This is a genomic window from Pseudomonas quebecensis, assembly GCF_026410085.1.
GTDB classification, from domain to species: Bacteria; Pseudomonadota; Gammaproteobacteria; order Pseudomonadales; family Pseudomonadaceae; genus Aquipseudomonas; species Aquipseudomonas quebecensis.
On sequence record NZ_CP112866.1, the window covers coordinates 2,837,978 to 2,895,648 of the forward strand.

The following is a 57,671-nucleotide window of genomic DNA, read 5'->3' on the forward strand; positions in this document are numbered from 1 at the left end:
CACCGTCCGGGATCTTGCCGGTCATGTGGCTGCCGATGTAAATCCCCGGCAACGAGCCCATCAACAGAAACCCCAACAGGTGCCAGTCCATATTGCCCATGCCGGCATGGCCAAGGCCCGCCACCAGGGTCAGCGGCACGGCGTGGGCGATTTCGGTGCCCACCAGGCGGCGCGTGGCCAGGAACGGATAGAGGATAAACAGCGCCACGGTACCCAGGGCGCCGGCGCCGATGGACGTCAAGGCAACCATGGTGCCGAGGATCGCGCCGGTGAGCACCGTCAAGGCATTCAGGTTGCGCGGGTTCATGTGGTAGCTGTCGCCCGCGTGACGCTGAGCGAAGGCCAACAGGGTTTTCTTGAACAGGATCGCCAGCGCAGTCAGCAGCAGCACCACACCGAGGGCCTGCTTGATCACCGCGTTCATCGCGCTGGGGTCGGTGTGCAGGGTAGCCAGGAACCACAGGGTCAGCAGCACGGCGGGCACGCTGCCGAGGGTCAGCCAGCCGGTGATGGTCCAGTCGATGTTTTTGTTCCTGCTGTGCACCAGCACGCCACCGGATTTGGTGATGGCGGCGTACAGCAGGTCGGTGCCCACGGCGGTGGCCGGGTTGATGCCGAACCACAACAGAATCGGCGTCATCAACGAGCCGCCACCGACGCCGGTCATGCCGACGATAAAACCCACGATCAGGCCGGCAATGACGAAACCAACGTTACCCACTTCCATTAACAGCTACCTGCGGCCATATAAATTTCTGGCCGCAGGATAGCGATTTTTCTTATAACCACTTATATCAATATGATCTGACTTTATGCCTTTTAAGCCAGCCGCCGACACAGGTAGGCCTGCGTCTGGTAGGGAAACGCTACGGTCTCACGCCCGCGCAGGTCGGGATGGGTGTCGATCAGGGTGCGCAGTTGCGCGGTGACGCTGGCTTTTTGCGGGTCCGGCAGCGCCGCAATGAAGCTCACCGAGAGGAAACGATCGATGATCACTTCCTGGGGGCTGCCTACGTGCTGGTAGGCAAAACAGGTCAGTTCGGGCATGGAAAAATAATCGCCGCGCAAGGCATCACGCCAGTGGCCGGTGTGGAACCGTGGAGTGTCGCCTTCATAAGGCGTGATGATCTCGGTGATCGCCGCCACCCAGTCCACCGACTCGTCGCGCACATTCCACACCAGGCCCAGGCGCCCATCGGGCTTGAGTACACGGTGAATTTGCGCCAATGCCGCCTGTGTGGCGAACCAGTGGAAGGCCTGCGCGCACACGACGACGTCGGCACTCGCGGTGTCCAGGGGCATGGCGTCGGCGGTACCGGAAACCAGACGTACACCGGGCAATGCCTTGAGCAGTTGCTCGCCCATCTGCGACACGGGTTCTACGGCGATAAGCGTCGGCGCCAGGCTGCTGAGCAACCGCGTGAACTTGCCGGTGCCGGCGCCCAGGTCGACCACCGTCGACTGGCTGGTAACCCCCAGCGTCTCGCTGAGCCAGCCCGTGAGCTGGCGGGGGTAATCCGGACGCCCCTGGGCGTAGGTGGCGGCCTGGGTTGAGAAACCTAGTTGAGCAGACGCGTGAACGGCAGTCATGGCCAATCTCTCCTCGGGTAAAACGGGGCCACAGTATGCTCTTTTGCTCACCTGCCTGCAGGCCGATCAGCTCGCGCTGCTGGGCAACCACACCCGAAACCGCGCGCCGCCCAGCGGTGACGCCTGCGCCGTGAGCGTGCCGCCCTGGGCCTCCAGCGCGCGCCGACTGATGGCCAGGCCCAGGCCGAAGCCGCCGGTGGCGCGGTCGCGGCTACGGTCGAGACGGTAGAACGGTTCGAAGATACGCTCTCGCTGGTCCAGCGGAATGCCGATGCCGTCATCGTCCACCCAGATTTCGCAGCCCTTGGGGCACACCTTGACGCCCACCTGGATGCGTGTTTCGCAATAGCGCGTGGCGTTGCGCAACAGATTCTGCAACGCGCGGGCGGTGAGGCGCGGGTCAAGGCTGAAACGCTCGATGGCGCAGTCGAGCACCACGTCGATGACAATTTCGGGGTTTTCCAGTTCGTCGTCGACGCTGCCCAGCACGCTGTCGATAAATTCATCGAGCACCACGTCCACCCGCTCCGGCAACTGCGCCGGGTTCTGCAGGCGGCTGTAGGACAGCAGTTCCAGCACCAGCTCATCCAGCTCGCGAATATGCGCCACCAGGCCGTGCAGACGCTCGCGACTGGCTGGGGGCAGGTCTTCGGAAAGCGCCAGGGCCAGGCCGAAATCCAGACGCGTGAGCGGCGTGCGCAGTTCGTGGGAGACCGCGTTGAGCAGATCGCGCTGCTGATTGAGCAGGTGCTCGATGTCGTCGGCCATGGTGTCGAACACCGCCGCCAGGCTGCCGATACTGGAATGGGCGGGAACGCCCGTGCGCTCCGTCAGGTTACCCTGGCCCAACTGCGCGGCGGTGCTTTTCAAGCGTTCCAGATCGCGCCAGTGCGGGCGCAACCAGGCCAGCAGGCACACCAGCAGCGCCGCGACGATCAGCACGTTGATCGCCCAATACAGCAGGTTCATGTCCAGCGGGTCCGGCGGGACGGTCAGCTTGACCACGAACTGATCGTTGATCGGCGAGCTGATCTCTTCCATCCAGCCCCACTCGCCCAGGCGCACCACCGGTCTGCCCTGCTCCAGCAAACGCGCTTCTTCCGGGGTATAGCTCGCGTCCTGGCGCAGCAGCAATTGCACGCTCAGCGGGGCGAAGTCACGCCCCAGTTGCTCGGTCACCTGGGACCAGCGCTCCACCGGTGCACGCTGGTACTGCTTGACGATCAGGTGCTGCTGGCCGCGGGTCTGCTCGATGTTGTAGTTCAGGTAACGGTGTTCGAACAGCTGGATCACCAGCTTGGGAATCAGGTAGATCGCGGCGCTATAGGTGACGATGGTGATCAGGAAGAGGCGAATCAGCACGCGCAGCATGGTTCAGCATTCCCACTCGGAACGGCTGAACAGGTAGCCCTTGCCCCACACCGTTTTGATCTTGCGGGCTTCGCCGGCATGGTCGTCGAACTTGCGCCGCAGCTTGGAGATGGCCACGTCCACCGAGCGGTCGGTGCCGTTGAACTCGATACCGCGCAGGCGTTGCAGGATCTGGTCGCGGCTGAGCACTTCGCCGGCGTGCCGCGCCAGCACCACCAGCAGGTTGTATTCGCCGCTGGACAGCTCCACCGCCTGGTCGCGCCAGGTCACGGTGCGCTCCGACAGGTCGATGCACAGGTTGCCCATCAGGATTTGATCGTTGGCCACCTGAGGCTCGGACAAACTGCTGCGGCGCAGCAAGGTACGCACCCGCGCCAGCAGCACGCGGGGTTCGCAGGGTTTGGTGACGTAGTCATCGGCGCCCATTTCCAGGCCCAGCACCTGGTCGTGGCTGTCGTCGCGCGCGGTGAGCATCAGGATCGGCAGGCAGGCCGAATCGGCGCGCAGCAGGCGGCACACCTGCAGGCCGTCGAGCCCCGGCAGCATCAGGTCGAGAATCACCAGGTCCGGCGGATCGCGGCGCGCGCGTTCTTGCACCAGGTCGCCACGGCTGAGCACGTTGACGTGGTAGCCGTTGCGTTCCAGGTAGCTGGCGATCAGCTCGGATAGTGCGGCGTCGTCTTCCACCAGAAGGATGTTGGGCATGAAGGTGTTTCCAAAAAATGCAGTGATGTGTCGTACACAAACCCACTTTGGGAGAAGGCTTTCCCCCTCCCACGTTGGATCTTCAATGTTTGCAGGATTGTGCAAGGATATACGCCCTCGGCGCCCCGCGCGCCGCACCTTACATTTCTTCACAGACGACCTACACAGCTTCACAGCACCACGGCGCAGGTGCCTTTAGGATGCGCCAGTCATTATTGGGATAAGAGCATGTCGAAGAATCTGTTTGCGCCGTTTTGCCTGCTGGCCCTGACGCTGGCCCTGAGTGCCTGTGACCAGTCGGCCGACGAAACGCCGGAAATGCCCGTGGCCAAAGTGCGCATCGAAACCCTTGAGGCCAAACCCCTGTCCATCAGCAGCGAATTGAGCGGGCGCATTGCCGCGCCGCGCATCGCCGAAGTGCGCGCGCGGGTGGCCGGCGTGGTGATGCAACAGGTGTTCAAGGAAGGCCACGACGTCAAACAGGGCGACGTGTTGTTTCGCATTGACCCGGCCCCCTTCAAGGCCGACCTGGACAGCGCCAAGGCCAACCTAAGCAAGGCCGAGGCCAATGCGTTCCAGGCGCGCCTGCAGGAACAGCGCTACAGCCAGTTGGTGGAAGGCAACGCCATCAGTGGCCAGGACTACGACAACGCGCGCGCCGCCGTACGCCAGACCCAAGCCGAAGTCGCCGCCAACAAAGCCGCCGTCGAGCGCGCCAGGCTCAACCTGGGCTACGCCACCGTGACCGCACCGATTTCCGGACGCATCGGCCGCGCGCTGGTCACCGAAGGCGCATTGGTCGGCCAGAACGAAGCCACGCCACTGGCGATCATCCAGCAACTGGACCCGATTCACGCCGACCTCACCCAATCCACCCGTGAGCTGAACGACCTGCGCCGCGCCTTTCGCGCCGGCAGCCTGAAGCAGGTCGGCCAGGACCAGGCCAAGGCCACGTTGATCCTGGATGACGGCAGCCTCTACCCGCTGCCGGGCAAACTACTGTTCGCTGAAATCAGCGTCGACCCGGGCACCGGGCAGATCATCCTGCGCAGCGAGTTCCCCAACCCGGACCTGGACCTGCTGCCCGGCAGCTTCGTGCGGGTGCGCCTGGAACAGGCCGTGGATACCCAAGGCCTGAGCGTGCCGCAGCGCGCCATCACCCGCGACAGCGCCGGCATCCCCATGGTACTGCTGCTGGACGCCGAGCAGACCGTAAGCCAGCAACCGGTGGAACTGGGCGCGGTGGTCGGCGATCGCTGGGTGGTCAGCCATGGCCTCAAACCCGGTGACCGCATCATCGTGGAAGGCCTGCAGCACGCGCGGCCCGGTGAGAAAGTCCAAGTGGACGACAGCCCGGCCAAGCTGGCCAAGAAGGATTCCTGAGCATGCCGCAGTTTTTCATCGACCGCCCGGTCTTCGCCTGGGTGGTGGCCCTGTTCATTCTGCTCGCCGGCCTGCTGGCCATCCCGCAATTGCCGGTGGCCCAATACCCCAACGTTGCGCCGCCGAAAGTGGAAATTTACGCGGTGTACCCCGGTGCCTCGGCGCAGACCCTGGATGAGAGCGTGGTGAGCCTGATCGAACAGGAACTCAACGGCGCCGATCACCTGTTGTATTTCGAATCCCAGAGCAGCCTGGGTTCGGCGACGATCACCGCCACCTTCCAACCCGGCACCAACCCGGAAATGGCCCAGGTGGATGTGCAGAACCGCCTCAAGGCCGTGGAGCCGCGCTTGCCCCAGGCCGTGACGCAACAGGGTCTGCAGGTGGAAAAAGTCTCCGCGGGCTTCCTGCTGCTGGTGACCCTCACCTCCAACGACGGCAAGCTCGATGACGTCGCGCTCAGCGATTACCTGGCGCGCAACGTGATGAACGAACTCAAGCGCCTGGACGGGGTGGGCAAGGCCCAACTGTACGGCGCCGAGCGCGCCATGCGCATCTGGATCGACCCGCAGAAGCTGATCGGCTTCAACCTGACCCCGGCCGACGTGAACGCCGCCATCGCCGCGCAGAACGCCCAAGTCTCGGCCGGCAGTATCGGCGACTTGCCGGGCACCAACACCCAGGAAATCACCGCTGCGATCCTGGTCAAAGGCCAGTTGTCGAACCCGGCGGAATTCGCCGACATCGTGCTCAAGGCCAACCCTGACGGCTCCACCGTGCGCATCGGAGATGTGGCGCGGGTGGAAATCGGCAGCCAGGAATACCAGTTTTCCACGCGCCTGAACGGCAAACCCTCCACCGCCGTCAGCGTGCAGTTGGCACCGGGCGCCAATGCGCTGAACACCGCAACCCTGGTGCGGGCGAAGATGGACGAGCTGTCGCGGTACTTCCCGGCGAACGTGGAATACAAGATCCCGTACGACACCTCGCCTTTCGTCAAAGTCTCGATCACCAAGGTGGTCTACACCCTGCTGGAGGCCATGGCGCTGGTGTTCGCGGTGATGTTCCTGTTCCTGCAGAACGTGCGCTACACCCTGATCCCGACCCTGGTGGTGCCGATTGCGCTGATGGGCACCTTCGCCACCATGTTGCTGCTGGGCTTCTCGATCAACGTGCTGACCATGTTCGGCATGGTGCTGGCCATCGGCATCCTGGTGGACGACGCCATCGTGGTGGTGGAGAACGTCGAACGGATCATGGTCACCGAGGGCCTGTCGCCCAAGGAAGCGACGCGCAAGGCCATGGGCCAGATCACCGGCGCGATCATCGGCATTACCCTGGTGCTGGTGGCGGTGTTCCTGCCGATGGCGTTCATGGCTGGGTCCGTGGGGGTGATCTACCAGCAGTTCTCACTGTCGATGGCCACCTCGATCCTGTTCTCGGCGTTTCTTGCCCTGACCTTGACCCCGGCGCTGTGCGCCACATTGCTCAAGCCGATCGCCAAGGGCGAGCACCACGCCAAGGGCGGCTTCTTCGGCTGGTTCAACCAGCGCTTCGAGCGCCTCACCGAGCGCTATGCCGGTTGGGTGGCTTATGCGCTCAAGCGCAGCGGCCGTTATCTGCTGATCTACCTGGTGCTGCTGGTGGGCATGGGCGTGCTGTTCGTGCGCCTGCCCGCCTCGTTCCTGCCGGTGGAGGACCAGGGCTACACCATCACCGATATCCAACTGCCGCCGGGGGCCAGCAAGAACCGCACGGTGCAGGTGGCCGAGCAGATCGAAGCGCATAACGCCGGCGAGCCGGGGGTGGGCGATACCACCATGATCATGGGTTTCAGTTTCTCCGGTTCGGGGCAGAACGCGGCACTGGCGTTTACCACGCTCAAGGACTGGTCGCAGCGCGGCAGCGACGATTCCGCCGCTTCGATTGCCGAGCGCGCCAATGGCGCCTTCAGCGAGCTCAAGGACGCAATCGCCTACGCGGTGCTGCCGCCGCCGGTGGATGGCCTGGGCACGTCCAGTGGTTTCGAGTTCCGCCTGCAGGATCGCGGGGGCGTCGGCCATGCCGCATTGATGGCGGCGCGCACCGAACTGCTGGCCCTGGCGGAGAAAAGCCCGATCCTGGCCAATGTGCGCGAAAGCGCCCTGGCCGAGGCGCCCCAGGTGCAGTTGGAGGTCGACCGCAAGCAGGCCAACGCGCTGGGCGTATCCTTCGCCGAGGTGGGCAATGTGCTGTCGTCGGCGATTGGCTCGGCCTATGTCAACGACTTCCCCAACCAGGGCCGCATGCAGCGCGTGGTGGTGCAGGCCGAAGGCGACCGGCGCAGCCAGGTCGAGGACCTGCTGAAGATCCATGTGCGCAACGAATCCGGCAAGATGGTGCCGCTGTCGGCCTTCGTACAAGCCAAGTGGACCCAGGGCCCGGCGCAACTGACGCGCTACAACGGCTATCCGGCCATCGCCATTTCCGGCGAGGCGGCACCGGGCTACAGCACCGGCGAGGCAATGACGGAAATCCAGCGCCTGGTCAGCCAATTGCCGGCGGGCCTGGGTCAGGAATGGACCGGGCTGTCGCTGCAGGAACGCCTGTCCGGCTCACAGGCTCCGATACTGCTGGGGCTGTCGCTGCTGATCGTGTTCCTGTGCCTGGCGGCGCTGTATGAAAGCTGGTCGATCCCGACCTCGGTATTGCTGGTAGTGCCGCTGGGCGTGCTCGGCGCGGTGCTGGCGGTGAGCTTGCGCGGTATGCCCAACGATGTGTTTTTCAAGGTGGGCCTGATCACCATCATCGGCCTGTCGGCGAAGAACGCGATCCTGATCATCGAGTTCGCCAAGGACCTGTATGACCAGGGCGAAGACCTGATCGATGCCACCCTCAAGGCGGCGCGGTTGCGGTTGCGGCCGATCATCATGACCTCGCTGGCGTTCATCCTTGGCGTGGTGCCGCTGGCCATTGCCACCGGGGCCAGCTCGGCGAGCCAGCAGGCGATTGGTACCGGGGTAATCGGCGGGATGGTCACCGCGACCTTGGCGGTGGTGTTTGTACCGGTGTTCTTTGTGGTGGTGATGAAGCTGGTGCGCAAGCGCAGTCGCTGACTGTCAGCTTCAAGCGGCCAGCCGGAGCACCCTTGCTTCAACTTGCCGCTTGAAGCTTGCAGCCTGCAGCTGCTCAACCTATGTTGCTCACTATTCCCCCGAATCGTGAGCGCCATGCCCTTCCTTGCCCGCACCCATCCGCGTCTCTCCGCCGCCGCCGTCCTTGGCCTTGCGGTGGGTATCCTGGCGCCGTCCGGAACCGTCACCGGCAAAATTCTGATCGGCTGGAATGCCGGCGTCTGGACCTACCTGCTGCTGATGCTGTGGCTGACGCGCCGGGCCAAGGCCGAGGACGTCAAGCGCATCGCCGAAGTCGAAGACGAGAATGCCGGGCTGGTGCTGTTCACGGTGTGCATCGCCGCCATCGCGAGCCTGGCCACCATCACCTTCGAGCTGGTGGGCAGCAAAGACCTGGCAACCTCGGCACGCCTGCTGCACTACGGTTTTACCGGCTTGACGGTGATCGGTTCGTGGCTGTTGATCGGGGTGATTTTCAGCGTGCACTACGCTCGCCTGTATTACACCTGGACCGGCAAGGAACCGGCGTTGCGCTTTGCCGAGGGCCTGCTCACACCCAACTATTGGGACTTTCTGTACTTCTCCTTCACCATCGGCGTGGCCGTGCAGACCTCCGACGTGGGCGTGGCGACCCGTGGTATGCGCAAGGTGGTGTTGGGACAATCGCTGATCGGGTTTCTGTTCAACACCGCGATCCTGGGTTTCTCGATCAACATCGCCGCCGGCCTGTTCGGCTAGGCTGCACAAACCTTCTAGACGCCCATGCCGCACGGGCCGCTAATACCGTTTTACACACCGTCGAGGGGGTTATGACCGCGCACAATTGGATCGACCTGTCCCAGGACACCGACACCGGCATCGAAACGCTGCGCGCGCATTTCGAAGGCCACGCCTACGACCCCCACTGGCATGACAGCTACCTGATCGGCGTGACCGAGCAAGGCGTGCAGCAATTCAATTGCCGCCGCACCCGCCACGACAGCGTGCCCGGCCAGGTGTTCCTGGTGGAGCCCGGCGAGCTGCATGACGGCGACGCGCCGACCGCCGACGGTTTTACCTATCACATGCTCTACCTCGACCCGCATTGGCTGACACGGGAAGTGAGCACCGTATTCGAAGAGGCACCGGTCGACAGCCAGCTGAGTTTCGTCAGCACCCTGGCCGACGACCCACGCCTGGCTTTCGCCACCAGCCAAGCGTTCCAGACCCTGCACCGCGGCGAGTTGCGCATCGTACGCCAGCGCGCCATGGACCAATTGCTCGAACGCCTCACCGGACACCTTCACTGGCGCACACGCTACGGCGACGATCCGCGCCTGCCGCAGGTGGCCCACAAGGCTCGGGAATACCTGCATGCGCACCTGCATCACGACGTGGGCATGCACGAACTGGCGCTGGCCTGCGGCGTCGACCGCTTTCGCTTGAGCCGCGCCTTCAAAAGCGCGTTCGGCCTGCCGCCCCATGCCTACCTGGTGCAACTGCGCCTGGCCCGTGCCCGGCATTTACTGGCCAAGGGCGAACAACCCGCCGATGTGGCGATTGCCCTGGGCTTCGCCGACCAGAGCCACATGGGCCGCTGGTTTATGCGCGCCTATGGCCTGACCCCCGCCGCCTACCGCAGGCGCTGCTCAAATCTTCCAGACAGATAACCCGGCGGCTTGTGAAGATCGACTCCATCGATTGGTTTACCGGAGTCACCCGCCATGTTGTCCACTTTGCTGCCGTTCATGCTGTTCGCTTTCGTGGCTTCGATCACCCCCGGCCCTACCAATATCCTGGTGCTCAGCAACAGCGCGCGGTATGGCTTCAAGGCCGCGTTGCCGATCATTTTCGGCGCGGGCGCCGGCGCGGCGGGCATCGTGTTGCTGGTGGGCTCGGGCGTGGGCGAGTCTCTGGTTCGGCTGCCCAGGGTGCAACTGGCGATGCAATGGGCCGGGGTGGCTTGGCTGAGCTATCTGGCCTGGCAGATTTACCGCACGCCCGCCCAGGCCATCGGTGTGCGCTCGACGCAAAAACGCCTCGGTCTGGCCGGCGCCGCCAGCCTGCAATTGGTCAACCCCAAGACCTGGATGATGGCACTGGCGGTAGTCAGCGTATTTGCCGGCAATGGTGCCGATCGCCAGCACCAGGTGCTGTCCCTGTCGCTGGTGTTCTTCCTGATTGCCCTGCCTTGCCTGGGTGCCTGGGCACTGCTGGGTGCCGGATCCAACCGGGTCTTGCGCTCATCGACGGCAGTACAGCGTTTCAACCGGTGCATGGCCCTCCTCTTGCTGGGGTCGACTTGGCTGAGCGTACTGATCTGAAGATGAAAAAAAGGGGAAGCCGAAGCTTCCCCTGTTGAAGTGAACGAGCGCCTTAGAAATCGTAGCGCACGCCGAAGTTGACACCCCATGGCTGGTCGATCTTCTTGCCTTTGCTGGTTTCGAAGTCCGCATGCAGCTTGAGGTTCTTGGAGACCGACATAGCCACACCGGCCGCCATTTCGATACGCGAACCCGACAGATCGTTGTTGAAGCTCTGATCGTTGATGAACACCTTGTTGCTCTGGTCGAACTCATGGGCAACGGCCGTACGCAGGTACGGCTGCAACACACCGCCGCTTTCCAGCTGAATGTCCATACCAGCGGTTACGCCGACCTTACCGACCACGGAACTGGAACGGTCGCCCTTGGCCTGCAGACCGTTGGACAGCTCATAGCTCTGCGCCTGAGTAATCGTCGCCGCCAATTGGCCGTAAGGTTCAACGAAGAAATCGTTGTCCAGCTTGATGTGGCGACCGACCTCCGCCGAAGCACCTACCGCATTCTGCGCGTAGCTGCCCTTGGCCTTCTTGCCATCGCTCATGGTCACATCGACATCGTTGTGCAAGCGGTTGAGCTTGGCGACGGCATCGAAATACAGACCGCTCTCGTCATCCAGCCAAGTGGCGTAGGCCCCCAGATAGTAGCTCTTGACCTCGCCTTTGCTGCCACGGGTGAGGCTCAGGTCCGAGGAGCTGTGACCGGCCATCACACCCGCCAGCCACTGGCCGTCGCCGCTGGACAACGGCGCATCGGCACCGATGGTGAAACCCTTTTGCGTTTGCGAATAGCCGGCGCCGTTCTTGTTCGCGGCCACTTCGTGCTTGTTGCCATAGCTGCGCATCCACAGGCCGTTGTTCTTGCCTTCGCTGAAACGCAGTTCCCCCATGCGAGTACGCAGGATGGACGACTCGCCGTATAACACGGTCGGCGCGCTGTTGAACAAGGCCAGTACCGAATGGGCGCTGGTGCTGGTGCCTTTGCGCGTCGGGTCCAGCAACCAGTCGGTGCCATCCTTCTGCAAACCATAGGCGTAGGCGCCGATATCCACGGTATCGCCCACCAGGGAGAAGTGTGCGTCACCACCCTCGGTGTGCACCACCTTGATCTGCTCGCCACTGGCCAGCTCCGAACCGGTGGCGTTCAGCAACAGGCTATGGTTGCCTTCGGCACGGCCTTCCACATTGAGGAAGTCCGTCTGGTGAGTGGAGAAGTCGGTGTGCATGACGAAGGTGCCATTGCCTTCCAGGCTCTTCACGTCCAGTTGGTAGAATTCATCCGGCGCGCCGAAGTGCACGGCACCGCCGCCCATCTTCAAGGCCTCGACAGTACTGTCACCCACCAGCACCCACTGCGAAGCAGTATTCACGCTCAGCTCGGCCACGTTTTTCAGCTGGCCGGTGAGCGACGAACCGTTGTTGAGTTGCAACGTGGCGGTGCTGCCTTCTTCGACCATTACATCGCCGATCAGATGGCTGAAGTCGACGTTCATGTTGGCGGTGGACCCACCGGTGACTTCCAGGATATTACCGTTGCCGCCGGTAAGGGTCGAACCGTTGCGCACCTGGATATCGGCCTTAGTCCCGGCCCTTGCGAGGATCGCCGCGCCATTCGTGCCTTGGACGCTGGAACCCTCCAGTATCAGCGTGCTGTCCAGCACGCCGGAGGAGCCGTCAATGCCCATTTGCACACCATTTGCCCCTCCCACAATGTGGCTTTGGGTGGCGAAGGCTTGTCCGCTCATCAGTGAAACACCAACGCCATTGGCGTTCGTCGCCTCGATGCGAGAGCCGGTAAAATCCAGCACGCTGTAAGCGCTGGCACTCGCGCCGCGATTGGTGCCGGTGATGGTGCTATTGACCACTTTGATATTGGAGCCATCGATCCCGCCCAAGGAGCGTCCAGCCATCAAAGCAGTACCGTTGCTATGAATGACATTACTGTCGCTGATCAACACGTTGCTGCCGCCGACAGCATGAACAGCAGCGTTGGCCGTGCTGCGAGCGATGACGTCGGAGCCGCTGATGCGGACCTGCGAATCAGTCGCAGTAATATCTTGGGTAGAACTGCCCGGCGTGACCGTCAATGTAGCGGATCGAGCGCGAATATCCTTGGTGACAGCACCCTCGACCGTCAGACCGGAACCTGGGAGTAATTCAAAACGATCCGGTGCGGGACCTGGGCGGACATACTCGTCAGGCCCGGTGACCACTCGGGCTTCGGCTGCATGAGCCATAACCATGAGCAGGGTGACAGCCTTGACTCTCAGTGCGAGACTCAAGGGCGAAGGTTTGAAATTGAATACGGATGACATGTAACGAACCTCTGGGTTGGCATTCCATTACGGAAGAAACTGGCCGGTTCCAAAGTGCGTGGGACCCTGCCAATCGAGCGCCGCCAAAGTTATCCAGAGTGGTTACCACTTTATGTAGGACTAATCCCAAGTGCCTGCATTAATGGGTCACATGGCAAGTAATCCTGACCAAGGGATGCCCAGCGTCCAAAGATCGTTATAAAAAACGCCAAAGGGAAGCCGTGCCTCCCTTTGGCGACAACTGAGACCCCTACGGTGCCGGCACGGGGAGTCCGTCGCAGAAAGTCCCGTTAGTCCCGCCTACTAGATGGCCACGCACCAGCGGTGTGGCTTCACTGGAAGTGACCAGTTCGCCATGCAACATAATGGTGTAGTGAACCCTGGCTGATCCGTCGGTCCGGTTAGCTCTAGTGGGTTGAATCGGTTTGAAGCGTGTGAAGTAGTCCTCCAGTTTGACCTCGAATCCACCGGTCAACATGGCTTGCGTCAGCGGCGGCGAGTCCTTGAATCCATAGACTGCAGTGACTTCGTCCGCACCCATGTCATCCCGGTAACCTCGCCAATGCACCCTGACAATCATGTTCAAGGTGAAATGCTCTGAGGCCGGGACATAAACTACGATATTGCCCAGTGCGGGCCTGAAGCTGGTGCAATTGACAATTCCATTTCCGCCGCCTACCAGGTTACGAATAGTTGGAGCAAGGAGTGAAATGATGTTGGCCGTGACCTCTACTGGGGTTGTGGGCGAATATTGCCTGTTCGAAGTGCCTGTCGAGCCGATGGTGTAATGCACCCTCTTCGTTCCATTGCTATGATCGGCAATGATGTTCCACGGAATGTGCAGCGTTACCTCCTGAGATGCCGTACCGCTGGGTACGAACAGGGTGTCAGCCAATACGCCCTCGTAATAGAGATAGATCGTGAAGGGACTGGCGTCGGGCGTGGGGGGAGTGTCCCACAGCGTTATATGTACATTGGCTGGCCGGTTTGCGTGCTCAGGCGTCAGCTCATTATCCGCACCCTCAACACCTGTTGCATCTTCGCCTCTGACCACTGCCGGGTTCAAATTAGGGTTGATCAGGCTCGGCTCGTCCGGATTGGTCGGCCCCACCACGAAGAGGTCCAGATTCGTCATCGCGGTCAACAGCGCATTGTGGCTGACTGAACGACGTTTGACGACGTAGGAAACGGTCATCTCCAATTCCCCTTCCGTCGCTCCATAAATCTGAAGCAGGGTTGGATAGTCAGCATGTACCTGCACCGGAAAGGCATTGCTGCCCAGCGGCACATCGGGCAGCGTTCGTGAGCCCAAAGAGGTTGTCAAGGTCACACTGAGAATGTCACCGTCAATTCCTCGCAGAAAGTTGTCGTAGGCCGGTATACGAATGATCGCGCCATTGAGTTGCGCGGCGTCGTTACGATCAATCAGTTGATCGCCGGGTACCGCCAAATCGACAGTGGGCGCCTTGAAGTTAGTTGGCGCAGGAAACAGCCCCACATCAAAAACAAACTGGGACGACAGTCTCGCAGGGTTTCCCGCCGCGTCGTACAACTCGTAGCGCAAACTGCGCAATCCATCTTCACTGCCTTGGACAACCGACAATGGCAAGGGGATTGTCAAATTGACAGGAAGCACCCATTTCGGATCGCTACTGCCAGCGGTAGGCAGATAGGGTGTATCCGAATTGTTGTAGTACAACAAGACATAGTCACCGTCTGCCCGCCCGTTTGCCACATAATCAGGCACAGAAAACAGCGCGGTTTCATTAAGCAACCCTTGAAAATACGCCAAGGTGGCAGGCGTCGGCAAATCTGCCGGAGGCAGCGGCGCGGGGATCGGCCCCACGTGGCTGTAATAAGGACCCGCAAGGTCAACGATCAGCGGCTGAGATAACGATTCACTGGTATTACCGACGTTGTCAACGAATACGCTGTATAGCAAGAGGTGAACGCCAGGTGGCCGCCGCGCCAGTGCAATATTGACCGGCACACCGGTTGCCGGGGGGGAGGACACCGTAAATGTCGTGAATGGGTCGGCCGGTCGAGGGTCATCCAGTGGCCACATCCACACACTCACAGTGTCCGGGAAACTTGGGTCCGTACTGAAATCATCCCAACGAGGAATTAAAAATTCCATGGTTTCTTTGAGCGCGGTATTGCGATTGATTAAACCGGGAAACCCCGACACCTGGCCCTCGTAGGAACCATCGGGCAAGGCATTCAATTGAGGGGCTGCTCGACGACGAGTTTCAAAGCAACGGATAAGTTCCAGCGTTTTCTTTTCCATCATTATTCTCCAGCGTTGGTTAACTAACACAGCGTTCTCAAGGCGTGCGACAGCACACGATTGAACATCGCAACTGCCTCACCGGTGGGGCGATTTACTTTAAACAAACAGCTGATTACAACGTTATTACCAGATCGGAATGAGCCTCTAGTTGTTCTTAGCCTCAACGCGGGTCGGGTCTCCGTCGTTTGAGCACTGAATCTCATCGCCTGCCTGGCAATACCCGCCCGCAGGATAGTTGAGATCGATACGGATACGTCTAGGCAATGATTCACCAATGAGTGCACCGCCACGCCTTACTTGGAACCAAACTTGCGCGGTACCGTGGTCGCGCATTGGAACCACTTTTTCTTCATAGGGCTGAACAAGGAAATGCAAGCCACTCTCCAATTGTTCCAACGTGAAGAATGTCTGGTTTTCGGCGTATCTGGACTCATCAATAACCGGCGGTTCCCATCCATTATTAGGGAAGCCTTCCCACAACAGCCTCACCACATCGTTAAGCTCAAATCGCGGATCGGGCAAGACATGCCAGCCAACGCCATCGAAAATTTCAGGCTTGGAACAGCACGCCAATTTAGCGGCGGGGCCCACCAACGAGTGTTTAAGCACGGGGGCGTTAAATTGAAGCAGCGCCCCCGTGTTGACATTCACCAACGTATTGGAAGAGCGCTGATCATTAACCCCGTTGCTGGTGGTGTAATGCACCGGCAAGGCCGGGTTAATGACGCCTTCCATTACGGCCCAGGGAATCACGCTGGAAAACACCAGCTGCCCTTCTACATCCCCAAATTGTACGGTGTAGGTAGCGACCGGCCCTGCCCCATTCCAAAAGAACCGAAGAATCTGTCCGGGCTCGGGGTTCTCATAAAGCAGCACACGAGCGCGTGCGCCTGCCGGGTTGTCAAGATGGTTGACAACGTTCTGAGTGTTGGAGGTTAACCCCCACACTTGCGCGATGGGCAACTCCGGATTAAGCAGTGCCGGCGCATTGGCATGGTCCTGCCCGGCGACAGTCAGGTTTACATTCACCAGAATATTGAAGGACGGAAACGGTGGCAGCACGCCACGGATGATTTCATAGCGGACCGGAATCGTTTCGGCGATTAATACGGCAGTCAGGGGGCCGCGCAAGACACTCCACGGTATCTCGACGTCACAGGGAAAACCGTTGACTGGTTGCACGGCGGTGGGGCGGCCTTTCCAATACACGATGACATGATCCGTGGGCGCCCAGCCGGTGTAAGCACGTATCCTGACAAACACTCCGGCCCTGGCGTCTTCGCGATTGATCAGTAAGTCGTCGTAGCGAGGCGGGACAATTTGCGGCAAAGGCAAGTTACCCGGCAGTGGGGTCAATGCCAATTGAAACGGTAGACCCGCACTGCGGTCGCTGAAGTTGCCGGCCCTATCAAAAATCCGGAAGAAAATGTACGCGGCACCGTTACTCAGTGTGCGAAACACATCGGCAGGCAACACAGCGATCAAGGGATCAGTGCTGGAGACCAGCTCATACGTACCGTCCTCCCCCGCAATGGGAGGATTGGCTAAGTTCGACAGATAAAAATGAACGACGTCGCCGTCATCCCGCCCCGTATAAACAGGGACTTCAAACGCTACTTGCGGATTATTGCTCAAGTAGTCCTCATCCATGACGGGTGAAGGTGTTACAACAAACTCCAGGTGATCCGCCGGGTTCAGCAACTGCGGGGCGTTCATATCGACTGTCAGTGTTCGTTTGGGATCGAGAACAGTCTCTCCACCAAATGAATCAGTGACTGAGTAGTACAATTCAACCGGGCCAGACTGCGCACGCAGCACTACTAACGGTATGAACATCTCGTGCTCGGCAGGGAACGGCGGCGGCGAGTTGACGACTAGATCGTCGGAATAAACCACCACACCGGCCCTCGCCCAAAAGAGCTTGAGAATATGGGGTGTGTCCAACGGCTCAGGGGGCGGCGCCCACATTGGGATCAACACTCGAAGCGGCGCAAGCATCAGCCCCGCCGGTATCAAGCCAGTGGGATCCGCAGGGTTAACACCGGGAATGCGTATCGGGAGCAGGCTCAGCACCCCGGGAAGCGCTGAATCATCGGTCTTGGTGCCAGGAATGTGTGTGCGAGACATGACGACTCCCTCAATGATGCGGCAGGTTGCAACGTGAGGAAATTAAATACTCAACGACGCGCCTGCGAAACTGTCAGAAATAACAGGTGGCGCGGCCACTCGTCGGAATGGCGTGTCTGGGCCAAACCATCATTTCCTTGACGACCTGCGTTATAACGTGTTCCATGAAACCGGTTTCAGCCGCCGCTTATATGAAGCTTCCCAATAATAAAGGCCGTCTCACGTGACCACTTTTTCCGCCGCCCAGCGCAGCCGCGTGACCATGCTCGACGTTGCCCGCCACGCCGGCGTGTCCAAGGCCAGCGTCTCGCGTTTCATCGGTGAAGACCGCGCCCTGCTCTCGGATGCCATTGCCCAGCGCATCGAGCAGGCCATCGACCAACTCGGCTACCGCCCCAACCAGATGGCGCGAGGCCTCAAACGTGGCCGCACCCGTCTGATCGGCATGCTGGTGGCCGATATCCGCAACCCCTATTCCATCGCCGTGATGCACGGCGTCGAAACCGCCTGCCGCCAGCACGGCTACAGCCTGGTGGTGTGCAACACCGACCGCGACGACGAGCAGGAGCGCCAGCACCTGGCGGCACTGCGCTCGTACAACATCGAAGGCCTGATCGTGAACACCCTCGGCCATCACCTCGACCAACTGCTGGAACTGCAACGGGAAATGCCCCTGGTGCTGGTGGACCGCAAAGTCGAGCCGCTGCGCAGCGACCTGGTGGGCCTGGATAACCCGGCAGCGGTACGCATGGCCGTGCACCATCTGGAGCAACAGGGCTACCGCGAGCTGCTGCTGATCAGCGAAGCCACTGACGGCACCAGCTCGCGCCTGGAGCGCCTGGCCAGTTTCAAGGCCGAGATCGCCCGCCGCCCGGCATTGAACGGCGCCGTGCTGGAACTGGACGACGCGCTTGAAGCCCATCTGGGCAATTTTCTTTCCACCCCCGGCCCCAAGGCGCTGTTCTGTGCCAACGGCGTCGCCGCGCTGGCCTGCACCCGCGCGCTCAAGGCATTGGGGTGCGACCTGTTCGGCGATGTCGGCCTGATCGCCCTGGATGACTTGGACTGGTACCCGCTGGTAGGCAATGGCATCACCGCCCTCGCCCAACCCACCGAGGCCATCGGCGCCAGTGCGTTCGACTGTCTGCTCAAGCGCCTGCGCGGCGACACCGAGCCGACCCGCACCCTGGATTTCCTGCCCCAACTCGTCATCCGAGGCTCCACCACGCGCCGCCAGGAATGACCGTTTTTTTGAACAAAAATGAAACCGGTTTCAGAGGTACAAAAACAATGCACAAATACCCCGTTTCCATCAGCCTTTCCAGCTACGGCGCCGATCTGGTCCGCCAACAGGGCCAGTTGAGTTTTGTCCAATTACTGGCACAGGCCGGCGCCCGGCGCATCGAATGGCGTGAAGAACTGCTGACCGTTGAGCAACCCGCCGAGCTGGCTGATGCGGTGGCCGCAGAAGGCCTGGAAGCCGTGTTCTCATCGCCGTTGGAGCTATGGGTCGCCGGCCGCGCCCAGCCGAATACCCAATTGAGCGCCACGCTGGACCGCGCCCAGGCCTTCGGCGCGCGCTGGCTGAAAGTCTCCCTGGGCTACTTCACCGACACCAATGACCTGCAAAGCCTGCACGCCCTGCTCAACCGACACCCGGTGCAATTGCTGGTGGAAAACGACCAGACCCTGCACGGCGGCCGTATCGAACCCATGCAACGTTTTTTCAGCGAAGTCGAACGCCTGGGCCTGCCGATCAAAATGACCTTCGACATCGGCAACTGGCAATGGCAGGACCAGTCCGCGCTCACCGCCGCGCGCCTGTTGGGCCGCCACGTGGACTACCTGCACTGCAAGGCCGTGGCCCGTCGCGCGGACGGCAAACTGGTGGCGCTGCCGCCGGGTGCCACCGACCTGCATCTGTGGGAACAACTGCTCACCCATATGACTCAAGGGATTACACGGGCAGTGGAATTCCCGCTGCAGGGCGACGACCTGCTCGATGTCACCGCACGCCAGGTCGCCAGCCTCGCCGTGCTTGGTCAACCTGGCGCGGAGAACACCCATGTCTGAGATCGATGTGCTGTCGTTTGGAGAAACCATGGCGATGTTCGTCGCCGAGCAGACCGGCGATCTGGCGCAGGTCCGCCAGTTCCACAAACGCATCGCCGGGGCCGACAGCAACGTCGCCATCGGCTTGTCGCGGCTGGGCTTCAACGTGGCCTGGCTGAGCCGGGTGGGCGATGATTCCCTGGGCCGCTTTGTGGTGGATACCCTCAGCCACGAAGGCCTGGACTGTCGGCACGTCGCCGTCGACCCGCTGCACCCCACCGGGTTTCAATTCAAATCCCGCGAAGAAGCCGGTGCCGATCCCCAGGTGGAATATTTCCGCAAGGGCTCAGCCGCCAGCCATCTGTCCGTCGCCGACATCAGCCCTGCGCTGCTGCAGGCCCGCCATCTGCACGCCACTGGCATTCCGCCGGCGTTATCGCCAGCCACCGGCGAGCTGTCCCGCGCGCTGATGACGCAAATGCGCCAAGCCGGGCGCAGCGTGTCGTTCGATCCCAACCTGCGCCCGTCGCTGTGGGCCAGCCAGGCGCAGATGATTGCCGAGATCAACGCCCTCGCCGGTCTGGCCGACTGGGTTTTGCCGGGCCTGGGCGAAGGTCGCTTGCTCACCGGTTTCGATGATCCGGCCGACATAGCCGCGTTCTACCTCGACCAGGGCGCCGAAGCCGTGGCGATCAAGCTCGGCGCGGACGGGGCCTATTACCGCACACAGCTGGACCAGGGCTTTATCGCCGCCGTGCCGGTGGAGAACGTCGTCGACACCGTAGGCGCCGGCGACGGCTTTGCCGTGGGCATGATCAGTGCCCTGCTGGAAAAACTCAGCTTTCCCGAAGCCGTGCGTCGCGGTAATTGGGTCGGCAGCCGCGCCGTGCAGAGTCGCGGCGACATGGAAGGCCTGCCCACCCGCGCCGACCTGCTCGGCCGATCCGTCGCCTGACCCCCAACGACCTGTTGCCACAACTACAACAAGCTCAGGAGCAAGCCCATGGAAACCGTGAAACTCGCCACCCGCCGCTGGTGGTACATCATGCCTATCGTGTTTATCACCTACAGTCTGGCGTACCTGGATCGTGCCAACTATGGCTTCGCCGCCGCCTCCGGGATGGCCGAAGACCTGATGATCACCCCCGGCATGTCGTCGTTGCTGGGGGCACTGTTCTTCCTCGGCTACTTTTTCTTCCAGGTGCCGGGGGCGATCTACGCGCAAAAGCGCAGCGTCAAGAAACTGATTTTTGTCAGCCTGATCCTGTGGGGCGGTCTCGCCACCCTCACCGGCGTGGTGTCCAACGCCTATATGCTGATCGCCATCCGCTTTCTACTCGGCGTGGTGGAAGCCGCGGTGATGCCGGCGATGCTGGTGTACCTGTGCCACTGGTTTACCCGCGCCGAACGCTCGCGGGCCAACACCTTCCTGATCCTCGGCAACCCGGTGACCATGTTGTGGATGTCGGTGGTTTCGGGCTATCTGGTGCAGCATTTCAGCTGGCGCTGGATGTTTATCATCGAGGGCCTGCCGGCGGTGCTGTGGGCGTTTATCTGGTGGAAGCTGGCCGATGAACGTCCCAAGGACGCCACCTGGTTGAGCGACGGGCAAAAGCAGGAACTGGAAACCGCCCTGGCCGCCGAACAGGTCGGCATCAAGGCGGTGAAGAACTACGCCGAAGCCTTCCGCTCGCCCAAGGTAATCATTCTGGCCTTGCAGTTCTTTTGCTGGAGCATCGGGGTGTACGGCTTTGTGCTGTGGCTGCCGTCGATCCTCAAAAAAGGCCTGCAGATGGACATGGTCGAGGCCGGCTGGCTGTCGGCATTGCCTTACCTGGCGGCGGTGATCGGCATGCTGGTGGTGAGCTGGGGGTCGGACAAGCTGCAAAAACGCAAACGCTTTGTGTGGCCGCCACTGCTGATCGCTTCCATCGCGTTCTATGCCTCCTACGTGCTCGGCGCCGAACATTTCTGGTGGTCCTACACCCTGTTGGTGATTGCCGGGGCGTGCATGTACGCGCCATACGGTCCGTTCTTCGCCATCGTGCCGGAAATCCTGCCGGCCAATGTTGCCGGCGGCGCCATGGCGCTGATCAACAGCATGGGCGCCCTCGGCTCGTTCGGCGGCTCATACCTGGTGGGTTACCTCAACAGCAGCACCGGTTCGCCGGGCGCTTCGTACCTGTTGATGAGCGGCGCGCTGCTGCTGTCGGTGGTGCTGACGATTTTCCTCAAGCCCGGCGCCAGCGACCGTGAACGCGCGCCGCTGCCAACCCTTGAATTGAAGGTGAAAGCCCAATGAAAAAGTCTGTGGTGCTGTATAAAAAACTCTCCGCGCCGTTGATGGCGCGCCTGCACGAGCAGGTGGACGTGACCCTGATCGAAGCTCTGGATGACACCGGCCTGGCCAAGCTGCGCGACGCCCTGCCGAGCGCCCACGGCCTGCTGGGCGCCAGCCTGCGCCTGGACGCGCACTTGCTGGACCTGGCGCCGCAGCTGGAGGCGGTGGCGAGCGTCTCGGTGGGGGTCGACAACTACGACATCGACTACCTCACCCGGCGCGGCATCCTGCTCAGCAACACCCCGGACGTGCTTACCGAAACCACCGCCGACACCGGTTTCGCGCTGATCCTGGCCACCGCGCGCCGTGTGGTGGAACTGGCCGATATGGTTCGCGCAGGGCAATGGCACAAGAACATTGGCCCGGCGCATTTCGGCAGCGATGTGCACGGCAAGACCCTGGGCATCATCGGCATGGGCCGCATCGGCGAAGCCCTGGCCCAACGCGGGCATTTCGGCTTCGGCATGCCGGTGCTCTACCACAGCCACTCGCCCAAGCCACGGGTCGAGGAGCGCTTCGGCGCGCAGTACCGCAGTCTCGAAGACTTGCTGCAACAGGCCGATTTCGTCTGCCTGACCCTGCCGCTGACCGCCGAGACCGAAAAGCTGATCGGCGCCGAGCAGTTTGCGCTGATGGGCCCGGACACGATCTTTATCAACATTTCCCGCGGCAAAGTGGTGGATGAAGCGGCGCTGGTCGAGGCGTTGCAGCAACGCACGATCCGCGCGGCGGGGCTGGATGTGTTCGAAAAGGAACCGCTGGATCACAGCTCGCCGCTGCTGCGGTTGAACAACGTGGTGGCCACGCCCCACATCGGCTCGGCGACCCATGAAACGCGCGAGGCCATGGCCAAATGTGCGGTGGATAACCTGCTGGCGGCTTTGGCGGGCCAGACGCCGAAGAACCTGGTCAACCCGGCCGCCTTTAAGCAATAGGCACACTGAAGGCAAACACCGATCAGCTTTGATGAGAGGGGGTGTAGAGCCCCCTCCCACCGGGCAGGGTCAGATCACAAACTTGGCCACCATCGCGTTCAAGTCCACCGCCAGGCGCGACAGTTCATGGCTGGCGGCGCTGGTCTGGTTGGCGCCGGAGGTGGACTGGGACGCCAGGTCGCGGATATTGACCAGGTTGCGGTCCACTTCGCGGGACACTTGAGCCTGTTCTTCCGAGGCGCTGGCGATTACCAGGTTGCGTTCGTTGATCAGGCTGATGGACTGGGTGATCTGCTCCAGCGCCACGCCGGCGGCGCGCGCCATTTCCAATGTGTCCTGGGTGCGCTGGTTGCTCTGCTGCATCGATTGCACGGCCTCGCCGGTACCGTTCTGGATGCCGGCGACCATTTTTTCGATTTCCTGGGTCGACTGCGCGGTGCGATGGGCCAGCGCCCGCACTTCGTCGGCCACCACCGCAAAACCGCGCCCGGCTTCACCGGCGCGTGCCGCTTCGATGGCGGCGTTGAGCGCCAGCAGGTTGGTCTGCTCGGCAATCGCGCGGATCACGTCGAGCACCTTACCAATGTCACGCCCCTGGGTGGCCAGGCCCTCGATCATGGCGGCAGTGCTTTGCACGTCGTGGGTCATGGTCTGGATCGCGTCGACGGTCTGCACTACACGGTCGCGGCCTTCACGCGCAGCCTGGTTGGACTGGTGCGAGGCTTCGGAGGTGGACACCGCGTTGCGCGCCACTTCTTCCACCGCTGCGGTCATCTCGTTGACCGCCGTGGCGGCCTGATCGATTTCGTCGTTCTGTTGCTGCAAGCCGCGAGACGCTTCCTCGGTAACCGCGCTCAACTCTTCGGCCGCCGACGCCAGTTGAGTGGCCGAGCCGGCGATATGGCGGATGGTCTGGCGCAGGTTGGTCTGCATGGTCGACAAGGCGCCGAGCAAACGTGCCGGCTCATCCTTGCCGTCGTCCTCGATTACGCTGCTGAGGTTGCCGCCGGCAATAGTCTCGGCCATCTGCACGGCTTTGCGCAGCGGCGTGACGATGCTGCGGGTCAGCAGCCAGGCCAGCAATACCGTCAGCAGCGCGGCGGCGACCGAGACCACCACGATCCCGGTGATCGCGCTGGTGTAGCTCTGGCCTGCCACGTCATTGGCTTGCTTGGCCGCGGCGCCATTGAGCGCAATCAACTTGTTCAACTGCTCGCCCATCTGGTCGGTGCCGTCCTTGATCCGGGTGTTGATCAGGGTGCGCATCTCATCAATCTTGCCGTCCCTGGACAGGCTGAGCATGTCGGCCTGGGCCTTGAGGTAGTTGTCCAGGGTGGTCACGAAGGTCTTGTACAGCGCCGCCTCTTCCGGGCCGGCGGGCAAGGCCGCGTAACCGGCCTGGGCAGTCTTTGCTTTATCGACCAGCACACCGATGCGGGTTTCGGCTTCTTTCAGCGCGGCGGGATCACGGTTGACCAGCACGCGAAACGACAATATGCGCATGCGCAACACATTTTCAGTCACCTGCCCAAGGTACGTGACGCTGGGCAGCTGATTGCTGTTCATATCCACCGAAGCCTGGCGAATCAGGCTCATGCGATTGGCCGCGAACCCGCCCAGCACCACGACCAGCAGCGCGATGAAGGCGAAACCCAGCGAAGCGCGAGGAGCGATATTCAAATGACGAAGCGACATAGAAGAGTTCCCGAATAGAGTGTCTGCGCGCATCCGTGCCGCAAAACGATCAGTCAGCGTCAACGCGCTGCCCTGAGCCTGGTCACCACTGTTGTTTTTGATAGGTGGGCCTATAAGCAGTATCGGCAAGGATCGGGATTTTATGCAGGGCACTTATAAATATTTTTTTACACTTCTGACGACCAGCGCTTTCTGGCATCCTGCGCCTCCCTTCTCCGACCCCGGGCCCCTACTTTGTCTGACGCTCAAGCCCCCCGCCCCCGCTATAAATCCGACCTGATCTACGGCCTGGAAGACCGTCCGCACTTCAGCGCGGCACTCTTTGCTGCGTTGCAGCATGTGCTGGCCAGTTTTGTCGGCATCATCACCCCGACCCTGATCGTCGGTGGCGTGCTTGGCCTGGAAAGCGAAGTGCCGTACCTGGTCAGCATGGCGCTGTTCGTCTCGGGCCTGGGCACCTTTGTACAGGCGCGCCGGTTCGGCCCCATCGGTTCGGGCCTGTTGTGCCTGCAGGGCACCAGCTTTTCGTTTATCAGCGTGATCCTCAGTGCCGGCTTCATGGTCAAGGCCCGCGGCGGCGGCACCGATGAAATCCTCTCGACGATCTTCGGCATCTGCTTCTTCGCGGCGTTTATCGAAGTGGTGCTCAGCCAGTTCATCGGCAAATTGCGCAAACTCATCACCCCGGTGGTGACCGGCACCATCATCACCTTGATGGGCCTGTCGTTGATCAAAGTGGCGGTCACCGACATGGCCGGCGGTTTCGGTGCCAGCGACCTCGGCGCGGCCGGCAATATGGGCCTGGCGGCGCTGGTGTTGCTGACTATCGTAGTGCTCAACCGCTTCAATAACCCGTTCCTGCGCCTGGGTTCGATCGTGATCGGGCTGACCCTGGGCTTTGTGGTGGCCTGGTGGATGGGCCGCGTCGACATGGCGGCGCTGCCCCAGGTGCCGTTGATCAGCGTGCCGGTGCCGTTCAAGTACGGGTTTTCGTTCGACTGGGTGGCGTTTATTCCGGTGGCGGTGATCTTCCTGATTTCACCGTTGGAAGCCGCCGGCGACCTGACCGCCAACTCGATGATTTCCCAGCAGCCGGTCAAGGGCTCGCTGTATATCAAGCGCATCAAGTCCGGCCTGCTGGCCGACGGCCTCAACTCGGCGATGGCCGCCACGTTCAACAGCTTGCCGATGGTGACCTTCGCCCAGAACAACGGCGTGATCCAGCTGACCGGCGTGGCCAGCCGCTATGTGGCGTACTTCATCGCCGGCTTGCTGGTGTTGCTGGGGCTGTTCCCGATGATCGGCGCGGTGCTGCAACTGATGCCCAAACCGGTACTGGGCGGCGCCACGCTGATCATGTTCGGCACCGTGGCCGTGGCCGGCATCAAGATCCTCGCCGAAGCCGGTCTGCACCGGCGCAACGTGCTGATCGTGGCGATTTCCCTGGGCATGGGCCTGGGCGTCGCGGCCGTGCCGGAAGTGCTGCGAGAGCTGCCCAAGGCGCTGCATAACATCTTCGAGTCGCCAATCACTGTAGGAGCGTTCTGTGCCATCCTGCTGAACATTTTCCTGCCCGAAGAGTTCATAGAGCTGGAAGAGGATGAATTCGATCCGGAGTCCTCGACCCTCAAGGTGATGCAAGACCCGGACATCACGAAATAGGAGCCCCCCACATGCGCAAGCTCATGGTGCTATCGCTGCTGCTGCTGACCCTGAGCGCCTGCGCGCTGTTCCCGAACCGCGACCCGGTGAACATCAACGTGGTAGGTATCGAACCGCTGCAAAGCCAGGATCTGGAAGTGCGCTTCGCCGTCAAACTGCGGGTACAGAACCCCAACGAAACGGCGATCGACTACAACGGCGTGGCTCTCGACCTGGAAGTCAACGGCCGGCCGCTGGCCTCCGGCGTGAGCGACCAGGTCGGCAGCATCCCTCGCTTCTCCGAGACCGTTCTGACGGTGCCGGTGAGCGTTTCGGCATTTTCGGTGCTGCGTCAGACCCTGGGCCTGAGCCAGACCCAGAGTTTGAACAACCTGCCCTATGTGCTGCGGGGCAAACTGGCCGGCGGACTGTTCGGCACCATGCGTTTCGTTGACCGAGGCACGTTGGATATGCCTGACAGCGCGACGTGGTAAGCCGGTGCAACCGACCGATACCGCCATCGGGGGCAAGCCCTCCCCAACCTTCCCGCCAACGCTTCAGTCCGTGATAGAGCGCACGCCTGGCTTGGCGCGCTCATCCACCACCAGTTCGAACACATCCGGCCGTGCGTAATGCCCCACCACGTCGTAGTCATATCGCGCGCGCACCAGGTCGTCGGTATCGATCCGTGCCGTCAGCAATCCCGCTTCGCCCACCAGCGGACCGGCCAGGATGTCGCCCATGGGGCCGACGATCACGCTGCCGCCTGCGATCAACGGGCGGTCTGAAGGCCAGTTGGCAATCTCCACGCCGAGGGCGGCGGGTGACGCCTGCACCTGGCAGGCGCTGACCACGAAGCAGCGGCCTTCATGGGCCACATGGCGCATGCTCACCTGCCACATCTCGCGCTCGTCCACGGTCGGTGCGCACCAGACCTCTACGCCCTTGGCATACATCGCGGTGCGCAGCAGCGGCATCATGTTTTCCCAGCACACCGCGCCGCCAATACGGCCCACGGCCGCGTCGATCACCGGCAAGGTGGAACCGTCGCCCTTGCCCCAGATCAACCGCTCGGTGCCGGTGGGCATCAACTTGCGGTGCTTGGCAACGAGGCCGCCGGCGGGTTCGAAATACAGCACAGTGCAATACAATGTGTTGCCGCTGCGCTCGATCACTCCCAGCACGAGGCTGGCGCCGGTGCGCGCCGCCAAACCGGCCAGGGCTTCAGTTTCCGCGCCCGGTACGTCGATGGCGTTGGCGAAGTAGCGGGCAAAGGCTTCGCGGCCCTCGGGCAGGCGATAGCCCAATTGGGTGCCGAACCCTTCGCCCTTGGGATAGCCCCCGAGCAGCGCCTCGGGCATTACCACCAATTGCGCGCCACTGCGGCGGATCGCGTCTTCATAGCCAAGGATTTGCTCAAGGGTGTCGGCCTTGCCGCCTGGCAGGGAACCGATTTGCAGGGCGGCGACGGTAGAAATGGGCATGACGTTCACTCCGATAAGTGGGCTTGGGGTTGCCCATTCTCCCGCCAGCCCCAATCATGAATAAAGCCCACCTCAGTACTGAATGATATGAGCCAGATGAATATCGCCCAGGTCGACCTGAATCTGTTGAAAACCTTCGAAGCCCTGCACGATGAGTCCAGCGCCAGCCGCGCGGCGTTGCGCCTGGGCGTGACGCAATCGGCCATCAGTGCGGGACTGCGGCGCCTGCGCGACGTGTATGGCGACCCACTGTTCGTGCGCACCGGCCGTGGCCTGGCGCCCACCTTGCGCGCCAACCAGTTAAAGCCGGTGATCAGTGAAGCACTGGACCGCTGCCGCCAGAGCCTGGCGATGGTCGACCCGGTACACCCGCAGTATCAGGGGCGCTCCGTGGTGGTAGGCCTGTCCGATGACTTTGAGATTGCCTATGGCCGGCGGCTGATGGTGCAGATTGCACAGCGTTTGCCGCAGTTGCGCGTGATCTTTCGCCAGACCCACAGCCAGATCGTCGCCGGCGCCCTGCTCGACCGCACGCTGGACCTGGCGATTACCGCCGGCGGGTTCGCCCAGGGCCGGTTGAGTCGACAGGTGCTGGGAGAAGGCGATTACCGTTGCCTGGTGGACGCCGGCAGCCTGGCGCCGGGCCAGGAAACGATCAGCCTGGAGCAGTTCGTCAGCCGCGAGCACGTGCTGGTGTCGTCCGGAGGGTTTATCGGGATTACCGACGAAGGGCTGGCAGCGCAGGGATTGAGCCGCCACGTATGCGCATCGACCAGCCACTTCGCCGCCCTGCCGTTTTTACTCAAGGGCAGCCAGGCGGTGGCGACCATTCCCGGGCATGCGGCCCAGGCGATCGCCCAGATGACTGGGCTGCGCGTACTGCGCTGCCCGCTGGCGCTGCCGCGCTACCCCGTGGAGCTGGGGTGGCGCACCCAGGCTCAGCTCGATCCGCTGTTGCTCAAGGTGCGCGAGGCGATTGTGGCGAGCTTTACTTCGCCGCCGCCATGAGTTTGTTGACTTCGCTGCGCACCATGTTGGAAAACTCCGGCGGCGACATGCCGTCCAGTTCCGCGCGGACCCACTCGGCCCATTTGCCCTTGCGCTTGGCGCGCTCGCCGAACAGTCGCGCGGCTTCGCCCTTGGCCTTGCCCAGGTTGGTTTGCCACAGGTCATAGAGGCGCGACTTTTCATCTTCCAGCTCGGCGCGCTCGGCGAGGGTTTTGTTGGCGAGATTGAAGCTCATGTTGAATTACCTGCTGCACAAATAGGCGACATCTTACACCGACAGTCGCTATTTCAAGATCCGGATTTCGCCCGGTCCCCGCCACCGGCAAAAAAACTGCAACTTTTGCGGCGGTCGGGGACTCCATTGTTCACTGCCACATTCACTTGCAAGGAGTCACCCCATGGCCCGCAAAACCGCTGCCCAAACCGCCGCCGATCAAATCAAGGACCAAGCCTTCAGCGAACTCGCTTCGCTGATCGAAGAGTCCGACAAGCTGCTCAAGAGCAGCGCCAGCCTCGTTGGCGAAGAAGGCGAGACTCTGCGCGAGCAGGTCGCCCTCAAACTCAAGCAAGCCATGGACTCCGTGACCAGCGTGCGCGAGCGCAGCAAACCCGTGGTCGATGCGACCGAGACCTACATCGGTGGCCACCCGTGGCAGACCGTGGCTATCTCGGCAGGCTTCGGCCTGGTGGTTGGCCTGTTGCTGGGTCGCCGCAACTAAACGGCTTCTGCGTCGCCGCTGCCTGTCGGCGGTGACGCGGTTTCAACTGGCCCAATCGCGCAACTGATTCAACGCATCCAATTCCACCACGATCCCCTCCTCCAGCGACTTCGCCCGTGTGCGATGACGTCGATCCCCCGGCAACCGCCTTAGCCCCACCGCATGCATCTGCCGCACCAATTCCTGGCTGCGCTCGGCGAAGCTTTGCCCTGCGGTCTTGCTTGGATCGATCACGATCAGCAACTGCCCGGTCCACGGCGTGCGCGCGCCTGGATGGTCAGCCCAATTGAATTCGAATGAAAAGTGCCCACCGGTCAGAGCCGCCGCCAGCAGTTCGACCATCATCGACAACGCCGACCCCTTGTGGCCGCCGAACGGCAACAGCGCGCCGCCCTCGAGCACCGCCCTGGGATCGGTGGTGGGCTGACCGAGGCTGTCCACGCCCATGCCCGGCGGCAGGCGCTCGCCCTTGCGCGCGGCGATCTGCACATCGCCATGGGCAATCGCACTGGTAGCCAGGTCGAACACGATCGGTGGCCCATCCGCGCGCGGTGCGGCGAAGGCAATGGGGTTGGTGCCGAACAGCGGACGGTCGGCGCCATGGGGCACCACGCAGGTCATGCTGTTGACCACGCTCAGCGCCACCAGCCCTTCTTCGGCGAAGGGTTCGACATCCGGCCACAGCGCGGCGAAGTGATGGGAATTATGTATCGCCAGCAACGCAATCCCCGCGCTGCGCGCCTTGGTCACCAGCACATCGCGCGCCGCCGCCAGGGCCGGTTGGGCAAAGCCATTGCCGGCATCCACGCGGACAAAGCCGCTCGCCACATCGGTCACCACCGGCAGCGCCTGGCCGTCGACCCAGCCGCTGGCGAGCGTGCTGAGGTAACCGGGGATACGGAAAATGCCATGGCTGTGCGCACCGTCGCGCTCGGCGCTGGCGCAGTTATGGGCCAGGGTCGCCGCTACCTGCGGCGAGGTGCCGTGCTTGACGAAGACCGCATGCAGCAGCCCCACGAGTTCGTCGAAACCGATAAGCGCGCTGGCATTGTCAACTGTCGGGGACTGGGCAGACATCTGTAGCTCCGATTTTATAATTGGAAGAGACAACAAGGATCCAGATCGTCGATTAAACAACGCGCCCCGTGCCCGCTGTCAACGGCCGCCCCCAGTTATCTACCGCCAGCCGCGCCGCGCCGCCGCATACCGTGGCGCCTCCTACCGCCGCATTGCTGGAGAGCGCACCATGGCGCACGTCACACCGCCGTATTTTTTCGATGAATTCCTGGGTCCGGTCAAACGCAGGGAACCTACGCCAAGGGAGCGTGCGCTGGGGTTGACGCTCAAGGATCTGGATTGGTTGCACACGCTGTACTACGCCAGTCATGACGCGCGCATGGACGCCAGGATCCACGGTTTCCCCATGCGCGTAGAACGGTTGCTGATCACTCCTGCGGGCCAACCCGCCCTGCCGCTGGCCGGCGCGTTCGTGATGAGCCCGACGCCCGACGCTGGCAAGGCGGTGCTCTACACCCCCTATGGCGGCCTGGAAGTGTTCGACAACCACGCCGCGCTGCTCGCTGACGTGACAGCGCGCCTGCGCCAACCGGAGCAGCGCACTGACCTGCTGCAATTCGTGTCCCTGGGCGATCAGAAGGCACTCTCGACCTCCACACGCCTGACGCTGACAACCGCCGTGATCCCGGGCGCCGTGATGCCGGATCAGCAGCAAGCCATCCACGCCGCGCAAGTGCACAATGTGATCGCCATGCTGGGTGAGCTGCGCAAGCTGCCAGACTTGCCTGACATGCTCGACAAACTGCTCGGTATCATGGCCCGCCCGTACTTCCCTGATGTGGAACAACGTGATACACGGGTGGATTTCTTCAGCCGTGCGTCGCCGGAAGAAGACAGCCGCTGGGTCGACTCGGTGCCACTGCGCGAGGCGCTGTTGCGCTTTTACGCCCGGCACGCCTGGCCCGCCGACCAAACCCACACCTATACCAACCCAGGCCGCGACTTTCGCGCCTTGACCGACGCACAGCGTGCCCAGGATCAGCAACGCTGGGACAACGTAATCGAACACACCAGCGGCATCCTTTCAAAATTGCTCAACCATCTGCTGCAGACCTTCTGGCACGAAGACTTCAACGGTGGCGGTCAGTCCCGTCTGCATTTTTGTGCACGGGTAATGAGCCAGAAATTCCGCGCCGACCTGCTGTTCAAGCATCAGGGCATGATCCTGAGCAGTGACGAGATGCAGAAACTGCGCAGCATGGCCCTTGCACAGCAGGCCGCCTCCGGCGATTTGAGCATCGAAAAGGTACGCATCCACGCCCCCTTCCAGCACTTCGTCGACCTGGCCGGCACCCTGATGATCAGCAATGCGCATGCCTACCTGTACACCCAGTCCCGGGGCCTGCAGGTGCTTGGCGACCTCAATGACCTCAAGGACACCCTCGTGTCGATGCTCAAGGCCACGGGGCATGAAGATGAGTTGCTCAACTTCCTGTCCCTGGATGAGCGCAGCCTGTTTATCGCTATGGATCAAGTGCATGTCAGCGGGCAACCCATCCTTGGCAACGTGTTCGAAGCCATGGTCGAAGATATCGTGGCCAAGCAGGCCGACAACCTGGAATACGCGCTGGGGTTGTATCGGTGCAACTCCGGCAGCGTCAACCTGGCGGCATTGCTCGACAGCGCCCTGGACGTACGCACCATGCTCGACAGCCAACTGTTGGAGCAGGACGCGGGCGGGCGCTGGTCGGTGCATCCCATCACCCAGGGCAACGGGCGCCCGACGACGGTCCAGGCTGAAAAAGCCAAGTTGCAACTGCAGCGGTTGCAGGCCGTCGAGGCGGCGCTGGTGGAGGAACAGGCCAGCCACCCGACCCTGCGCGACCTGGCGACCCAAGCATTGGAGGCCGAGCTGCGCAAAGGGCTGCTTAGCCTCAAGGCTTGCGAGGTGTACATCAACACGTACGCCTCCGCGGCGGAGGAACGCGAAGAGCGCCTGCCCCAGGCGTCATCGAGCCTGGTCGAGCACTTTATCGCACGCCTGGTGCGACAGGCCGGGCCCGTGGGCGCGTCGACGCACACCGGTGTCTACGGCCCGCGTCACCAGGGCGCTGCCTTCCAATTGCACAACCTGACGACAGTGGAAGTGGATGCGCTTATCGACCGGGCACTTGGCACTTTTGCGCAACAGACGCTGGGAGCCTTGCCTGGGATGTTAGTGAAAAATAACCTGGCCCACCTGAGTCATGGCCTGTTGCAAGGCCTGGACGGCGAAGTGCAACTGCGGGGCGTAGCGAAAAACCTGCCGCCGCGCGCGCTGGTGCTGTTGCACAGTTCGCTCCAGCCTGACGGCATGAGCCGGCTCACCCGGCATGGCCTGGACGGGTTCATACCGGATGCGTTCAGCCTTACCCTGCACCCAGACAACGGGGCCGACCTACAGGGCCTGGCCAACTGTTTTGTGCTGACCGAGCGCGGCGGCCTGGACCCGGACCATTCGGGCACGGCGGTGCTATGGACCCCCGCGCGCGGCTACGAAACCTTTGCATCCATCACCCGCCTGCGGGACATCCTGACCCTGCGCCTGCAAGATCCCCGGCAGCGCCTGCACCTGCTGGAAAACCTGCCGATATCCCAGCGCGTGCCCCACCGTTCCTGGCAGCTGGGGCCACTGCAACGGATTGACGAGCACTTGCTGCACGATCGGCAACACAGCTACAGCGACGCCACCCGCGACGAAATAGACCACCTGCTCTCGCTGCGATTGAGCCCCACGCGCTTTCAGGAGTGCGTGGACGCCCTGATCCGGCGCGCACCGCCGTCCAACTTACCCAGGGCCATCGCGATGGCGCGGGCGCTGATCAACCAGCAGGCACTCCCGGTCTGGCTGGGCATGGCGGCACCCGCCGAGCAGATTCTGCACGCCGAGCTGGTGGAGCAGTACCGCATCAGTGCCCCGGACGAGCGTGATTATCTGCATAGCGTTACGCCCCTGCGCGAACATGTATTCGACCGCCTTTCGGAATTGCTCGACGCACGTTTTCCCCGGCAAGCGCTGAACCCGAACAATGTGCTGATTCCCGGACGGGTCGAGTTGGCCGGCAACACCCAGACGCTCACGGACTTTGCGATGCGGCACTTGCCGACGTTGCGGGCCGACGATATCCGCCCCCGTTCACGCACCGGCGACCCGCTGCCAGCGACGCTGGACGGCTCCGCCATTGAGCAACTGATCCGCCAGGTGGACGTGGAAAGCTTCTATGGACAATGGCTGAACACCCACCTCAAGGGCCCTGGCGAGCAAGCGCGTACACGGCGCCAACTGTTCTGCCGGCAGTTGCCCTGGCAAGTGTTGCAATACGCCCATGAGCAAACCCTGGATGAACGCTTGTCTGCATCGGCCTGGGGGTTTATCCGACAAATCTTCGATATGCCCGACGCCCTGGCTCGCGCCACCGTGCATGGCGTGACGGCGCTGGTTCGCCCCCTCGAACTGATCGCCACACAGGGCGCCTCGCGCGTGCGGGCATTGGGCTGCTACCTGATCGGCCCGAAACCCGAGGCTACCGGGCCGCTGGTGCTGTATGCACCCTACAGCCCTGATCACCTGCTGAAGGAGTTTGCCAACGAGACGGCACTGCTCCAGGCGTTCGCCGCCCCCGGCACACTGCAGCAATGGGTGATCGGCCAATTGGAACCGGCGCATCAAGCCACGTATCGCAACTTGCTCAGTCAACAGTGGACTCAAGGTCCTTCGGAGATTCGCTTCGGCGCCAACGCCATCGCCGGTAACGTGCTTGATCAACTATTCAAGGACAATTGCGAGATGCTGCTGCGGATGCTCGGCAGCCAGTTCTCTGCGTCGGGCAAAAACTACTGGGATGCAGTGACCAGTCTGCTGACCAAGGGGATTGCCGCAGGCGTGCGTTTCATGGCGGGAAAACTGGTCTATCCGCTGACAGTGTGGCGCAGCTACGCACTGTTCAAAACCTCTGCCGAAGACCTGCAGCAGCACCGCTGGCAACACGCACTCAAGACCTTTGCCGGCGGCGTGGCCGAACTGGCGTCCCTGCGCAAGGCGCTGGACAAACTGTTTCCCGAACCGCCACCGGCCACACATCCAGTCCCGCTGGAGCAATGGCTGCAAGACGCACCGCCGGCCGCCACGACGTTTGCAGCCCTGGACATGACCGCGCCCGAGCGCACGCATCTGCATGTCTTCGAAAACCATGATGTTGCCTTGGACACACTCACGCAGAGCGCGCTGACTCAGGTCTACAGGGACAAGATCGGCGCCCGCGATTACGTACCGGTGGCGGGCAAGGTCTACTCGGTAAAACGCGCAGGCGAATACTGGCGCTTAAGCAGCGACGACCACCTGGGCCCTTATGTGCGACTCACCCCACGGGGCGAGTGGGTGTTGGACCTGGGTCTCCTCAACCCGCGCTACGGCAAGACGTTGAGCCGCTATGCAAGCCAGGCGCGCGCGTACCTGTCAGAGCGAGAGGGCATCAATATCGAAGCGGTCGGCATGCCCGCGATCAGGGCACTGTCAAGCTGGAAGGCACAGTGCATCGACGAAGCGCTGAATGTCGCGACCTATTACGCGGTGAACTGCAAGCGCAACATTCAGCACTTTGGTGGACGTCGCGACCCCGGAAGCCGGACCGGACTTTTTTTTGCCGAGCTGTTCGGCGTGCCTCACCTGACCCTCAGCCAGTTGCAGCGCATCGAGAAGCGGGTCGACGATGTGCTGGACGAATTGACCAATCACACCTTGACCAGTCCGAATTCCATGCGGTTTGTCAGCGGCAGCCATCGCCAAAACCCGCACACATCGTTCGCTTTCACGCTGCCGGACGACAGGGACCATAAAATTTATTTGGTGGAGCGCTTCTTCGACCCACGGATGGACCATTACCAACCCTATTTAACAACCCCGTTCAACCTGTCGGCCCACGCGAGGGCAACCACGTTGATTCATGAAATCACTCATATCAGGTCATCCACCGAAGACTTGGTTTACCTCGACAGCATGCGTCCGTTTGTCGATTTGATTGATGGCGACTGTCAAGGCGGGCAGACGCTGAAAACCGAACTCTGCGGGTTGCGTGCCAATGCACTTTCACTCCTGACGCCCACAGAGATGCTGTTCAAGACGCTAGACGACCTGAGCGGTGGGTATGAGGATTTCGGCAGCTCCCAGGGAACTTCCCTGCAGCGATCCAAAGTTTTGAGTACCACAGGCGTACGCACCCTGGCTGAAGCGCGCAAGGTGTTCATGACCAATGAGGACAAGCGTATCGATACGATCCTGGCCAATGCGGATTCGTTGACCTTCCTGATCAGCGAAATCGGCCGGGCGCTGGATGCGGGAGCCTGAACCGGCTCCCGGCGGGTTAATCAGTCTTTCTGGTCGCGCAGCACGTTACCCGAGGCGCCATCGATCCGCGCTTCATAAACGGAACCGTCGGACTTGCGACCTTTGACTTCCCAGTAACCGTTGTCGTCGGCTTCCGCCGCGTAGACCTCGACATAACCGGCCTTGGTCTTGGCCACTTCAATAGCCTTGTCGATGGTGATCCAGCCTGCGCCTGGCTTATCGGCCAGGGCGGCGCCGGCACCGAGCAGCGCGGAGGTTGCACACAGGGCGACGAAGGTTTTCTTCAACATAGCGTTACTCCTTTGTGGGAAATGCGGACGCGTGTCCTGAATTTTTAGGTAGCGCCAAACAAGAATAAGTTCCAATTGATGTGCAATCGCCATGATGGCTGTTCTCGCCATCTGCCTGTGGGGGTTAGAATGTGGGAAATCAGGATGCGTTAATGACCGAAAAGTCTGTTTCAGAAGCCGAATACGACACCATCACCGATGCCGCCGCGCAGTGGTGCATGCGCCTGCATGCCAGCGATTGCACACCGGCTGAACGTCAGGCTTTTCAACAATGGCATGACGCCCATCCCTTGCACGCCTTTGAATACGCCGCGATGCTGGAAATCTGGGACGTCGCCGATCACTTGCCGCGCACCGCACCCGCCGCGCCGGTATTGGCGTTCAAACCGCGCAGCCGCGTACGTCGTTATGCCGTGGCGGCAGCGCTATGCCTGGCGGCCTTGCCGCTGGCCGCGTTTACCGGGTGGCAGGCCGGGTGGCTGCCCAATTCCTATGAACGTTTCGAGGCGACCCAGGGCTTGCGTCAGGTGACCTTGAGCGATGGCAGCCAGGTAGAGCTGAATCTGGGCACCGAACTGGTCTATAGCAACTACAAGGATCAACGCCGGGTCACGCTGAAAAAAGGCGAGGCGTTTTTCAACGTCAGCCACGACAGCGCCCACCCGTTTGTAGTGCGCGCCGGCGAGGGCCAGGTGCGCGTGACGGGCACCCAGTTCAATGTGTGGAAATATGGCGATCAGGTCCGCGTGATGCTGCTCGCGGGCTCGGTGCAGATCGCCAGCGATGCCATACACGGCAGCGTGCCACTGACCCCCGGCATGCAGGCCAGCTATCAACCGGGCGATGCCACGCCGCGCGTGAGGCCGTTCAGCCCGAATGACAGCGCCCTGGCCTGGCGCCAGGGCAAGCTGATCCTCGACAACCTGGCGCTGGCCGATGCGCTGCCGCTGATCAACCGCTACCTGAGCAAACCGGTGATGCTGGCCGATGCCGGAACCGGCGCGATTCGGATCGGTGGCATTTACAACCTCAGCGAGGTCAATAACCTCATCCCCTCCCTGCCCAAGGTGCTGCCGGTCTACCTGACCCAGAACCAGGACGGCAACCCCGTACTCAACTCCATCCCGCGTAAAACCCCGAAAGGCTGAGCCCGGCCGATCCGTGCGGGCCCGTTCGCGCCCACAGTGTCCATTTTTGAAACACCTGCCTGAGCTGAAGCCCGTGTACACCGTGGGTTCATGCTTTTGTCATGCACGGTGTTACACCAGTGATACACAGGGGTGAATCGTTTGTGGGACAGCGGGCTACACACGCTTGAACGGCAGGTGTTTCAGCGCTGAGACACCGCCATGGTCGACGCGCCGCTCGATCTTCATAAGCCATTGAATATCAAAACAATTTAAAAAGCGGCACGGCATCTGCTCTATTCCCCACAGCACTGTTCAGGGTCAGTGCCGAGAATAAGGATATGCCGCCGTGAACACACTCACACAACGCTCGATAAAGGTACTGCTGACCAGCTGTGTGCTCAGCCTCGGCATCAGTGCGTCGACCTTTGCCGGTGATGGCGTGATCGTGACAAGCCGCAACGTACAGGCGCACATGTACGGTCGTGCCCCTTTCGGTAAAGACCCCTACCCCACCACGGCCAACGCCAATCCCAGTCGCGAAGTGATCAACGCCACCGGCGAACTCAGCGACCTTGATATCGGCGGCGTGAGCAGCGGTGCCAGTTTCGCCCAGGTCAATCAAAACAGCGGCGTGCTGACCGGCCCGCACGCCACCCAGAACAGCATGTCGACCCTCGGCGCGGGTTCCTCCGCCAGCCACGGCAGCGGCAGCAGCATGGGTGGGCAGATCAGCGATTCGATCCAGCGCGGCATGGCGCCCCTGAACAACATCGGCAGCATGATGGGGGGCAAGTAATGAACCGTGCCTGGCTGATCTTCGCCCTCTTGAGCAGCGCCTCGGCCCTGGCCGATAACAACGCGGTGATCGACAACAGTGGCCAGGATTATCGCGGCAACTTCTCGATCAATCAGGCCGCGGGCAACCAGCAGCAAATGGCCAATACCCGCGCGATTACGCTCGGCGGCCAGGCGACCACCGTCAATATCCAGAGAATGGACGGCCAGGTCGATCCTGCCCTGAACGCCAAGGCAACGATCCAGGGCAGCGCTTTTACCAATGGCAACGGCATGCTGGGCATCAACCAGACGGCCGGCGCCAATAACCAGACCATCAACGCCGTGCGGATCAGCGTCAATCCTGGCCCGCAGAGCATCGATGACAGCGTCCTGTTGCAACAGAACACGACGCAGTTGACCGACTCAGGTCTCACCTCCACCACTGGCAGCCGCCTGGTCGTTACCAGCGATCAGGCCTTCACAGGCAGCCGAGGAGTGATTCAGGTGAACCAGAGTGCCGGGGTGGGGAACCGAGTGGCTAACACCCTGGGCATCACTATCAAGTGAACGCTTGGTAGTACCGGCTGGACCGTACCAACACTTAAACCACACATTAGAAGCAAGGAGAAACACCATGAAACCTCAAATGGCTCTCAAACCCCTGGTTTTCGCTCTCGCCGCACTCATGGCTGCCGCCGCTCAAGCAGGTGGCTGGCACCCTGCGCCTCAACCCACCGGCACCATCGCCGCGGTGGTGACCGATGTACAAAACAGCGCAGCCAACCGCTTCGACGACACCAAGACCGACAACAATGCTTCGGCCGATAACTCGGTCAATGGCAACAGCGGTAACACCGGTGTCAACGTGCAGGCCGGCAGCGGCAACCAGGCCGACAACTCGGCGGCGATCTCCAGCGCCAAAGGCGACGCCGCCACGGTATTCGGCCTGGTCGACGTGAACCAGAACAGCCTGGGCAACGGCTTCACCAACAAAGGCACGCAGAACAACGCCTCGCTGGATAACTCGGTCAACGGTAACTCCGGCAACGTGGGTTACAACGGCCAGGCCGGCCAGGGCAACCAGGGTAAAAACAACCTGGCGATCGTCACCGCCGATGGCAAAAACATCGCGGCCGCCGCCAACACCGAGCAGAACTCGCTCGGCAACAGCTACCTCAACGCGGCCGCGACCAGCCACGGCTATGGTTATGGCCATGGCGGCAACGCGCAGTATGTGTCCAACAACGCAAGCCTCGACAACTCGGTCAACCGCAACTCCGGCAACGTGGGTGTGAACCTGCAATCGGGCTCGGGCAACCAGGGCAGCAACAGCCTGACAATCGGTCAAGGTTGCACCGTCTGCGCCAGCGGCGTGCGCTTCTGATCCAACGGGGCCTTGGCGACAAGGCCCTTTCCTATTCCAGTGTCCACCCGGCCTTCGATCATGCGCCTCGCGACCCTTTCCCTGCTGATGCTCCTCACCGGCCCGACCTGGGCAGGCACCATGGCGATTTCCGCCATGCCTGGCGGTGCAGTGATCTACAAGAAGGTCGAAAGCATTCGTGAGCGCCGCTTCGCCAACCTGGTGGAACAGAAAACCGATTTCAGCTGCGGTGCCGCGGCACTCGCCACCATCCTGCGCCAGGGTTATTGGCTGGACGTCGATGAAGACCACGTCATCAAGGGCATGCTGGTCAACGCCGACCAGAACCTGGTACGCACCCAGGGTTTTTCCATGCTCGACATGAAGCGCTACCTCGAAAGCATCGGCATGCGGGCGCGGGGCTACAAAATCTCGCCGGACACCCTGTTGACCGTGAAGATCCCGGTGGTCGTGCTGCTGGAGATCCGCGGCTACAAGCACTTCGTGGTGCTGCAGCGGGCCGACAAGGACTGGGTCTACATCGGCGATCCGGTGCTGGGGCATAAACGCTACGCCCATGACGACTTCGTCAAAGGCTGGAATGGCATCGTATTCGCCGTGCTGGGTGAGGGTTACGACAAGGCCAATGTGCTGCTCGACCCACCTGCGCCACTGACCGCCAGGAACCGTTTGAACGAGTTCCGGCCCGTGGGCGACGCTGAATTGATGGATTTCGGTTTTATCCAGAGCGACTTCTTTTAAAAGAAGCGCAATAAGGAGCCAGGACGCTCCAGGAGCAAGCGATGAACACGTCCCGCTGGCTGACGGCCTTGTGCCTGGCAGCCTCAATGCCTGCTTACGCTTCATCGGGGTTCAAGCCGATTGAACTGAAGGATTCGGAAATGGCCGACCTGCGAGGCCGCTACGTGATGCCGGGACGAATTATCAGTTTTGGCATTGTGATGAGCAGCACGTGGACCAATGCCGTGGGTGACAGCATCACCGGCAAGGCCAGCATGCAGGTCGACAAAACCACCCTTACCCCGCAGTTCTATGTGCAAACCACCGGCTCGACCGGCAGCGGCACCACCCCGTCCGCCGGCACCGGCAATGTGGTCGGCGGCGCCGGCCTGGGCAGTGGCCAGGGCGTGACGCAAAGCGTGCGGGTGGCCGGCGACGGCAACACCGCCAACAACAACGTCGGCATCACCGTCAGCCAGGACGGCCTCGCGCCGGCCAATCTGGTGCAGTCCGGGCAAGTGCTGGTGGCCGGCGGCACCGTGAGCGGTGACAGCGCGGCCGGCAAGGTGAGCGTGTCGGCCAACAACGGCGGCCTGCAAATGGCGATCCAGGCCAATCATAACCAGGGCAACAGCCTGCAGCAGATCGGCGGCGGCACGGTGCTGCAAGGCACGGTTTTGACCGGCAACACCAACTTCGTCAGCAACATGACCCAGCTCAACGTGGTGATGGGCAATAACGGGCTGAACAACCCTGCGTTGAACTGCAACCTGGACCAACTCAAGGGCCTACGCACCCTTGGTTATTGAACTACGCTGAGCCTCGACACTTACGCATCGGAAAAGGACGGCTTATTTCATGCATCGATCGTTATCGCTCCGCGCGGTAGTCTGTCTAAGTACGCTCTTACCCGCATCCGTGTTGTATGCCGCGCCGGATGCCGATATCGAAACCCTCAAACAGGAACTCCTGGAGCTCAAGCAACGTTACGAAGTGCAGCAAAAGGCCCTGGCCGTGCTCGAACAGCGCGTGCGTCAGGTCGAGGATCAACCGGCGACGCCGGCCCCCAAACGCCTGGCCAAATCCCCTGCCGACTTCCAGAAAGGCGGCACCAATGTGGCCGGTACCGGTACGGGTGCCGCGGCGGCTTCAGGCGGTGCGGGCGGAGGCAGTTCGTATGGGCAGTCCCTGAAGGACGATTCGGCGCCTGCGCAAAGCGTCAGCAACCTGTATAACGAAGCCAGCGGCTTTTTCGGCAATGGCAAGTTCAGCTTTGAAACCGGCGTCACCTACGCGCGCTACGACGCGCGCCAGTTGACCCTCAATGGCTTTCTGGCGCTGGACTCGATCTTCCTCGGCAATATCAACCTTGATCGGATCAAGTCGGACAACTGGACCCTGGACCTGACCGGGCGCTACAACGTCGACAACCGTTGGCAATTCGACGTGAACGTGCCGGTGGTGTACCGCGACTCGACGTACCAGTCGGCAGGCGCCGGCAATAACGGTACGGCGACATCCGAAGCGTCGGTGACCCGTGACCCGACCATCGGCGACGTGAATTTCGGCGTCGCCTACAAGTTCCTCGACGAAACCCCGACCCTGCCGGATGCGGTGGTGTCGTTGCGCGTCAAGGCGCCGACGGGCAAAGAACCGTTTGGCATCAAGCTCATCCAAACAGCCGGCAACGACAACCTGTTCGTGCCCGAAAGCCTGCCCACCGGCAACGGGGTGTGGTCGATCACACCGGGGATCTCCCTGGTCAAGACGTTCGACCCGGCCGTGCTGTTCGGCTCGCTGTCCTACACCCATAACTTCGAAGACTCGTTCGACGACATCAGCAGCGACGTCAACCAGAAGGTCGGCGGCAAAGTCAGCCTGGGCGACAGTTTCCAGGTCGGCATGGGCGTGGCGTTCGCGCTGAACGAGAAAATGAGTATGTCGTTCTCGGTGTCCGATCTGGTGCAGCGCAAAAGCCGGCTTAAGCCCAACGGCGGCGACTGGCAGTCGGTGGTGTCCAGCGATGCCAATGCCGGGTATTTCAACGTAGGCATGACGATTGCGGCGTCGGATAACCTGACGATCGTGCCGAACCTGGCGATCGGCATGACCGACGATGCGCCGGATTTCACCTTCAGCCTGAAATTCCCGTACTACTTCTAACCACAGCGTTCGGCACACAAGGAAAAGCCCCGCAACGATAAGGGTCGTTGCGGGGCTTTTCGGTTTACCCGCCCTAGCGGATCTGGTGTTTGTGCAGCAACCGGTAAAACGTGGGCCGGGACACACCGAGCACACGGGCAGCGACACTCAGGTTGTCGCTGTGACGGTTGAGCACATCGCACAACGCCTGGCGTTCGGCGCGGTGCTTGTAGTCTTCGAGTGTAGCCAAGGGTGGCGCGATTGCCTGCTCGCCCTGCAAACCCAGATCAACGGCTTCGATCTGCCGGCCTTCGGCGAGTACCAGCCCGCGACGTACCCGGTTGGCCAGCTCGCGCACGTTGCCCGGCCAAGGGTGCTGCCCCATTGCCGCCAAGGCGTCTTCGCTGAAACTGCGCGGGCGCCGCCCGGTTTCCTGGCTGTAGAAACGCGAAAAATGGTTGGCCAGCATCGCCACGTCACCGTGGCGCTCACGCAACGGCGCGGTTACCACCTGCAGCACATTGAGGCGGTAGTACAAGTCTTCGCGGAACGCACCCTTGGTCACGGCGGCCTCAAGATCGACGTGGGTCGCGGCCAGCACACGCACGTCCACCGGAATCGGCTGGTTGCCGCCGACGCGCTCGATATGCTTCTCCTGCAGAAAACGCAGCAGGTTGGCTTGCAGTTCCATCGGCAAGTCGCCGATTTCATCGAGGAACAATGTGCCACCGTTGGCCGCCTCGATACGCCCGATCTTGCGCTGGTGGGCGCCGGTGAACGCGCCTTTTTCGTGGCCGAACAGTTCGGATTGAATCAGGTGTTCCGCAATCGCACCGCAGTTGATCGCCACGAACGGCCTGGCATGACGCTGAGACTGGCGATGCAGGGTCTTGGCCACTAACTCTTTGCCGGTGCCGCTGTCGCCACGTATCAATACGGGCGACTCGGTGGGCGCGAGTTTGGATAACAGTTTGCGCAGCTCACGAATGGGTCGGCTGTCTCCGAGCAGTTCATGCCCCTCATCCACCGGCGTATGACCTTTACCGCGCAGGCGCGCCATACCGAACGCGCGCCCCAGGGTGACCTGTACGCGGGAGACGTCGAAGGGCAAGGTATGGAAGTCGAAAAACCACTCACATACAAAATCGCCGACGTTCTGCAAACGCAATACATCCTGGCTGAGCACGGCAATCCATTCAGTGCCGCTGCGGCCGATCAGCTCCTTGACCGCTTCAGGACGCTTCAGGTGTTCAGGCTGCAAGCGCAGCAAGCCGACATCGCAGGAGCGATCACCTACCCCTTCCAGCGCACAGCTGTCCACCTCCCACCCCGCCGTGCGCAAACCGGGCAGCAGCCCATGACAGTCATCGCACGGGTCGACCACGAGCAAACGGCGTTGAACGGCAGGCACACCCATGACTGATCCTTGGCGTCAAAAATCGTTAAAGTTATTTAGAAACAACAGTTTGTAACGACTGCTGCTAACCCTAGCAAGATCTTGACGCGAGCCTTGTATCGTTTTGCTATAAGTCGGGGCAAAAAGCCATCCTCTGGCTTCGACAAACAAAAAGTTGAAACCGGCGCACACAATCAATGCGCTTTTAAAACAGCCGCTTACATGACCTCAATCACAGAAAGTTGAAAATTGTTGCTCTAGCATGTGACCCGCACCCCGCCATCGTGCATCAGTACAAGTAACTCGCCGCCTGGCTCGCCCAACCGACGGCACTACCTGATTGGGCATTTAGAGAGAGACCCCAATGAACGCCCCGCTCCGCATCAACGAAGCTCTTTTGATCGCAGACCGTGCCTTCCAGCCCTTTCAGTGCGTGGCCTGGCACGATGGCAACGGCGCCCTCAGCCTAAGCGTCGTCGACCGCACTAATACCCACATCGGCCGCAAGCAACTTTCGTCGAGTGCCTATACCGATCCTGCACAATTGGAAAACCTGCTGTTGCAGGCTCGTGCCGAGTTGGATAAAAACGGCTACCGCTTGCAATCCTGGGCAATGCCAAAGTAATAACAGACACCCACTTGCGAGCATTGCAAACAATGCTCGCAAGTTGCGCCGTTGAAACTAAGGCCGTGGGTGCGTTTGCAGGATAAATCGCTCGAATGCTTCTGCGGCGCCCTCTTGGCTATTGCTGCCGGTTACCACATTGGCCTGGCGCTTGACGGTTTCTTCCGCCTGCCCCATGGCAATCGACAAACCGGCGACGTGAAACATCGCCGGGTCATTCCCGCCGTCGCCGATTGCCGCCGTCTGCTCCAGCGGCACACCCAGGTGTTCGGCCAAGGTTTTCAAGGCCTCGCCCTTGTTCGCCAGCATGGCCGTCACGTCCAGATACACCGGCTGTGAGCGCGATACCTGGGCCAGCCCCTCGACCTTGGGATGCAATCGCGCTTCCAGCTCCACCAATAACTGCGTATTGAGGCTGGCGGCAACGATCTTGTCGACACGGTCCAGGTACGGCTCAAAGCTTTCCACGACCTGCGGGCCATAGCCCAGCCCAGCGGTTTCGCGCGGTTCCATCGGGCCCGGCTCGCCACGGCGCAGCCAATCGCCATCGGCAAACATCCACACTTCCACGTCCGGCTCGGCCGAAAACAGCGCTAGGGCGATCAGCGCCGCCTCCGCCGGCAAATGGTGAGCCACCAGGATGCTGCCGTCCGGGTGCACCAAGGTGCCGCCATTGAAACCCGCCACCGGAACGTCGATACCGAACGTCTTGATCAGGTGCCGCATGGCTTTTGGCGGGCGCCCGCTGGCCAGGCTGAACAGTACGCCGGCCTCGCGCAGCGCACGCACCGCATCGACTGTACGCTGGCTGAGACGATGGTCGGGATGCAGCAACGTGCCATCCACGTCGCTGAGGATAAAACGGATGGGATGGATCGCGGCATCACTCATCCGAGTGTGTGCCAGGTGCGGCCATCACGGGCCAGCAGCGTGTCGGCCGCCGCCGGGCCATCTTCGCCGGCCTTGTAGGTCTGGATACCATCGTCTTCCTTCCATGCGTCGAGGAACGGCTGCACCGCGCGCCAGCCGTTCTCGATATTGTCGGCACGCTGGAACAAGGTCTGATCGCCCGTCATGCAGTCGTAGATCAGGGTTTCGTACCCGGTCGACGGCTGCATTTCGAAGAAGTCCTTGTAGGCAAAGCCCAGCTGAATGTTGGCCATATCCAGGGTCGGCCCGGGCTTTTTCGCCAACAGGTCGAACCACATGCCTTCATTGGGCTGGATCTGGATTTTCAGGTAGGTGGGCTTGACTTCGTCCACCTCGGTGTCGCGAAACTGTGCGTAGGGCGCCGGCTTGAAGCAGATCACGATTTCGGTATCGCGCACGCTCATGCGTTTGCCGGTGCGCAGGTAGAACGGCACGCCGACCCAGCGCCAGTTGTCGATCATGACCTTGAGCGCCACGAACGTCTCGGTGCTGCTGTCTGGTGCGACATTGGCCTCTTCGCGATACCCCGGCAATGCCTTGCCGCCGATTTCGCCGGCGGTGTACTGCCCGCGTACGGAGTTGGCGCGCGCGTCTTCCAGCGACCAGGGGCGCACGGCACCGATAACTTTGGCCTTTTCCTCGCGCACCGCGTCGGCACCGAACGCCGCCGGCGGTTCCATCGCCACCATCGCCAACAGCTGGAACAGGTGGTTGGGCACCATGTCGCGCAAGGTGCCGGTTTTTTCGAAGAAGTTGCCCCGTGTCTCCACGCCGACGGTTTCGGCGGCGGTGATTTGCACGTGATCGATGTAGTGGTTGTTCCAGAACGCCTCGAACAGCACGTTGGAGAAACGGCTGATCAGAATGTTCTGCACCGTCTCCTTGCCCAGGTAATGATCGATGCGATAAATCTGCTTCTCGCTCATGACCTTGAGCAGGCTGGCGTTCAACGCTTCGGCGGTGGCGAGGTCGGACCCGAAGGGTTTTTCGATCACCACGCGCCGGAAACTGTCGTCGGTTTCACTCAACAGCCCGGCGCTGCCCAGGCGCTGCACCACTTCACTGAAGAAACGCGGCGCGGTGGCCAGGTAGAACACCGCGTTGCCGGTACCGCTCTCGGCGATTTTCCTGCCGATATCGGCGTAGGTACTGTCGTCGAGAAAGTCGCCCTCAACGTAGCTGATACCCTTGGCCAACTGCGCCCACAGCTGCGGGTCGAGGGCATTGTCGACATTGCCCTTGACCTTGCTCGCCGCCTCGGTGCGGATGAAGTCTTCGAGTTTCTTGGCGAAGTCCACATCGCTGATGGCGTTGTGATCAACGCCGACGATGCGCAAGCCGTCGCCCAGCAGGCCATCGCGACTGAGGTTGTACAGCGCTGGCATGAGCAGACGCTTGACCAGGTCGCCATGGGCGCCAAACAGAAACAAGGTGGTGGGTGGAGCGGGTTCGGCCTTCAGTTTTTTGCCGTTAGCCGTCATTTTTTGGAAGTCTCCACGTGACCACCGAAGCCGAAGCGCATCGCCGACAGCATCTTGTCACCGTAGGTGCTCTGCTGGCGCGAGCGGAAACGGGCGAACAGCGAGGTGGACAGCACCGGCACCGGCACCGCCTGTTCCATGGCGGCCTCGATGGTCCAGCGGCCTTCGCCACTGTCGGCCACGGAGCCGGAATAACCGTCGAGTTTCGGGTCGGTGGCCAGTGCATCGGCGGTCAGGTCCAGCAGCCACGAAGACACCACGCTGCCACGGCGCCAGACTTCGGCGATATCGGCAACATTCAGGTCGAAGCGCTGGTCCTGCGGCAGGTTTTCCGAGTTCTTGGTCTTGAGAATGTCGAAGCCCTCGGCGAACGCCTGCATCATCCCGTATTCGATACCGTTATGGATCATCTTGACGAAATGCCCGGAGCCGGCCGGGCCTGCATGGATGTAGCCGTGCTCGGCACGCGGATCAGCGGCGGCGGAACGGTCCCTGGTGCGCGGGATATTGCCCAGGCCCGGCGCCAGGCTGGCGAAAATCGGGTCGAGGCGCTGCACGGTTTCGGTGTCGCCACCGATCATCATGCAATAACCGCGTTCCAGGCCCCAGACACCGCCGGACGTGCCCACGTCAACATAGTGCAGGCCTTTTTCCGACAGCGCCTTGGCGCGACGTACGTCATCCTTATAGTTGGTGTTGCCGCCGTCGATGATCACGTCACCGTCTTCCAGCAGCTCACTGAGTTCATTGATGGTGTTTTCGGTGGGGTCGCCTGCCGGCAACATCACCCAGACAGCACGCGGTTTCTGCAACCCGGCCACCAGGGCCTTCAGGTCGGCAACGCCGGTGGCGCCCTCTTCGCTCAAGCCTTTGACAAAGGCTTCGTTACGGTCGTAAACAACGGTGGTATGCCCATTGAGCATCAGGCGCCGTGCAATATTCCCGCCCATGCGGCCTAGTCCGATAATCCCCAGTTGCATGTGCTGATGCTCCTAACTGCTAAAAAATGTGTGACATAGTTTATAGCGCAATGAGGCTAATGAGGGTTAGTCCAGAGCGGATCCCTGTAGTTTCATGCTAAAAAAGATGCCATCGTTTCACCATCACCCCGGTAAAAGTCACACGACCACCAAAAATAAAAAAGTTCCATTGATGTGAAAAAGAATTCAGAATTGCTTCCGACTGATGCCGAGAACCTCGACTCAAGCGTTCTGGCACACCGCGACACACCGGCTATTTGCGAGGTAAGCAATGAGCACTGTACAGATGACCCGTCCTCCACAGACCCTCTACGTCACTATTCGTCGCGATGAATTGCGCCAGTTGCAGGACGAGCGTGAGCAGTTGCAGCAGGAAGTCATGCGCCTGCGCTCCCACATCATTCAGGCCCAACTGGATCAGCAAGCCGGCGCACAGCCCGCACTCTGCTGAGACCGGTCATTGCTTTGTAAGATAAAGGCTACAAAAATCTCACAAAGTTTTCACACGTCGTTCCCGATACTCCCGCCCCCAAAGGCCACCGGATACCGAAAGTGGCCTGCGTTGTGCGTGCAGCCCTGCGCGTCGACTGGAAAATTCTTGGGTTGGAGCGCCGGATGGCAATGTTCAAACGCAGCACAAAGTCTGCGAAAGGTTTCGATTGGGCCGGTCTTGGCTGGCTGTTTGTGTTTTTCTGGTACTTCTCGGGTATTACCCAACTGCTGATACAACTCAGCGGCACCTCCGGTTTCAGCGGTTTTCGTCAAGCCTTCTTCATGAGTGCACTGTGGCTCGCGCCCGTGCTGGTGTTTCCACGCCAGACCCGGGTAATGGCCGCCGTGATCGGCGTGGTGCTGTGGGCCTGCTCCATGGCCAGCCTGGGATATTTCTTTGTCTACCAGCAGGAATTTTCCCAGAGCGTCATCTTCATCATGTTCGAGTCGAACATCTCCGAAGCCGGTGAATACCTGACCCAATACTTCGCCTGGTGGATCGTGCTGGCCTTTATCGCCCACACCGCCGTGGCGATCTTCCTCTGGAGCCGGATTCGCCCGGTCTACCTGCCCCGTGCCCAGGCGCTGGTGGCGGCGACCGCGATCCTGGTGGCCGTTATCGGCTACCCGCTGGTCAAGCAGATCGCTCGCAGCGAGACGCTGGCAGAGGGCATCGACCGCTTCGAGACCCGTATCGAGCCCGCCGTGCCCTGGCAGATGATCGTCGCCTACCGCCGCTACACCGAGCAGTTGGACAACATGCAGGGCATGCTCCACAGCGCCAGCCAGATCCCGCCCCTGACCAACCTCAAGGATGCCGGCGCCGGCCAGCCTTCGACCCTGGTACTGGTGATCGGCGAATCGACCAACCGCCAGCGCATGAGCCTTTACGGCTACCCGCGCGCTACTACGCCGGAACTGGACAAACTGCGCGACCAATTGGCCGTATTCGACAACGTCATCACCCCCCGCCCCTACACCATTGAGGCGCTGCAGCAGGTGCTGACCTTCGCCGACGAAGAGAACCCCGACCTGTACCTCAAGACCCCGTCGATCGTCAGCGTGATGAAACAGGCGGGCTACAAGACCTATTGGATCACCAACCAGCAGACCATGACCAAGCGCAACACCATGCTGACGACCTTTTCCGAACAGGCCGACGAGCAGGTGTACCTCAACAACAATCGCAACCAGAACGCCCGCCAGTATGACGGTGACGTCCTGGCGCCGTTTTCCAAGGCACTGGCCGATCCGGCCGAACGCAAGTTCATTGTGGTGCACCTGCTGGGCACGCACATGAGCTACCAGTACCGCTACCCGCCGAGCTTCGACAAGTTCACCGACCGCCAAGGCGTGCCCGCCGGCGTCAGCGATGACCAGTTGCCGACCTACAACAGCTACGACAATGCGGTGCTTTACAACGACTTCGTGGTGTCCAGCCTGATCAAGGACTACGCCAAGACCGACCCCAATGGCTTCCTGCTGTACCTGTCGGACCACGGCGAAGACGTGTTCGACTCGGCGGGCCACAGCACGTTGGGCCGTAACGAGGGCAAGCCCACCGCGCCGATGTACACCATTCCATTCATGGCCTACGCGTCGCCGAAATGGCGCGAAAGCCATACCTGGGATTTTGCCGGCGACCTGCAGCGGCCCTATAGCAGCTCACAGCTGATCCACACCTGGGCCGACCTGGCCGGGTTGAGCGCCAACGAACTGGACCGCAGCAAGAGCCTGGTGAGCGACAGCTTCACCCCGCGCCCACTGCTGATTGGCGACCCGTATCAGCGCCAGCAGAAGCCGTTGATCGACTTCAGCCTGATCAAGCCGAAAAAGCCGGTGGCCACGGATGTAGTGCTGCAGGAAAAGACAGCACCGTAACAAAAAGATAACAATCATTCTCGTTTAGACCTAAAGTTCGACAGCTCCTTTCGTCTTTGAGCAATGACCTTTTCCTACCGAAGAGGCCGCAAAGACGACAAGGAGACTGCCGCGATGATCGCGCCCCTCACCCGTTCCATGTCCCTCACGCTCGGCCTCTTCAGCGTAACGCTGAGCCCCGGGTCGTTCGCCGAAACCGATGACAGCCACGCGCCACTGCAGCTGACCGCCACCCGCATCAGCGCCGACGGCCTGGGCGCCACCACCGAGCACACCGGGGCGTACACCACGGGCTCCATGAGCACCGCCACGCGCTTGAACCTGTCCGTCAAGGAAACCCCACAGTCGATCTCGGTGATCACCCGCCAGCAGATGGACGACTTCAACCTCAATACCCTGACCGATGTGCTGCGCCAGACCACCGGGATCAACGTGCAGCACAACGACTCCGATCGCGTGTCGTATTCTTCCCGTGGCTACGGCATCAACAATTTCCAGATCGACGGGATGCTCAATACGTTCGGCTTCATGAAGTCCGACGCCGACACCATCATCTACGACCGTATCGAAGTGGTGCGCGGTGCGACGGGCCTGACCACCGGAGCCGGCGATCCTTCGGCCACCGTGAACATGGTGCGCAAGCGCCCTACAGCCGATTGGCAGGCGAAAACCGGCGTCAGCGGTGCCAGTCATGACAATTACTACAGTTACCTGGACGTCGGCGGCCCGCTGGCATTCGACGGCCGGCTGCGCGGGCGCACGGTGCTGGCCTACCGCGACAGTCAGTCGTTCCGGGACAACTATGCGCTGCAGCGCTCGGTCGGCTACGGCGTTCTGGAGGGTGACCTGTCGGACGATACCGTATTGGCCGTGGGGTTTGATTACCAGGACAAACAGGTGCAAGGCACCTCCTGGGGCACCGTGCCCTACTGGAACAGCCGGGGCGACAAGGCCAGGCTGCCGCGCTCGACCAACATGGCGGCGCATTGGAGCTCCTGGCCACTGACCGACAAAACCACTTTCGCGACCCTGGATCATCGCCTGGCGGGTGACTGGCACCTGAAGGCTGCCTACACCCACCGACAAAGCGACACGGATGGCAAGGTCTACTACGGCGGCGCCGGTTTTCCCAACGACGACCGCAGCGGCATGACCGCCTGGGCCAGCCATATGCGCGGCACCTCGAGAATGGAAGCCGTTGACCTCAATCTGGCCGGCAGTTATGCGTTGCTGGGGCGCGAACATGCGCTGATGATGGGCTACGGCGAGGCGGCGCAACGGGACGTTTCGCCATTTATGCGCAGCAGCCTGGACGCGAGTTACTACACCATCGACGATTGGAAATACATGGGTGGCATTCCCAAGTTCAGCGACACCGTCACCGACCTCAAGGGCGAACACAGCAGCAAGAAGCAAAAAGCCGGCTACCTGGCCACACGCCTGAGCCTCACCGACCGCCTGCACGCTGTGCTGGGCAGCCGCTACGGCAGTTGGGAGCTGGAAAGCGCGTTGCCGACCTACGATGCCAACGATCAGCTGACGGCCAACGACAAGACACGCCAGACCCACAACGATATGTGGACGCCCTACGCCGGGCTGCTCTATGACCTCACGCCGCAGTACACGGTGTACGCGAGCTACACCGATATCTTCAAGCCCCAGAGCCTGCGCGATGCCAACAAGAAGTACCTGGAACCGGTGGTGGGCAGTAACTATGAAGTCGGCCTCAAGGGCAGCCTGCTCAACGAGCGCGTGAACCTGGCGGCTGCGTATTTCTGGAGCACCCAGGATAACGTTGCCGAACGCGACTATTCGGTGGCACCGAACCCGGTCACCGGCGAGGAGTACTACACGTCCGGCGGCAAGGGCAACAAAGTCAACGGCTTCGAACTGGAGGTGGCCGGTGAAATCATGCCGGACTGGAACCTTACAGCCGGGTACACCTACACCCACTCGGTGAACGGCGCGAGCAAACGCAACAATACCGGGCAGCCGCTGAACCTGCTGAAGCTCTCCAGCGCCTACCGGTTACCCGGCGCGTGGCGTCAACTCACCGTCGGTGGAGCAGTGAATTGGCAAAGCGATTTCTATGATTTCGGCAACCGGCCAACGGGCGAACGCGATGCCGACGGAAAGCTGATCACCACCCGCGCCAAAATGACCCAGCAGGCTTACACAGTGGTCAACCTGATGTCGCGCTACCAGGTCGACGACCATCTTTCGGCTTCGCTGAATATCAACAATCTATTTGATAAAAAATATTACGAGCGTGTCGGCTTCTATAACGGTGTTTATTGGGGAGATCCGCGCGCGGTCACGCTGGCATTGGATTGGACGCTTTAAACCAGGAAGCCTAAGTTAAGGGAAGATTAACTTCCGGCCCGCTCTACGTTAATTCCCACTTAATAAGTTACCGGCATAGTCGCCCCATGAATCTGATCATGACATGACCGGATACCGATTACTGTTAATGGGAAAACCACGATGAAATGCTCCACCCTGATATTTGCCGGCCTGATGACGCTGACCTCCGCCGCCGCCTTTGCCGAAGGCGGCTCCGAGCGTTCCAAGGCGTTCTATGACAACTTCACCTTCATTCAGCAGCAGGCTCACGGCGCTACCCAACAAACCGCGTCCGCCGATGGCAAAGACTTCAAAAAAGCAACGGTGGAACAATCCACCACCGAGCAACAACCCAAGAGTTGATTTAATCCTTAGTTAATCCGCAACACGCTCTGCCATTACGCTCCTTTGGCAACAGTGAACTTTGGCGCCATGCATTGGCGCCTTTTTTTTGCCGGAATTTAATTAAGCGATTTATTCCAGAACAGCATGCGGCCATGGGCCGGGTCGAACATGCCTGCCTCAAAGCCGAACTTGCGGTAAGCCGATTGCGCCACGTCGTTACCTTCAAGAACTTCCAGGGTGATTTTGCAGCACCCGCGCTGCCTGGCGATTTCCTCGACCTTCTGCAGCATTTTCTGACTCAATCCCAGCCCTCGAAAACCCTCCATCACCACCACGTCATGGACATTGACCAACGGCCGGCATGCGAAGGTGGAAAAACCTTCAAAACAATTGACCAGCCCCGCAGGCTCACCGCCGACAAACGCCAGCACACTGAACGCATGCGGCCGTTTGGCCAGCTCCGCCGGCAGCTGCTCCAACAGATCGCGTGGCAGGCTGTGCCCGCCACCCATGGGGCCTTCGGCGTAATGGTTAAGTACCAGGGCAATCGCCTCGGCATGCACGGCGTTGGTATAGCTGGCTTGCAGCACCAGGATGTCAGGGGTGTCCATTTCCGTCCTCGATAGCAACAACTAGGGAATCAGCTCCCTTTGAGGGCACGATTGTAAGCATGGAGTCGGCGGGAGATGAAGGAGATTAACTACAAATACCTGCGTGAAAGCGCGAAGGCTTCATGGGCACAAAGCCGTCGATGGCGGGTCGTTACGGACGGGTCCTACGGATATCAGCCGAAACGCCGCAGCTGCATTTCCTGTAAACGGCTCAGGGTGCGACGGAAGGGAAACTCCAGGTAGCCCTCGGTATACAGGCGCTCCAGCGGTACTCGGGCCTCGAGGTACAACGGCACCTTGCGGTCATAACACTCGTCCACCAAGGCGATAAAGCGGCGCACGCTGTCGTCGTGCACCGACAAAGCAGGCAGTTCGCGGTCACCGGCCAGAACGCGCTGGGCCGCGTCTTCGGTACCACGGGCAATCCGGCCCGGCCGTCGTTGCGCACTCAACTCAGGTACCTCGCCGAGCAGAATCGCCTCGAAGCGATCGCACAACAGCATAAAATCCATCGCCGCCAAGGGTTGCTCGCACAGGTCGACATAGCGGCACCAGAGCACGTGTTCGCTGGCCTGTACGGTGGCGATACTGCGATGCCCCACATCGAGCGGCCCGCGAGTCAGCGCCTGCCCTTCGGCCAATCGTTCGAATACCTCGGCGAGTACCTCGGGCTGGTTGACCCAATAGCGCTGCTGGGCAACGCCGGGGTGCAAACGGTGATCTTCACTGCCGTCCACCGCCACCACCTGCATATGCCGCTTGAGCGCCGCAATGCCCGGCAGCAGGCGTTCACGATTGAAGCCATCGGCATACAACTGATCGGGTGGCTGGTTGGAGGTGCAGACCATGACCACGCCCTGCTCAAACATGACCTGAAACAACCGGCCGAGGATTATCGCGTCGCCGATGTCACTGACGAACAACTCATCGAAGCACAGCACCCGCACTTCCCGGCTCAACTCCCGCGCCAATGCCTGCAGCGGATCCGGCGTACCGCTCAACTGGAACAAACGCTGGTGCACCCATCCCATGAAATGATGAAAGTGCTGGCGGCGCGCGGGTACGCGCAGGCTTTGATGGAACTGGTCCATTAACCAGGTTTTACCACGCCCCACCGGGCCCCACAGGTAAACGCCGCTGAGGGATGAGCGGCCCTGATGCAGAGCCTGATGACACGCTTGCAGGGCCTCGACCGCGCGGCGCTGAGCGACGTCGGTAACAAAACCCTGTTGGTGGATGGCGTGGTGGTAGGCCGCGAGCGGCGAGTCGAAAGTCATGCCCGCCAGTATGACCTACACGGAAATGTCCAGGCGTGAAATCTTACCCTGCTCGTTCAGGCGAAAGGTGTAGCGCAGCTCCAACGGGCTGCCTGGGAAATTACCCGACACCACGTTGCGCACCAGTATCTTGCCGGTGCGATGTTGCACATTGAGCACCTCGACCCTTGGCTGATAGCGGTGCGCCGTGTCTTGCATCCAGCGCGCAATGGCAGCCGTGCCGACAAGGTGCCCGCCGTCATCGAACACATTGGCATCTTCGGCAAACCATTGGGCAACGGTCGAGGTGTCGCGGGTATTGGCGGCCTCAAGATAGGCGGCGATGGCCGGGGCCAACTCGGGAAGGGACATGGCACAACTCCTTTTGGTCAATTTTGCAGGCCATGTTAAGCCGCGGTTGTGTCAGTTTTTGTCAGGAGTGAACTGGCCGCTCTCATTACTTTCCATCTGCTTGCGCCAGGCCCGCAGCCAGTCGCTGCGACGCCCTGGATAGCGTTCGCCACGGGCCTCGGCGCTGGCCACGCGGTCAGTGCGAAAGGTGCGATAGGCGCCGCGCAGTTCACACCACGCGACAATCACCCGTACCTCATTCAGAAAGCCCAGGGCCAGTGGCCAGATCAGGCGGTGGCTTTGGGTTTGGCTGGCGTCCGCATAATCAATGTGCAACTTGGCCTGGCCGCGTATCGCTTCGCGAAACACATTCAACGGCACACGGTTTTCCGGATAGCCGAAACCCGGCGGTCCCGGCAGTACGGTCGGGTTGCGTAAGGCTTCCTGGGCGGCCGGGTCCAGCACATCGGCGATCTTCGCCAGTGCGTTGGCGGCGGCGCGGCTGAGCACGTCGTCGCCGCGCTGATCCACATAACGCAACCCCAATACGATCGCCTCGGTTTCCTCGGCATTGAGCATCAGTGGCGGGAGGAACAGGCCGCTGCGCAACACATACCCTACCCCGGCTTCGCCGAAGATGGGGGCACCCAGCGCGGTCAACTCAGCGATGTCGCGGTACAACGTGCGCTCGGACACCTCCAGCTGCGCAGCCAGCACGGCAGCCGTCACCGGGCGCTTTCGGCCACGCAGGGCCTGCAATAAGGTCAATAAACGAGTGGTGCGCGACACGTTGATGACTCAGGCGGGGAAGGAAGCCGCAGCTTAGCATTTACTCCTGACAGAACATGTCAGGAGCAAATGGCTGCGGTTTTTCTGGGTCGGTGGGTGTTTTTGATAGGGCTGCTTCGCAGCGCGGCGCGAAGCGGCAACTCACCCCGCCCTTACGCCAGACTCTTGCTGACCACCTCGAACACATCGCTGGACAGACCGCCGGACGCAAGGATGCGCTCCAGTTCGGCCTTCATCAGCGCCTGGCGCGCGCTGTCGTATTTACGCCAGCGAGTCAGTGGCGCCAGTTGGCGCGAGGCGATCTGGGGGTTAAAGCCGTTCAACTGGATCACCAGGTCCGCCAGGAAGCGATAACCCGAACCGTCCGCCGCGTGGAAGTTGATCAGGTTCTGCCCGGCAAAGGCGCCGATCAGCGCCCGCACCTTGTTCGGGTTCTTGAGAGTGAACGCCGGGTGTTCCATCAACGCTTTGACCCGGGCCAGCCCGCCTGGCTGGGTGCTACCCGCCTGCACGCTGAACCACTGGTCCATGACCAGCGGGTTGTCCTTGAAGTTCTCGGCGAACACCGCCAACGCCTGGGCTTTTTCCGCTTCGAACGGAGAATTGACCAGCACTGCCAGCGCTGTCAGGCGTTCGGTCATGTTGTCACACGCCTCGAACTGCTCCAGGGTGGCCGCCAGCACTTCGGATTTGCCACTGAGCATCAGGTAGGACAACGCGATGTTCTGCAAGGCGCGTCGTGCAAAGTGCTCGGCCGACGCCACATAAGGCGTTTGCCGCGACAGTTCGCGATTGGCCTGGTAACGCAGCCACAGGGTTTCGAACACATGATCGGCCAGTTGCTTGCGTGCAAATTCGCGGGCCGCGTGAATGGCGTCCACATCGGCCACTTCGCTGATTTCCGTGAGGTAAGCTTCGCTGGGCAACGAGAGCATTTCTGCGACCATGGCCTGGTCCAGGGTTTCGTCCATCAGCACCGTGCGCAGCGCGTCGATCAGACGCTGATCCAACTGCAGCGGCTGACCGGCCTGATGCTGCCCGATCAGTTCCTGCAATACCTGCACCGAGAGTTGCTGGCCGGCATCCCAACGGTTGAAGCCGTCGCTGTCGTGCTGCATCAGGAACATCAGCTGATCGCGGCTGTAGGGGAAGCTCAGCTTCACCGGCGCCGAGAAACCACGCAGCAGCGACGGCAATGGCTGCTCGGCGATATCGACGAAGGTGAAGGTCTGTTCGGCCTGCGTCACCGACAGCACGCGAGAGGTGCCGGCGGCGGCGGCCTCACCTGCCAGGCGCAGCGGGAGGTCGGCGCCGTTGCCGTCCAGCAGGCCCAACGCCACCGGGATTACGAATGGCAGCTTTTCCATCTTGTCCGGGGTGGGTGGGCAGCTCTGGCGGAAGGTCAGGCTGTAGGTTTTGGCGGCGGCATCGTAGGACTCACTCACCGCCAGACGCGGCGTGCCGGCCTGGCTGTACCAGCGCTTGAACTGGCTGAGGTCCACGTTATTGGCGTCTTCCATGGCCTTGATGAAATCGTCGCAGGTCACGGCCTGGCCGTCATGACGTTCGAAGTACAGGTCGCTGCCCTTACGGAAACCTTCGGCGCCGAGCAAGGTGTGGATCATGCCGACCACTTCCGAGCCCTTTTCGTACACGGTCAAGGTGTAGAAGTTGGAGATCTCGATAAAGCTGTCCGGGCGCACCGCGTGAGCCATGGGGCCGGCGTCTTCGGCGAACTGATGGGTACGCAGGTAGGCCACGTCCTGGATACGCTTGACCGTCGCCGAGTTCATATCGGCGGAAAAGCCCGAGTCACGGAACACGGTAAAGCCTTCCTTGAGCGACAGCTGGAACCAGTCGCGGCAGGTCACGCGGTTGCCCGACCAGTTGTGAAAGTATTCGTGGGCGACAATCGCCTCGACCCGCTGGTGCGCGGCGTCGGTGGCGGTTTCGGCGCGGGCCAGCACGGCGCTGGAATTGAAGATATTGAGGCCTTTGTTCTCCATGGCGCCCATGTTGAAATCGTTGACCGCCACGATCATGAAGATGTCGAGGTCGTACTCGCGGCCGTAGGTTTCTTCGTCCCAGCGCATGGATTTTTTCAGGCTGGTCATGGCGTGTTGGCACTTGTCGATGTTTTCCGGCTCGACGTAGATGCGCAGCGCCACTTCCCGCCCGGTCATGGTGGTGAAGCTGTCTTCGACGCACCACAGGTCACCGGCCACCAGGGCGAAAAGGTACGCGGGCTTCTTGAACGGGTCTTCCCAGGTCGCCCAGTGG

General features: G+C 61.4%; 48 protein-coding genes (2 of these 48 running past the window's edge). 27 read left to right on the top strand and 21 right to left on the bottom strand.

Features of this window, described 5'->3' with window-relative positions; genetic code table 11:
* The 4 genes from OSC50_RS13290 to OSC50_RS13305 all read right to left on the bottom strand — a co-directional run.
* On the bottom strand, positions 1–727 hold the 5' portion of the coding sequence (locus tag OSC50_RS13290; protein WP_181077309.1) for a sulfite exporter TauE/SafE family protein. The gene continues 59 nt to the left of window position 1, outside the view; 727 of the gene's 786 nt are visible here — the first part of the coding sequence; its start codon is at positions 725–727; its stop codon lies beyond the left edge, outside the window.
* Positions 728–819: 92 nt separating this feature from the next.
* Complete coding sequence (locus OSC50_RS13295; RefSeq protein ID WP_266249046.1) at positions 820–1,590, bottom strand: class I SAM-dependent methyltransferase; 771 nt, start codon at positions 1,588–1,590, stop codon at positions 820–822.
* A 66-nt stretch (positions 1,591–1,656) separates the two neighbouring features.
* The gene (locus OSC50_RS13300; RefSeq protein ID WP_181077305.1) at positions 1,657–2,961 is read right to left on the bottom strand and encodes an ATP-binding protein; all 1,305 of its coding nucleotides are present in this window, start codon (positions 2,959–2,961) and stop codon (positions 1,657–1,659) included.
* A gap of 3 nt (positions 2,962–2,964) precedes the next feature.
* Positions 2,965–3,666, bottom strand: coding sequence for a response regulator (locus tag OSC50_RS13305; protein WP_034097114.1), 702 nt, complete (start codon positions 3,664–3,666; stop codon positions 2,965–2,967).
* A 228-nt stretch (positions 3,667–3,894) separates the two neighbouring features.
* Between OSC50_RS13305 and OSC50_RS13310 the strand changes: the two genes are divergently transcribed.
* The 5 genes from OSC50_RS13310 (at position 3,895) to OSC50_RS13330 (ending at position 10,465) form a co-directional block, all read left to right on the top strand.
* Positions 3,895–5,049, top strand: a complete 1,155-nt coding sequence (locus tag OSC50_RS13310; protein WP_266249045.1) for an efflux RND transporter periplasmic adaptor subunit — start codon at positions 3,895–3,897, stop codon at positions 5,047–5,049.
* A 2-nt stretch (positions 5,050–5,051) separates the two neighbouring features.
* Positions 5,052–8,144, top strand: a complete 3,093-nt coding sequence (locus tag OSC50_RS13315; RefSeq protein ID WP_266249044.1) for an efflux RND transporter permease subunit — start codon at positions 5,052–5,054, stop codon at positions 8,142–8,144.
* Between the two features lie 114 nt (positions 8,145–8,258).
* A complete protein-coding gene (locus OSC50_RS13320; RefSeq protein ID WP_181077298.1) occupies positions 8,259–8,900 on the top strand; it encodes a DUF1345 domain-containing protein in 642 nt (213 codons plus the stop codon).
* A 71-nt stretch (positions 8,901–8,971) separates the two neighbouring features.
* The gene (locus OSC50_RS13325) at positions 8,972–9,811 is read left to right on the top strand and encodes an AraC family transcriptional regulator (protein ID WP_266249043.1); all 840 of its coding nucleotides are present in this window, start codon (positions 8,972–8,974) and stop codon (positions 9,809–9,811) included.
* Between the two features lie 54 nt (positions 9,812–9,865).
* On the top strand, positions 9,866–10,465 hold the full coding sequence (locus OSC50_RS13330) for a LysE family translocator (RefSeq protein WP_253507036.1): 600 nt from the start codon (positions 9,866–9,868) through the stop codon (positions 10,463–10,465).
* A gap of 52 nt (positions 10,466–10,517) precedes the next feature.
* Here the strand turns inward: OSC50_RS13330 and OSC50_RS13335 are convergent, their stop codons facing one another.
* From OSC50_RS13335 to OSC50_RS13345, 3 genes are all read right to left on the bottom strand, one after another.
* The gene (locus OSC50_RS13335; RefSeq protein ID WP_266249042.1) at positions 10,518–12,776 is read right to left on the bottom strand and encodes an autotransporter outer membrane beta-barrel domain-containing protein; all 2,259 of its coding nucleotides are present in this window, start codon (positions 12,774–12,776) and stop codon (positions 10,518–10,520) included.
* 250 nt (positions 12,777–13,026) lie between these two features.
* Positions 13,027–15,066: a hypothetical protein gene (locus tag OSC50_RS13340; protein WP_267165216.1), complete on the bottom strand. Its 2,040-nt coding sequence runs from the start codon at positions 15,064–15,066 to the stop codon at positions 13,027–13,029.
* A gap of 144 nt (positions 15,067–15,210) precedes the next feature.
* On the bottom strand, positions 15,211–17,193 hold the full coding sequence (locus tag OSC50_RS13345) for a hypothetical protein (protein WP_266249040.1): 1,983 nt from the start codon (positions 17,191–17,193) through the stop codon (positions 15,211–15,213).
* Positions 17,194–17,416: 223 nt separating this feature from the next.
* On the opposite strand from OSC50_RS13345, the gene OSC50_RS13350 reads away from it, so the two are divergent.
* The 5 genes from OSC50_RS13350 to OSC50_RS13370 are packed head-to-tail and all read left to right on the top strand — an operon-like array spanning position 17,417 to position 22,521.
* On the top strand, positions 17,417–18,436 hold the full coding sequence (locus tag OSC50_RS13350) for a LacI family DNA-binding transcriptional regulator (RefSeq protein WP_286670850.1): 1,020 nt from the start codon (positions 17,417–17,419) through the stop codon (positions 18,434–18,436).
* A 47-nt stretch (positions 18,437–18,483) separates the two neighbouring features.
* Positions 18,484–19,266, top strand: coding sequence for a sugar phosphate isomerase/epimerase family protein (locus OSC50_RS13355; RefSeq protein ID WP_266249039.1), 783 nt, complete (start codon positions 18,484–18,486; stop codon positions 19,264–19,266).
* Positions 19,259–20,200, top strand: coding sequence for a sugar kinase (locus tag OSC50_RS13360; RefSeq protein WP_181077284.1), 942 nt, complete (start codon positions 19,259–19,261; stop codon positions 20,198–20,200). Before OSC50_RS13355 ends, OSC50_RS13360 begins: the two co-directional genes overlap by 8 nt.
* Positions 20,201–20,248: 48 nt before the next feature.
* A complete protein-coding gene (locus OSC50_RS13365) occupies positions 20,249–21,547 on the top strand; it encodes an MFS transporter (protein ID WP_181077282.1) in 1,299 nt (432 codons plus the stop codon).
* The gene (locus OSC50_RS13370) at positions 21,544–22,521 is read left to right on the top strand and encodes a 2-hydroxyacid dehydrogenase (protein WP_181077281.1); all 978 of its coding nucleotides are present in this window, start codon (positions 21,544–21,546) and stop codon (positions 22,519–22,521) included. The genes OSC50_RS13365 and OSC50_RS13370 overlap by 4 nt, the downstream gene beginning before the upstream one ends.
* A gap of 69 nt (positions 22,522–22,590) precedes the next feature.
* Here the strand turns inward: OSC50_RS13370 and OSC50_RS13375 are convergent, their stop codons facing one another.
* A complete protein-coding gene (locus OSC50_RS13375) occupies positions 22,591–24,249 on the bottom strand; it encodes a methyl-accepting chemotaxis protein (RefSeq protein WP_434085305.1) in 1,659 nt (552 codons plus the stop codon).
* Between the two features lie 201 nt (positions 24,250–24,450).
* Between OSC50_RS13375 and OSC50_RS13380 the strand changes: the two genes are divergently transcribed.
* Together OSC50_RS13380 and OSC50_RS13385 are read left to right on the top strand one after the other, a co-directional pair.
* A complete protein-coding gene (locus OSC50_RS13380) occupies positions 24,451–25,878 on the top strand; it encodes a nucleobase:cation symporter-2 family protein (RefSeq protein WP_253507017.1) in 1,428 nt (475 codons plus the stop codon).
* 11 nt (positions 25,879–25,889) lie between these two features.
* Entirely contained in the window at positions 25,890–26,351 is a 462-nt protein-coding gene (locus OSC50_RS13385; RefSeq protein ID WP_266249035.1) for an LEA/WHy family protein, read from the top strand.
* Positions 26,352–26,414: 63 nt separating this feature from the next.
* On the opposite strand, the gene OSC50_RS13390 is transcribed toward OSC50_RS13385, so the two are convergent.
* A complete protein-coding gene (locus OSC50_RS13390) occupies positions 26,415–27,341 on the bottom strand; it encodes a carbon-nitrogen hydrolase family protein (RefSeq protein WP_181077273.1) in 927 nt (308 codons plus the stop codon).
* A gap of 96 nt (positions 27,342–27,437) precedes the next feature.
* Here OSC50_RS13390 and OSC50_RS13395 point away from each other — a divergent pair, with 96 nt between their 5' ends.
* A complete protein-coding gene (locus OSC50_RS13395; RefSeq protein ID WP_181077366.1) occupies positions 27,438–28,349 on the top strand; it encodes a LysR family transcriptional regulator in 912 nt (303 codons plus the stop codon).
* Here the strand turns inward: OSC50_RS13395 and OSC50_RS13400 are convergent.
* A complete protein-coding gene (locus tag OSC50_RS13400; protein WP_003190904.1) occupies positions 28,330–28,584 on the bottom strand; it encodes a hypothetical protein in 255 nt (84 codons plus the stop codon). The genes OSC50_RS13395 and OSC50_RS13400 overlap by 20 nt on opposite strands.
* A 163-nt stretch (positions 28,585–28,747) precedes the next feature.
* On the opposite strand from OSC50_RS13400, the gene OSC50_RS13405 reads away from it, so the two are divergent.
* Positions 28,748–29,068 (top strand): ElaB/YgaM/YqjD family protein, encoded by a 321-nt coding sequence (locus tag OSC50_RS13405; protein ID WP_253507009.1) that lies wholly within the window; start codon positions 28,748–28,750, stop codon positions 29,066–29,068.
* A 42-nt stretch (positions 29,069–29,110) separates the two neighbouring features.
* On the opposite strand, the gene OSC50_RS13410 is transcribed toward OSC50_RS13405, so the two are convergent.
* Complete coding sequence (locus tag OSC50_RS13410; protein WP_181077269.1) at positions 29,111–30,145, bottom strand: Ldh family oxidoreductase; 1,035 nt, start codon at positions 30,143–30,145, stop codon at positions 29,111–29,113.
* A gap of 169 nt (positions 30,146–30,314) precedes the next feature.
* Here OSC50_RS13410 and OSC50_RS13415 point away from each other — a divergent pair, with 169 nt between their 5' ends.
* Positions 30,315–35,468 (top strand): dermonecrotic toxin domain-containing protein, encoded by a 5,154-nt coding sequence (locus tag OSC50_RS13415; RefSeq protein ID WP_266249032.1) that lies wholly within the window; start codon positions 30,315–30,317, stop codon positions 35,466–35,468.
* Between the two features lie 20 nt (positions 35,469–35,488).
* Here the strand turns inward: OSC50_RS13415 and OSC50_RS13420 are convergent, their stop codons facing one another.
* Positions 35,489–35,758, bottom strand: coding sequence for a PepSY domain-containing protein (locus tag OSC50_RS13420; RefSeq protein ID WP_181077266.1), 270 nt, complete (start codon positions 35,756–35,758; stop codon positions 35,489–35,491).
* 152 nt (positions 35,759–35,910) lie between these two features.
* Here OSC50_RS13420 and OSC50_RS13425 point away from each other — a divergent pair, with 152 nt between their 5' ends.
* From OSC50_RS13425 to fapF, 7 genes are all read left to right on the top strand, one after another.
* Complete coding sequence (locus OSC50_RS13425) at positions 35,911–36,906, top strand: FecR family protein (protein WP_181077264.1); 996 nt, start codon at positions 35,911–35,913, stop codon at positions 36,904–36,906.
* 328 nt (positions 36,907–37,234) lie between these two features.
* Positions 37,235–37,684, top strand: a complete 450-nt coding sequence (fapA, locus tag OSC50_RS13430) for a fibril amyloid chaperone protein FapA (protein ID WP_181077262.1) — start codon at positions 37,235–37,237, stop codon at positions 37,682–37,684.
* Entirely contained in the window at positions 37,684–38,232 is a 549-nt protein-coding gene (fapB, locus tag OSC50_RS13435; protein ID WP_266249030.1) for a fibril amyloid subunit FapB, read from the top strand. Before fapA ends, fapB begins: the two co-directional genes overlap by 1 nt.
* A gap of 67 nt (positions 38,233–38,299) precedes the next feature.
* Positions 38,300–39,049, top strand: coding sequence for an amyloid-like fimbrin subunit FapC (gene fapC / locus OSC50_RS13440; RefSeq protein ID WP_253506996.1), 750 nt, complete (start codon positions 38,300–38,302; stop codon positions 39,047–39,049).
* A gap of 60 nt (positions 39,050–39,109) precedes the next feature.
* Positions 39,110–39,790 carry a fibril amyloid maturation endopeptidase FapD gene (fapD, locus tag OSC50_RS13445; RefSeq protein ID WP_181077256.1) on the top strand — a complete coding sequence of 227 codons (681 nt, stop codon included), beginning with the start codon at positions 39,110–39,112 and terminating at the stop codon, positions 39,788–39,790.
* Between the two features lie 41 nt (positions 39,791–39,831).
* Entirely contained in the window at positions 39,832–40,578 is a 747-nt protein-coding gene (fapE, locus tag OSC50_RS13450; RefSeq protein ID WP_266249028.1) for a fibril amyloid subunit FapE, read from the top strand.
* Positions 40,579–40,627: 49 nt separating this feature from the next.
* Positions 40,628–41,932, top strand: coding sequence for a fibril amyloid transporter FapF (gene fapF / locus OSC50_RS13455; RefSeq protein WP_253506990.1), 1,305 nt, complete (start codon positions 40,628–40,630; stop codon positions 41,930–41,932).
* A gap of 73 nt (positions 41,933–42,005) precedes the next feature.
* On the opposite strand, the gene OSC50_RS13460 is transcribed toward fapF, so the two are convergent.
* Positions 42,006–43,328 carry a sigma-54 dependent transcriptional regulator gene (locus tag OSC50_RS13460; RefSeq protein WP_181077250.1) on the bottom strand — a complete coding sequence of 441 codons (1,323 nt, stop codon included), beginning with the start codon at positions 43,326–43,328 and terminating at the stop codon, positions 42,006–42,008.
* A 343-nt stretch (positions 43,329–43,671) separates the two neighbouring features.
* On the opposite strand from OSC50_RS13460, the gene OSC50_RS13465 reads away from it, so the two are divergent.
* A complete protein-coding gene (locus OSC50_RS13465) occupies positions 43,672–43,932 on the top strand; it encodes a hypothetical protein (protein ID WP_253506986.1) in 261 nt (86 codons plus the stop codon).
* A 57-nt stretch (positions 43,933–43,989) separates the two neighbouring features.
* Here OSC50_RS13465 and OSC50_RS13470 read toward each other — a convergent pair whose 3' ends face one another.
* From OSC50_RS13470 to gnd, 3 genes are read right to left on the bottom strand one after another with little or no spacing between them, the layout of a single operon-like run.
* Positions 43,990–44,823: an HAD family hydrolase gene (locus OSC50_RS13470; RefSeq protein ID WP_266249026.1), complete on the bottom strand. Its 834-nt coding sequence runs from the start codon at positions 44,821–44,823 to the stop codon at positions 43,990–43,992.
* Positions 44,820–46,343 carry a glucose-6-phosphate dehydrogenase gene (gene zwf, locus OSC50_RS13475; RefSeq protein ID WP_266249024.1) on the bottom strand — a complete coding sequence of 508 codons (1,524 nt, stop codon included), beginning with the start codon at positions 46,341–46,343 and terminating at the stop codon, positions 44,820–44,822. The genes OSC50_RS13470 and zwf overlap by 4 nt, the downstream gene beginning before the upstream one ends.
* On the bottom strand, positions 46,340–47,323 hold the full coding sequence (gene gnd / locus OSC50_RS13480; protein WP_181077242.1) for a phosphogluconate dehydrogenase (NAD(+)-dependent, decarboxylating): 984 nt from the start codon (positions 47,321–47,323) through the stop codon (positions 46,340–46,342). The genes zwf and gnd overlap by 4 nt, the downstream gene beginning before the upstream one ends.
* 271 nt (positions 47,324–47,594) lie before the next feature.
* Here gnd and OSC50_RS13485 point away from each other — a divergent pair, with 271 nt between their 5' ends.
* The 4 genes from OSC50_RS13485 to OSC50_RS13500 all read left to right on the top strand — a co-directional run bounded on the left by OSC50_RS13485 (position 47,595) and on the right by OSC50_RS13500 (position 52,402).
* A complete protein-coding gene (locus tag OSC50_RS13485; protein WP_258197640.1) occupies positions 47,595–47,774 on the top strand; it encodes a DUF6026 family protein in 180 nt (59 codons plus the stop codon).
* A gap of 164 nt (positions 47,775–47,938) precedes the next feature.
* Positions 47,939–49,696, top strand: a complete 1,758-nt coding sequence (locus OSC50_RS13490) for a phosphoethanolamine transferase CptA (protein ID WP_253506980.1) — start codon at positions 47,939–47,941, stop codon at positions 49,694–49,696.
* A gap of 114 nt (positions 49,697–49,810) precedes the next feature.
* Positions 49,811–52,039: a TonB-dependent siderophore receptor gene (locus OSC50_RS13495; protein WP_266249022.1), complete on the top strand. Its 2,229-nt coding sequence runs from the start codon at positions 49,811–49,813 to the stop codon at positions 52,037–52,039.
* 141 nt (positions 52,040–52,180) lie between these two features.
* Positions 52,181–52,402: a hypothetical protein gene (locus OSC50_RS13500; protein WP_181077237.1), complete on the top strand. Its 222-nt coding sequence runs from the start codon at positions 52,181–52,183 to the stop codon at positions 52,400–52,402.
* Positions 52,403–52,500: 98 nt separating this feature from the next.
* On the opposite strand, the gene OSC50_RS13505 is transcribed toward OSC50_RS13500, so the two are convergent.
* From OSC50_RS13505 to pepN, 5 genes are all read right to left on the bottom strand, one after another.
* Positions 52,501–52,995, bottom strand: coding sequence for a GNAT family N-acetyltransferase (locus tag OSC50_RS13505; protein ID WP_266249020.1), 495 nt, complete (start codon positions 52,993–52,995; stop codon positions 52,501–52,503).
* A 173-nt stretch (positions 52,996–53,168) separates the two neighbouring features.
* Positions 53,169–54,272, bottom strand: a complete 1,104-nt coding sequence (zapE, locus tag OSC50_RS13510) for a cell division protein ZapE (RefSeq protein ID WP_253506972.1) — start codon at positions 54,270–54,272, stop codon at positions 53,169–53,171.
* Positions 54,273–54,287: 15 nt separating this feature from the next.
* Positions 54,288–54,623: a nuclear transport factor 2 family protein gene (locus OSC50_RS13515; RefSeq protein ID WP_181077234.1), complete on the bottom strand. Its 336-nt coding sequence runs from the start codon at positions 54,621–54,623 to the stop codon at positions 54,288–54,290.
* 51 nt (positions 54,624–54,674) lie between these two features.
* Positions 54,675–55,391 carry a helix-turn-helix transcriptional regulator gene (locus OSC50_RS13520; protein WP_181077233.1) on the bottom strand — a complete coding sequence of 239 codons (717 nt, stop codon included), beginning with the start codon at positions 55,389–55,391 and terminating at the stop codon, positions 54,675–54,677.
* A gap of 152 nt (positions 55,392–55,543) precedes the next feature.
* A protein-coding gene (pepN, locus tag OSC50_RS13525) for an aminopeptidase N (protein WP_266249018.1) crosses the window boundary here: on the bottom strand, positions 55,544–57,671 show its 3' portion. It continues 530 nt past the right edge of the window; only the last 2,128 of its 2,658 coding nucleotides appear in the window; the start codon falls outside the window, past its right edge — the gene reads right to left on this strand; its stop codon occupies positions 55,544–55,546.

Coding starts and splice junctions, on each gene's coding strand:
- OSC50_RS13295 (WP_266249046.1), bottom strand. CDS start 1,590: ATGACTGCCGTTCACGCGTCTGCTCAACTAGGTTTCTCAACCCAGGCC.
- OSC50_RS13300 (WP_181077305.1), bottom strand. CDS start 2,961: ATGCTGCGCGTGCTGATTCGCCTCTTCCTGATCACCATCGTCACCTAT.
- OSC50_RS13305 (WP_034097114.1), bottom strand. CDS start 3,666: ATGCCCAACATCCTTCTGGTGGAAGACGACGCCGCACTATCCGAGCTG.
- OSC50_RS13310 (WP_266249045.1), top strand. CDS start 3,895: ATGTCGAAGAATCTGTTTGCGCCGTTTTGCCTGCTGGCCCTGACGCTG.
- OSC50_RS13315 (WP_266249044.1), top strand. CDS start 5,052: ATGCCGCAGTTTTTCATCGACCGCCCGGTCTTCGCCTGGGTGGTGGCC.
- OSC50_RS13320 (WP_181077298.1), top strand. CDS start 8,259: ATGCCCTTCCTTGCCCGCACCCATCCGCGTCTCTCCGCCGCCGCCGTC.
- OSC50_RS13325 (WP_266249043.1), top strand. CDS start 8,972: ATGACCGCGCACAATTGGATCGACCTGTCCCAGGACACCGACACCGGC.
- OSC50_RS13330 (WP_253507036.1), top strand. CDS start 9,866: ATGTTGTCCACTTTGCTGCCGTTCATGCTGTTCGCTTTCGTGGCTTCG.
- OSC50_RS13335 (WP_266249042.1), bottom strand. CDS start 12,776: ATGTCATCCGTATTCAATTTCAAACCTTCGCCCTTGAGTCTCGCACTG.
- OSC50_RS13340 (WP_267165216.1), bottom strand. CDS start 15,066: ATGATGGAAAAGAAAACGCTGGAACTTATCCGTTGCTTTGAAACTCGT.
- OSC50_RS13345 (WP_266249040.1), bottom strand. CDS start 17,193: ATGTCTCGCACACACATTCCTGGCACCAAGACCGATGATTCAGCGCTT.
- OSC50_RS13355 (WP_266249039.1), top strand. CDS start 18,484: ATGCACAAATACCCCGTTTCCATCAGCCTTTCCAGCTACGGCGCCGAT.
- OSC50_RS13360 (WP_181077284.1), top strand. CDS start 19,259: ATGTCTGAGATCGATGTGCTGTCGTTTGGAGAAACCATGGCGATGTTC.
- OSC50_RS13365 (WP_181077282.1), top strand. CDS start 20,249: ATGGAAACCGTGAAACTCGCCACCCGCCGCTGGTGGTACATCATGCCT.
- OSC50_RS13370 (WP_181077281.1), top strand. CDS start 21,544: ATGAAAAAGTCTGTGGTGCTGTATAAAAAACTCTCCGCGCCGTTGATG.
- OSC50_RS13375 (WP_434085305.1), bottom strand. CDS start 24,249: ATGCGCGCAGACACTCTATTCGGGAACTCTTCTATGTCGCTTCGTCAT.
- OSC50_RS13385 (WP_266249035.1), top strand. CDS start 25,890: ATGCGCAAGCTCATGGTGCTATCGCTGCTGCTGCTGACCCTGAGCGCC.
- OSC50_RS13390 (WP_181077273.1), bottom strand. CDS start 27,341: ATGCCCATTTCTACCGTCGCCGCCCTGCAAATCGGTTCCCTGCCAGGC.
- OSC50_RS13395 (WP_181077366.1), top strand. CDS start 27,438: ATGAATATCGCCCAGGTCGACCTGAATCTGTTGAAAACCTTCGAAGCC.
- OSC50_RS13400 (WP_003190904.1), bottom strand. CDS start 28,584: ATGAGCTTCAATCTCGCCAACAAAACCCTCGCCGAGCGCGCCGAGCTG.
- OSC50_RS13405 (WP_253507009.1), top strand. CDS start 28,748: ATGGCCCGCAAAACCGCTGCCCAAACCGCCGCCGATCAAATCAAGGAC.
- OSC50_RS13410 (WP_181077269.1), bottom strand. CDS start 30,145: ATGTCTGCCCAGTCCCCGACAGTTGACAATGCCAGCGCGCTTATCGGT.
- OSC50_RS13415 (WP_266249032.1), top strand. CDS start 30,315: ATGGCGCACGTCACACCGCCGTATTTTTTCGATGAATTCCTGGGTCCG.
- OSC50_RS13420 (WP_181077266.1), bottom strand. CDS start 35,758: ATGTTGAAGAAAACCTTCGTCGCCCTGTGTGCAACCTCCGCGCTGCTC.
- OSC50_RS13425 (WP_181077264.1), top strand. CDS start 35,911: ATGACCGAAAAGTCTGTTTCAGAAGCCGAATACGACACCATCACCGAT.
- fapB (WP_266249030.1), top strand. CDS start 37,684: ATGAACCGTGCCTGGCTGATCTTCGCCCTCTTGAGCAGCGCCTCGGCC.
- fapC (WP_253506996.1), top strand. CDS start 38,300: ATGAAACCTCAAATGGCTCTCAAACCCCTGGTTTTCGCTCTCGCCGCA.
- fapD (WP_181077256.1), top strand. CDS start 39,110: ATGCGCCTCGCGACCCTTTCCCTGCTGATGCTCCTCACCGGCCCGACC.
- fapE (WP_266249028.1), top strand. CDS start 39,832: ATGAACACGTCCCGCTGGCTGACGGCCTTGTGCCTGGCAGCCTCAATG.
- fapF (WP_253506990.1), top strand. CDS start 40,628: ATGCATCGATCGTTATCGCTCCGCGCGGTAGTCTGTCTAAGTACGCTC.
- OSC50_RS13460 (WP_181077250.1), bottom strand. CDS start 43,328: ATGGGTGTGCCTGCCGTTCAACGCCGTTTGCTCGTGGTCGACCCGTGC.
- OSC50_RS13465 (WP_253506986.1), top strand. CDS start 43,672: ATGAACGCCCCGCTCCGCATCAACGAAGCTCTTTTGATCGCAGACCGT.
- OSC50_RS13470 (WP_266249026.1), bottom strand. CDS start 44,823: ATGAGTGATGCCGCGATCCATCCCATCCGTTTTATCCTCAGCGACGTG.
- zwf (WP_266249024.1), bottom strand. CDS start 46,343: ATGACGGCTAACGGCAAAAAACTGAAGGCCGAACCCGCTCCACCCACC.
- gnd (WP_181077242.1), bottom strand. CDS start 47,323: ATGCAACTGGGGATTATCGGACTAGGCCGCATGGGCGGGAATATTGCA.
- OSC50_RS13485 (WP_258197640.1), top strand. CDS start 47,595: ATGAGCACTGTACAGATGACCCGTCCTCCACAGACCCTCTACGTCACT.
- OSC50_RS13490 (WP_253506980.1), top strand. CDS start 47,939: ATGGCAATGTTCAAACGCAGCACAAAGTCTGCGAAAGGTTTCGATTGG.
- OSC50_RS13495 (WP_266249022.1), top strand. CDS start 49,811: ATGATCGCGCCCCTCACCCGTTCCATGTCCCTCACGCTCGGCCTCTTC.
- OSC50_RS13500 (WP_181077237.1), top strand. CDS start 52,181: ATGAAATGCTCCACCCTGATATTTGCCGGCCTGATGACGCTGACCTCC.
- OSC50_RS13505 (WP_266249020.1), bottom strand. CDS start 52,995: ATGGACACCCCTGACATCCTGGTGCTGCAAGCCAGCTATACCAACGCC.
- zapE (WP_253506972.1), bottom strand. CDS start 54,272: ATGACTTTCGACTCGCCGCTCGCGGCCTACCACCACGCCATCCACCAA.
- OSC50_RS13515 (WP_181077234.1), bottom strand. CDS start 54,623: ATGTCCCTTCCCGAGTTGGCCCCGGCCATCGCCGCCTATCTTGAGGCC.